The following is a 57,671-nucleotide window of genomic DNA, read 5'->3' as shown; positions in this document are numbered from 1 at the left end:
TTATTACAAAAAATTCGCGAAATGCGATCCACTTGCGTAAGTATTATACGCCTTCCTCATTCAAGAGCGTTTCCAATGTGACTGGTTAAAAATATCATGTCACAGCGTTGATTTTTAGAATCAGATAGTTAGTGTTTATTATTTCCCAAGCTATTCTTCTGTATTTTCCGTAATGCTGGTTCAAACCTTGGATACACTTAATCATCGTTAATTTGCATTTTTGATTAGAAAACCTCTTACCTATTAGGCAACTTTTTGAATTGTTTATTATAGTGAATGATGAGGTTTGCGATTTAATGGTCAGTCAGTTGTCAAAAATTCCATTTATAGGTTTCAGTCGCGAGTCCTACGATCACAATAATAAACCGTGAGGAATAGTTATGAAAAAGTTAACAGCAATGGTATCCGCGTCCATGTTAGTCGCATCAACGGCGACCATGGCAGATCTGTATGTTGGCGCTAAAGTCGGTAAAACCTGGCTTGATGACGCGTGTCATAATACGGAATCCTGTGACTTGGATGGTACGACGGCAGGAGCTTTACTCGGTTATAACCTCACCGATTGGCTGGCACTGGAGGGGGGGTACGACTATTTGGGGAAATTTAATGGCGCGGGTATTTATCGTGACACCGCAGAAGCATTCACCATTGCGCCCAAATTGAGCGTTGGCCTGACAGACGCGCTCGATCTGTACGGTAAAGTTGGTGGTGCACGGGTATTCTACGGGAATTCTTCGGATTACTCATACTTAGGTGCTGCGGGTCTGGAATATGCAGCAACCAGCAATCTTGGTGTTCGTCTTGAGTATCAATACCTGAGTGATATCAATAATGATGTTGTACGTGCTAAAGCGCACACAACCACGCTAGGCCTGGTTTACCGTTTCGGGGGCAGTGCAGAGCCTGCTCCAGTTATGGCACCTGTGAAGCCAGCTCCCGCAGCAAAACCTGCACCTGAGCCACAAATTGTGACCAAAACCTTTGAGTTCCAGCGTCTGGATAGTAAGACTTTCGCTAATGACAGCGCAGAGCTGAGTGCTGACAAAAAAGCGCAACTCAATGATTTGGTCATATTCATGAAAGAGCACCCGCAGGCGAAAGTAGAAGTAACAGGCCATACTGACTCAAGTGGTCCTGAGGCCTATAACCAGAAGCTGTCTGAGAAACGAGCTCAGGCTGTGGCCGCGGTACTGGAAGAAAAAGGCATTGCAGCTTATCGTATCAAAGCGACTGGTCAGGGGGAAAGCAGCCCGGTTGCTTCGAACAAAACGGCAGAAGGTCGTGAGCAAAACCGCCGCGTAGAAATAGTAATTCCGGCATTTAAATACCAAGTGCAACAATAAAAACTTTTAATCAAATAGATATAGATTTGAAATATCAAAAGGATATATTGATTGGCAGTCAATATATCCTTTGCTTTCTGGTCTGATACTTAATTTCATATTTTGTAAAATTAATTGATATAGAAATTGGATGGGTTAGAAATATTAGCGTGATTAAGTATTGGTGTGACATTTCTTTAACCTGGTGATTTTTGTTAACAGCAGGCACTAAAAAGAGCGGATTATAACGCCAAATCTTTGGGAAGAAACCAAGTGCTTATGTCTGGCGCGTTATCTATTTTGCCAGGTAAGTAATAAATACCTATGTGGGAATAAATCCAGCACACTGTCATTCTCACAGGAGGTTAGGATGAATTGTCGTCACCTCGACAGCTTAAAGAAAGTTCGGCGTAGATTTTGGCACACAATATTCGGTGTAAAAGAAAGTTATTTGTGCCAGACGTGTGGCAAAAGAATTATGATGCGTTAATCATACAATTAGCAATATATTGTTATTGGCCCCATGTTACATAGATCTACCTATTTTATCGATAACGTTAACTCCATCGCTTTCAGTAATGCCAGATAAATTTTTTCAGCTTCCTTATGCTTAATCACTGAGCCTTGCAGCGATAACACGACTTCGCCTTGAACTTTAAAGCGATAGAACTGGCCATCATATTCAAATATGGGGATGAGTGTTTCTTGCAAACACTGACTTTCACTTAATCTTTTTACACTATGAATCATATTGTTATCCATTCTACTATCCAACTTGACTTGCTGCTGCGTGGTAGTTTTGAATCATTCAAATGATTGACCGTAATACTAAGGGTGATAGCCGTAGCTCACACTTCACGCATGGCTAAATTCAAAGAATCAAACCATGTGAGGATGCCTGGATGGAATCTACCCATAAGTCTGCGCCTCCGACTTGCACGCCAAGTGTATTTAAGATCGGAATTAAAATGCTAGAAATAATATCGGATAATAATGGATTAAGAACAGCTTCCAATCTGGAGGTAATAGAATTTAAAGTTAACGTATCTACTGTACTGTTACCCAATACAACGCCAACCCCCACATCAATATCAAAATTTTGATTTACAGAAATTTGTTCGGGATAATCACTCGGTGTTGGTATCGGGATCGTGTATGAAGTTAATTCAGGATTGGTGTTGAAGATGTTAACTTCAGCTTGTAATCCTAAGCTTATAGGAAAGCCCAAGAAAGTAAGCCCGGCGGTAATTGCGACAGGCTGAACGGTCACTTCAACTAGCGGGCTTTCAGCTTTCACTTCTCCCAACATTTCTTCTTGTGTTCGAGTCACGCTTGTTAGTGTAGCATTTGCCTTAGCTGCGGAAACATTGAAGACAATGGGGTCGATTTTGAGTGTTAATCCCAGAATAGGATTATCTAAAATATTTAGCAGTGAATCTAAAACGCTATTCTGCCCATCTTGTAACAATGAAACAGTGAGACCTAGTTCAAGCTGAGAGGTTGTTGCGGTTGGTTCGTGGCCTTCAACTACCGGTAGTGTTGCAACCGTGTACTGCGGCGGTTCGATGATCTGGGTTTTCACTGTTACATCGGTAATGCCCGGGACACCAAGAGAAAGAGCGGGAATATTAACAAAATGGTCTTTATTGGCAGCAAATATAGTGGTTTTAATTAAATCCAGTGCACGGAGCGATGTCTCCAGTGCCGCGCCTTGAGTTCCATTTTCACTTAGTGTGAATACATCCCCCAGGACAATGTCAGGAATACTTTCGACCAGAGCAAGTTGGTTGATAATGAGGTTCAGTCCATCCGGAAACTGATCGCCGTTGTCCAGGACATTGAGGTAAGTTTCAAGCACGGACAGAAGAGATATGTTGGTTTCGAGTACTTCCTGCGGTGAGCCTAAACCGAGATCAAGTGCCAGTGCGTCAAGGACACTGCCCAGTTTTAATGAGGTGTTCGCTAAGCCTTCATAACTGGCTACGCCTAAATTGAGGCTGGTGCCTAGCAGTCCGCCCAGCAATCCATTCAAGATCCCTCTGTCTGTTGAGTTGAGGGTTTTACTGCCAATGCCAAAACTGATGATACCTGCTTTCTGGACTGCAGCTTCTGCCATCAGGGTGATTTCATTGTCGTTGAATAACCCGCCGGCAATCATACTTTGGGGAACCGTTTTGGTGACCACAACTTTAGATGCCGGGTAGCCATTAGCGACCGCGGCAGTGCTGGTGTCGATGACCCAGCGATTGTTTTGAATGGTGGCATACCCATTCTGAACGGTCAGGCTGTCCACCTGATCCTTATATTTGTCCGAGAGCATCGTGGTCAGGTTTGAGGCACCTTCAGACTGAATAAAGTAAGGGTTGTTGAGCCCGATTTCCGAGGCGGCAAGATCAGCGATAGACTGCAGTTGCTGACGCTGAAAAGCCAGGCGTGCGGTATCAATAGCGACGGAAGTAAAGATAACCAAACTGAGTAAGGCAGCCGCAAGCCACAAAGTGATGGCGCCTGACTGATCGCGTTTCGCCATGATTATTCTCCGAAATCGTTCTTAATGAATTTTTCCGGAATCGCGTGCGAAAACGATTTTTCAGCACGTTGCTGGGTCGCCTTCGCCGCTTCGGGCGTTAGTGTATCTTTATGGCTGGTTGCGAGCATATTTTGCCGCTGGATTTGCAGCCAGATCCGCGTCTGCTGGCCTGTCACTTCTTCACCTTTCTGTGGTTTGGCCGGTAATGTCTGTGCAACCGTTGCGGATGCGTACGTGATTACGCTAACTAAAAGAAAAAGTGCTTTCATTGTTCCGTCTCCTCGCGACTTAATGGATTAAAACTACGCAGGGCAGTGACTAACTCCCGATTTTCTTTATATCCCCAGCCGTATCGCTTGATGAGGCTTTGCGCGCCTTTACGATCATTGTCGCGTGATAAAGCCAGCCATAAGTTTTTGGCCGAACGGTGATTGTTTGGGTTGAGCTCTAACGCGGTTAAAAACTCTCTTTTTGCCGCGTCTGTGTCGTCATTAAGTAGTAAGAAGAAGCCGTAATCGTTGCGGATCGCCGAGTTATCGGGCTCCACATCGACGGCCAGTCGCAGCCACTTGCCGGCCTGTTGGTAGTTTTGCCGGTATGCGGAAATCAAACCGAGCCCATGTGCTGCCTCACCTTTCAAGCAGGTATCCAACAAGCGATCATATACTTTACTGGCCTCGTCCCATTGGCTCGTTTTCAGCAAAGCTTTGGCCTGCAAAGCGGACTGGCTGACGGATGTCGTCTCCATTTTCTTTAGCATCGCCAAAGTGGAATAGTATTGCTGTTTAGAAAAAGCTTGTTGGGCCATCGACAGCTTCATCCCCTGCGATTGAGATAACTTTTCGTTACACGCACCTGGCGATTGAGTATATTCAACGGGTTGTTGGCTGGATGAGCAGCCTGCCAATATCAAAGGAATCAAAACCAATAAAGACTTCATTTAACCTCCAAAGGCTGCCATCAGCGCCAGGGCTGCCGGACCACCGAGAACAATAAACAGAGCGGGAAACATCAGCGCCATCATGGCAATGGATATTTTTCCGGATAATTTGGTCACTTTTTCCTGCAATTCGACCCGTTTGTGCTGATATATCAACTCCGCCAGGGATTGGAACGATTCCTTTAAACCACCGCCGGTTGCTGCTGCTTGCGATAACATGGTCAGAAAGTCCTGGAATCCACTGGATAAGGTGAGTTGCGCCATATCATTAAACACGATCTCGCGGTTTTGACCTGCGTCGATGCGAGCCACGATAAGCTCTATATCCTTATTGACCTCAGGGGTCAGTTCTTTCGCTTCTTGGAGGTAAGCTTTGAGCAGGCCTTCCAACGAGAGGCCAACCTGCCAGAGAATGGCCATCATATGCACCGTGGTCAGCATTTCTTCATCAATTCGTCGCGCTCGTCTTCGTGCCTGAATTTTGAACCAGTAGAGCGACAGTAACGCGCCTAGCGCCATGAATAAGGCATAAAACAGGAAGGTGCGCTGCATGGTTGAGGAAAAGAGGTACTGTTGGCCGGTAAAAATTAAAAACAGCCCGGACCAGATGATGAACATCTTGAATAGACACAACACTTGCTGCCGCCCACTGATATACCCGGCCTGACGCATGGCAAGCACAATGTCGGACAGAGATTTTTGATGATCTTGTTTGGATTTTCGCCACCATTGCAGCGAATATTGCATCAATGGCTCGCGCACAGATTGTGTCTTTGGTGTCACTGCCATCGATTCGTCAGATTCAAGCAGTAACTTCTCCTGGCGAATGGCGATCAAGTGGCAAATCCCTGCGCAAAGCGTTAACACCACTGACAGTACAAAATAGGTCTGAGTCATGGCTCTGTTCCTTGGCTGTAGACATTTCACATTGGCTATAAACTACGAAACATTCGCCAGATCACGACGATGCCCGATAGCTGCAGGACGATACCAAACAGTAACGCCTGACGACCTGTCTCTGAGTACCACATATTGATCAACAGCTCTGGGTTCTGCGTCAGCATGTAGGCACTGACCAATACTGGCGCGGATCCGATAACCCAGGCTGTTATTCGGGTTTCTCCGGTGATCGATTTAAGCTCACGTCGGCTCAGATCTTGCTGCCTGAGCAATTTAACCAGGCTGTCGAGGGAGTCCGTAATACTGCCGCCGTATCGTGTATTGATGCTGAATATCGAGCCCAATAACCGCAATGCCGGAACGCCGGTAATCTGACTCTCTTTAATAAAAGCATGTTGTAATTCAATGCCTATTGCTCTGCGGTCATTGACGCGTTGCAGTACGTCTTTGAGCGGGCTGGTGGTCACTTTTGCTGACTGGTCTACCGCTTGTGGTACGGTCAATCCGACTTTGATACGGCGATGAACCTGATCGATAAAAGAGGGAAGTTGTTGTGTCAGGCGTAATCTCATTTTGGCTTTACGAAGGCGCGCCAAGAATGTAACGATCAAAAGACAGGTGACGAAACTGATCACAAAAGCCAGGCTACCAAACATTCGTCCCATGATGAAACTGACGCTAATGATGAGTAATAATAACAAGCCATTTTTGAACCATGACTGGCTAAATCCCATCTGCTGGGCTTTCTCTATTACGTACGCTTGCGGGCCTTCGTGACGTACTCTGGTTTCAAGTTCCGTTGTGTGACTTCCTTGCGTGGCCTGTTTCTTCTGGACGTGGGCGGCTAAGGCATAGCAAACACCGGCGACTGCCATGATTCCCAGACTCAGCAGCAGGTAGAGGTTTACCATAGTTGCTCCTCAAGCTTCATTTGCAGCTCATTGGTCGGGATGCCACTTGGCTTAAACGTCCTTTGTGTATATTCGTAAAGCTTATGAGTTTTGATATGTCCATCTTCAACCGCGCCGACTTCCACCACTTCTGAAACAATTCTTTTGCCATTCGGCAGGCGACTTATCTGTATCACCATGTCGACCGCGGATGAAACCACTTTTCGGATGAAGTTTTCACTGGAATTAAAACCGGTCAATGTCACCATCATTTCCAATCGGAGCAGGGCATCTCGTGGTGAGTTGGCATGTAAGGTGCTCATGGAGCCCAGATGTCCTGTGTTCATGGCTTGCAACATGTCCAGCACTTCACCGCCACGACTTTCGCCTAAAATGATACGGTCAGGTCGCATTCGCAGAGCATTTTTTACCAGCTCGCGCGCGGTCACTTCACCGCTGCCTTCCGAGTTTGGTGGTCTGGTTTCAAGACGCACGACATGGGTATTTCGCAACTGCAGTTCGGCTGCATCTTCAATGGTGACAACCCTTTCATGTGGCGAAATATATTGACTGAGAATATTTAACAACGTGGTTTTGCCTGATCCGGTCGCTCCGCTGATTAATATATTCAGGCGTGATGCAACACAGCGTTTCAAAAAAGCCAGCATGTCGGGTGACAGCGTGTCATTATCCAGAAGGTATTGTTCCGTTAAGCTATCCTGCTTGAACTTGCGCACCGAAAGGCAAGGACCATCCAGGGCCAGCGGCGGAATGATGGCGTTAATACGACTGCCGTCAGGAAGACGAGCATCAACCATTGGATTGGACTCATCTATCCGTCTGCCGAGCGGGGAGAGCATTTTTCTAATGACTCTGATAACGTGTTCGTCGTTGAGAAAGTGATGATCCACTTGTTCCAACAGGCCTTCGCGTTCGACGAACACCAGTTTCGGGCCATTGATAAGAATATCGTTGATCGATGGATCTTTGAGTAAGTTCTCGATCGGGCCATAACCTAGCATCTCATCGACTAACTCTGCGGCCAGCGTGTCGAGCGGCGTTGATTGGCTAATATGTTCTTTGATTAAATATCGCTGGATATACGTGATGACCGGCAGCATCAGGTTCTCGCGGCTATCAGAGGCGAGGCCAAACAGGACACCATCATCTTCCATTTGCTCGAGCACGTACTTATGTAAGTCGGCCTTTAATTCCAAATCTAAAGGCTGACAGACAGAATTTTTAAAGGCATTCAACCAGTTGATTGTCGTCATAAACGGCTCCTGAAGCTGCGTTAGCTGATTATTAGAAAGAGAATCAGCACGGGCCAAAGTTATTTAGAAAATCCTATGTCACTGGGAAGATCTTCTGGCTCTGCATGCATGAAGACCATCTTGAAAAAGTCCGGTTGGTAATTGCGGTAAATCTCTCCCGGTAGCGGTGGTAATGTGGTGCCTTTTGCAATCGGGCGTACCAAGTGGGGCGTCACGACCATCATCAGCTCTTTGTCATTTTTTTCCAGGCGACTGGAGCTGAAAAAGGCGCCAAGAATCGGGATGTCACCCAAGCCAGGAAAGCGGTCGGCATTTTTCATCGTAGTACTGCTGATCAATCCACTGATAATAAAGGTCTCTCCGTCACCAAGTTGCACCGTGGTGTCGGTGCGTCGTACGCTAATTCCGGGTACCTGAACACCGCCGGTACTGACGGAATTACTGTAATTGAGTTCACTGACTTCGGGGGCCACTTTCAACATGATGCGGTTGTCCTCCATCACGGTAGGAGACAAGTTCAACCTCACGCCAAATTCTTTGAAGTCGATGGAAATATCCCCATCATTGGAAGACCTCGGATACGGGAATTCACCGCCGGCTAAAAAGGTCGCGGTGTGCCCGGACAGGGTAACGAGGCTCGGTTCAGCCAAGGTGTAGGCGAAACCATTGGCATTCAGTGCGCTGATGGTCCCTAAAATCCCTTTTGATACATCGCCAATGACCACATTAAACGCATCACTCAGAGATAAAAAGTTGCTGCTGGAGGAGAGTTCCCCGCCAAATGAAGCGCCATTTAAAGCAGAGCTGCTGCCAATGCCAAATGTTGTATTGCCAGTTTGCCGGCCAAGGAAAAAACCTGCCTGTTTCAACGCGCTTTTACTGATTTCTACCACTTTAATGTCGGTTTGAACCTGAACATTATTGTAACTAACGGCAGTTGGCTGAACCTTGAGCATGTATTCTAACGGTGTGTCCTGAGTTGTGGTCCAGACGTTCAATGTCGTTGAACCGATCTGTTGACCGGTGAGTAATAGCGTTTTGTCGTTGAGTACAGTGAGTGAGACAATATCCGGTGTGGCGATAGCGGCTCGTTTCAGGTCACCTGTTGGGATGTGAATACTTTGCTGAGCATGCTCTTTAAGAATAATGGTTTCTGCCGCTTGAGAGACAAACGGTAACATGAGCAAAAATAATACAACCAGTCTGTGTAGGCTCATAGACAACATTCCTTATTGTTGAGGTACTTTCACGACAGAGCGCTCATTACCCTGAATGACTTCGACGTATCGGGTGCGCGTAGCGACACGTTGACGAGCGGGGTCGGGCTTAGATGATTTTTTAGTCTCTTTTTTCGGCGGCTCAAACTGTTTCAATTCTGCCACCAGTGTGTTTGTTGTGGTTGCACTGGGCTGGCGTGTTAATGAAACGGTTTGCAACAGTAACGCTGGATCCAAATCCTTGGATGGTTGCTCAAAAGCCAGTTCTTGGCTGCCTACTGCCGCGAGTCTGAGTTCACCGCTGCTATCGGCTAGCAAAATCGTCGGAGCCAGATCTTCCCGCACCGAAAGAACCACAGACTTGGCATGATTCTCGCGGTTATCACTGTCTGTGCCTAATTGAAGATCTCCCACTGCCAGTACTTTGAGACTGGAGGCGATTTTTCTCGATGTTGTACTGGTGCCAGATTCTCGATTTGGTTTGAGCAACAGCATCACATCCACATAATCACCTGGCTGAATGTAGCCTCCGACGGTTAAGACTTCACCCGCTTTGATCGCAATCGCTCTATGATGAGGCGGAAGGTCGTCGATGACTGGCCGGTCAGGGGCAAGCAGATCATCGGTTACGTAGTCGCCAACGTCTACGGATTGATTCAGGCGTCGGCCAACAACAAATTGTTTGTTCTGAATGTAGCGTTGGCTGTGTTGCGGAGTATTAACCTGTCTGAGCATCTCTGACGCGATCATCGTGCCTTGCTCAAGGGGCTGATCAAATACCCAGGCACTATATAAAGGGGCAGGCGATTGCGACGGCTGCGGCTTGGTTTTGGGGGCGGTCAGCAGACCAATAAGCACGACGATCAGCGCGATGGCGAAAAGAACGACAGACGCCAACTTTAGTGCTTTGACTTTGTTGTGGGTTAGATTCATAGCTGGCTCCTAGTTCAACTTAAGCACGGCAGTGCCGACAATCTGGTCGGGAAAAACGGAAGCCTCTCCAGGGAGCAGACCATCAATGATACCGATTGGTAGAAACGGGGTCGTTCGGTAGCCGTCGAGGACAATCGATACCTGACAGCAGACCTCAGAACCACCTGCGGGATCGGTTATGGTTGATACGCGTATCAGTTGCTCTGCCGCCGGCAACGTAATGCCAAACAATGTACCCGGACTATTTCCTTCCCCGTGGGTAAAGCCCTGGATAACCATCACCGCATTGTTTCGTATGGTGGGGGTCACTTGGTTGAGTACTTCATCGCCGGAGCAACTGTGGTAGCTGAAATAGCACTCCTCACTGACGAACGCCATTGACTGGCGAATGCTCTCTTTCGCCGCATGGTCGAATATGCTGGCCGCAAAGAAAATCATGCAATAGTGGATCACGGCAAACAGCAAAACGATAATAACGGGCAGCAGGCAAACCGTCTCAATGGCCACCGAGCCCGTTTGCCTTTTTAATTTTGTTATCGATTGCGACATATCCATTCCTACACACCCGTGACAAAATTGAATCCAATCGCGGTGATTGCGATGGCCGGAACAAAAGGGGCTTCGTTTTTCTTTCCAAAAAAAACGGTAAAATAAATCGTGAATATCGACAAGCAGACCAATAAAAATATTGCCATTACATCTATCGTTAATATAAAGGAAATTCCGAGTAATATTTTTCCGTCCGCGCCACCAAAACCAAACGCAACGTATCCAATAAAAACAATCAGAAACGTAAAAATGACGGAAAGCAGAACTTGGTGATTGAAAGTAAAGTTGCCTATTCCATAAAGAATTAAAGCGGGTGCCAGCATTAAAACCGCAATTAACAGTGCGGGCACCCGCTGGTTTTTTATATCGTAGGCACTAGCAATCAACAAGAGTCCGCAATAAGTCGCGAATAAACTCATTGAATCACCACGTTAGATGTTTATTGAACCGCCCTTAAATTTATGCAGTTGTAGGGAGCGCATTTTTGACGGTTTCTAACACGTCTTCAATGCGCGCTGCGATGTTATCATCACCTGTCGAAAACAGTGCGATCGCAATCGCCGCGATGGTGGCAATAATGGCGTATTCGATACCGGATGCGCCTTTATTGCAGTGTAGGAATGAGATGAGTGAGCACCACGCTTTGGTGGTTAAGTCTTTGAATAGAAACATAGTAACCTTCCTCAAACTGACGCTTAGATGATGAAATTCATCCTCGAGCACTTTTAGTTATTCTCAGAAGTTAAACAGTGTTGCACCGTTGCCTTCAACCTAATCGTAGTCAGGTTATATGAGTGATGATGAATATTTTTTGTGATTCAGATCACGAAACTAATAATGAATTTTGTTGCGTAAAACCTTGGGCATATTGACCATGAACTCACGGTGGTTATTAATTGATTTTAAGCTATTGATGAAAAATAAATTAGCCATATAACCACATTATAATTAATGTTTTAATACTAATTTCTCCATCCTGGTGGTGTTTTTTAATTTCTGGATCTTTGCGAAATCTTTATCATGATTATTATTAGTGTCGTATTTAGGCTGTTTGGATAATAGCTTTATTGTCACGGTGGTACAGATATGATTCTAAATAAAATAAAAGAAGTATTAGCAGCATTTTACAACGTCGACAGTGCTGGAAAACATACGGAGGGGATTTCTGAATTAAACTCTGTCTGGTTCAATGCGAGGTTTTTATATTTCTTTAAATATCATGGATTAGAACAATCTGACGACTCAGAGGAGCACGTATTGTATGAGAAGGATGCTATCAGTCCATACAAATACGTCCTTTTTGTTGTCGATGTTTTAGAGCTTTTTAGTTTACTTAACGCTTCATGGTACCGACTCTCAACAGAGCAAAAACAGCAACTGCATGATATTGAACATGCGTTTCGTGGTTTCTCCTCTGCCAAGGAGTCCAAGTATCTTGAAGCACTGAAAATTATCACGGTTGAAATGATGGTTTTCAGCGAGTTCTCGCACAATCAAAAATGTTCGCCGCTGAAACCTATGGTCGATCAATACCGGCGCATGCTTACCGTGTTTGAACTGATGGGGCGACCGATCCCGCTTAGTTACCCGCAGTTATGTCGATTATTGGCGGTGCTAGAAATTGGACCGGCGGCTAAACAAGGTCATAAGGAACGTATCTGAGTAAAGGAGGATACCATGACTGTTTTAAATAGAAATTCCATTTTTTCACTCCTGTCTTTGTTGGCTATGACGGCTTGCAGCGGCAGTGGATCAGGTTCGATGGCGTCAGGCGGTAGCGGCCAGGAAGTGACGGAAGATGACGTTGCAGTAAGTACGCAGTCGAGGAACATTGTGTCGGAAACGGGAAGCAGCGTGTCACAAAGTGAGTTAAGCACCACATTAGATACGTTAACCACCGGGTCCGGAGAGGTTCTGGTGAATCTCGGCGAGGTCGTCACGGCTCTTGGGGATGGCTTGCCACTCGGGACCACGGCGCTGGAAGTGGATGACGCTTATGTCACTAACACATTGCAAGGCGCAGCTAATGCAACGGAAAAACTGGGTACAACGGTGGTTTCTGCTGGTGATGCGGTCGCGCAACTCGACGCGTTACCTGTATTTGTTCAGCTTAACGAGCGCACTGGGTTATTGACTTATACTGGTATGACGGTCTCCGACTTAGGTGGCACAGTCGAGAATGTCGGGGGATGGCTGCAGTACCAAACCTCAGAGGAGGGCAGTTTGTATGGCCTTTCTGAACATCTTGGCGCGATGACAGCCCCGATTTTAGTTCAGGCAGGAGACATGATTGATCTTAAAGGCAACGCGTTGATCCTTTTTAATGATGTCGGTGACATCAAAACGACCTTGCCTAACTTCGTTTACGTTTCCGCGTCGACACTGACGAAAGGGACCGTTGCATTATTGATGGATACGCGAGGCACGGTTGAAGATGTTGGCCGGTTATTTGTCGGAGAAAATGGCCTGACTGCTCTGCTGACCAGCGAGTTGCAGAGAGATGACACCTTGTTGGCGAGCTTGAAAACAGGGCTTGAAGAGCGGTTGAATGCCAACCCGTTGTCTGACTTAGGTGATAATAATTTGCTTGCAGGAACTGGGTTATTTGCCGATGCAGACGGAAATCTCACACTGGTCTCTCAGCAATTGGGTGACATATTGAATCTGGAAACCGGATTAGTCGGATCTTTGGATTTGAGTTCAACGTTACTGAACTTTAATCAGCTTGATGGCTCATCAACGCCTCTGGCCAGTTTATTAGGCTCAACGGCACAAAGCTTACAGGACGTTATAGGCGGCTTAACGGGCTCTTCACTAAGTTCGCTGTCGTTCACCAATGTGACAGATAACATAACAGGCGACGATCAACAGGCATTGTCCGATGTCAGTGAGAAGAAAGGACTGCTGACCCATATTACAACCAACGTTTTGAAACCTATTTTGGGCCGGTAACCGTTTTTGTTTCGCTATAACAAGAGCCAGCAAATGTTGGCTCTTTATTTGATAAGGAAATCTATGTTGAGCAAAAAAAAGTCCTTTGTTGTTATTGCAGGCTTGTTTGTTAGCTGCCGCTGTTTGGCCGTGGAACCGCCGTTATTAGTCCAACCTGAACCGATGAGCAGAATGCAAGCCGAGTCTTCTCCAAACGTGAACCTGGATGAGATGCAGGGTGACGTGGAGGTACAAAGCTCAGATATTATTCAGTCGATCCATTTTGCAGGTGGTACATCGGTGCAGCTTGAGTTACTGGCGCTGGATGTGCAAGCTTTGCTAAATCAGCCCTACTCGGCAGATTTCGTCGGACGGGCGCTTGAGAAACTCACCGCGCGTTTCCATACTGCCGGCTATCCCTTGGCATTTGCAACCGTTAAACAAGACGGTTTTCGTGATGGTCGTTTAACCATCACTATTGTAGAAGGCTATGTGGTGCGAAGTGAACTAGACATAGCCGATGATGCCGTGAAGCAGGAAGTGCGTGCGATATTGCAACCTGTGATGAATGAGAATCCAGCGACCCAGGCATCATTAGAGCGTGCGATTCTGTTGATTAACAGAATCCCGGGCTACCAATTTGATATCGCACTGCCGAGACCCAAGACTATCTCCGGCGCTACGTCTATCCGTGTTATTGCCCGCGATAATTCCGTATTCGAGCCCTTTGTCGGTTATGCAATGCAGCAGGACTCCGATCGGAACTTTTCTCTAGGAGCGAGGATTAATGTGAATCGGATGTCAATCAATCGTGTGACTTTCATCGGATTAATTCCACGTGATAACAACAGTGATGAACAATATTATTCAGTGCGACTGGAGCACGATATTGGCAATAATGGAATGATCGGGCAACTGAGCGCCAGCTACTATACCGATAGTGAAGAGACGGCGATTGATGTCGAAGACGTAGAAGTAGCGGTTGAAAACAAACTCAAGCGGCGCAGCGTAGATTACTCTGTCTCTTACCCGATAATCTTAAGTCGGGCGACAGACTTGAGCTTGTCGTTGGGGGTGACTTATGAGAGTGAGGAACGCAATTATGATCTCTCCTTCAACGGTATCGCTTTGGGGGAGTTAAACGATAAGCTAGATTATGTCCTGAGCCGACTTTCGATTGATATGATTAAGCGTCTTGATAAGCTTAATTTCTCGCTGGGTTTGGGTATCAATCAAAATATTGGCAGCGCATTTAAGTATCGGAGTGACTTAGAGTCGGAAGACATCTACAACGACGATTTTACTTTTTACGACCTCCAGTTTTCCTCCTCTTATGAATTTATTGAGGATTACGTGTTGTCGCTCAGAGCTAACGGAATGTATGCAGACCAACGCATCGTCCCCTCACAACGTGTGAATTTCGGTGGGCTCAATTATGGTCGAGGTTATCCGGAAAGCACATTAGAGGGCGACAAAGGTTATGGCACAGAAGTGAAGTTGTTGCAACGCAACCAGCATGGTCAGTACTTTTTCAATCCATACATCACCTATGATCACGCGTACGCTGAGCAAGAAAATGCGGCTATGAGGTCAGATCGAATTTCGTCGGCAGCCGTTGGTGTCGAAGTTGGCTACGGAGCGAATTTGTATGTAGCGGTTGATTATGCCAAGCCATTAAAAGAGAGAGAAAACAGTAACGATTACGTTTACAACCTAAGCGTGAGTTGGCGACTCTAGTGGAATATCGCTCCGGTAAGCCAACAGGCTTGATATAGGCGTTGTCTGAATGGTTTTCACTGCTGCTATGCATTAGGCACTGATGCCAAGCTAAAGCATTCATTATCAAAATCATTCCCGGCTTAAGGTTTCTTTTATATGAATCAGCACCGGTTATATTTGTTGCCTATAGTTAGTAAGAGGTTGTACCTGAATGGAATCAGGGCAACGACAAACATCTCTGAACAGATACAGTGCGAATAGGGATCATGCTATGTGGTTAGGTCATAAACGAGCAGAAAAAAATACGACGTCTGATGTTGATACTAAGGCCCACCTTTTTGATGATATGAGTGCTATCAGTCAGCATTTAGCCATTGTTAACTACGATGCAGAGGGAAACATCATCGAGGCAAACCGACGGTTCTTAGATATGGTCGGGTCAGAGCTGTCTGACATCATGGGGAAAAATCAGCGTCAGTTTTGTGATGATTCTCCGCAAGCTTTGTCCGAGAATCAAGAATTGTGGCAACAGCTGGCGAATGGGAAAAGCCACAGCGGCACTTACAAGCGGAAAATTAAGCAAGATGTGGTATACCTCGACTGTACCTATGTTCCCGTTTTAGATGATTCAAAACAATTAGTGAAAGTCATCAACGTCTGCAAGAACATTACCCATGCACAAGAGGAATTTATTCATTTAAACGCCATTCTACAAGCGCTCAATGTGTCGTTGGCCGTGATTGAGTTTTCACCAGACGGAACGGTTCAGCATGCCAATGAAAACTTTTTGCGTGGTATGGGGTATTCATTAAATGAAGTGGTCGGCAAACATCACAAGATGTTTTGTTTTCCTGAGTTTTATCGTGATAACGCGGACTTTTGGCAACGTTTAGAAAGAGGTCAGCCTTTTAGCGGTAAGTTTCAACGTAAGGACAAGCAGGGCAATAGCCTTTGGCTGGAAGCGACCTATAACCCAATTGTAAACGAGAAAGGAAAAGTCTATCGGGTTATAAAATTCGCCTCGAATATTACCGACCGGGTGAATTTAGCCATGCAGGCGGTCGAGATGGCGGCATCAATTTCTGAGCAAACATCTCATATTACAGATTCAGCGGTTCAGGTCCTCAATGGTGCGGTTGAAACGGCTCATAATGTCGCCAATCGAGTTAAGGGTGCGAGTGCGCTGAGTCAGCAATTGCTGGAACAATCCAAAACCATTAACGGAATGGTGAACACGATTAACGGTATTGCCAGTCAAACCAACTTATTGGCATTAAATGCCGCGATAGAAGCTGCCCGCGCGGGTGACACTGGCAGAGGATTTGCGGTTGTGGCGGATGAAGTACGTCAATTAGCTTCCCGCACATCTGCTGCAACCGAGGAAATTACGGATGTGGTCGGTGAGAATGCCCGTCTTATTGCTGAAATGGAACATCACCTGATCTCGGTAAACCAAGTGGCATTAGAGGGGGAAGACAGCATGCACTCCGTATCTCATGGCTTGGAGGATGTCAGAGTCGGGGTCAGTCGCTTTGTTGGCATCGTAGAACAGTTGCGCGCTTAGTCACTCCGTCATAATTTTAGTTGACCACTACAATTTAGTTGACCACTACAAATAGACTAGCCAAACCAAACTCCATACGAGTTATCATCCATCATGTGTTCTAACCAAGAGCTGGCTGATTTGGCTGGCTCTTTTTGTTTGCTAAAACGCGTATCGATTACGTATTCCATCATCACTATCCCTTTTAAACGGCCTTTGATAACAACTGATGAGAGCGGTTGTTTATCTCATTCCTGCGCGTTGCTGTGATCCGGAGTGAATCATTCCATTTAAATCAAAGTATAAATAGGAACTAATCATTTATTTATTATTCACTTAGAGTAACAGTTGTAAACGATTGAAGATTTTCATGTTGTCCTGTGAAAGAAAATCGTTATACCAGCGGTCTGGTTCACAATGCGTGTTTCCATTTTTACAGCAGTGTGCATGACATTCGGAGGAAGATTATGTGGATAAAAAAGAATCATAGCTGGAACTTGCCTGAAAGCGAAGTAACGCCAGAATCGGTGTATAAGGAACGTCGCGATGTATTGAAAAAGCTTGGCATTGCTGTGGCCAGTATGCCTGTCGCAATGAATGCCCAAGCAGGCATTTTTGATCTCTTTTCGGCAACAGAAAAATCAGTGCCTGACCGTCGCATCGCGCTCTCGCCAACCAAACCGCAGCAGTATCAGGCAGATTTGTCGCTCACGCCAGAGAGCAAAGTGTTGTCGTACAATAATTTTTATGAATTTGGTACCAACAAATCCGATCCGGTCAATAACTCATCAGGGTTTGTCACTGACCCATGGACCGTTGAGATCGATGGCTTAGTCAATAACCCGGTAAAACTCGATTACGACGATATCTTGCGTAAATTTACCTTAGAAGAACGCATTTATCGATTACGCTGCGTTGAAGCCTGGTCGATGAACATTCCTTGGATAGGTTTTCCGTTAGCGGACATCATTAAGCTTGCTGACCCCAAAAGCACCGCCAAGTACGTCGCTTTTGAAACCCTCTATGATCCTAAACAATTTCCGGCTCAGAACTCTTTTAGCAGTATCGATTACCCGTATGTTGAGGGGCTCCGTCTCGATGAAGCGATGAATCCGCTCACACTGATTTCGGTTGGCTTATACGGCAAGACACTTGCTCCACAAAATGGCGCGCCACTGCGGCTTGTGGTGCCGTGGAAATACGGTTTCAAAAGCATCAAGTCGATTGTACGCATTCGCCTGACCGAACAAGAGCCGCCCACAACTTGGAATCGCTTAGCACCCGATGAATATGGCTTTTATGCCAATGTGAATCCGCAAGTCGACCACCCGCGCTGGAGCCAGGCAAGCGAGCGCTTTATTGGTGAAGGCAGTGTATTTAACTCCAGGAGACAGCCAACATTAATGTTCAATGGGTATGAAGAACAAGTCGCGTATCTGTACAAAAATATGGATCTGAGGAAATTCTATTGAGCAAGAGAAGACCGACAGCGATCATTGCCCTGAAAACCCTAATTCATATCGTTTCTTTGGGGTTCTTCGCGTTGCTCGTGATCGCTGTGAATAACAATACATTAGGTGGGGACCTTGTACAGAGTGTCATTCACTTCACGGGCATCAGTTCGCTGAATACCTTGCTTGTCACTCTGCTGGTGTCACCGATTGCGCGCTGGACAAAACAGGGCCAGCTGATGCGTGTCCGGCGTCTGTTGGGGCTGTACAGCTTTTTCTGGGCATTGCTCCACCTCATCGCATTCGCGACGCTCGACTTAGGGCTGGATGTGAGTTTACTGGCCTCTGAAATCGTTAAACGTCCTTACTTAACGGTAGGTGCGGCCGTATGGATTATTCTGTTTCTTCTCGCCGTCACTTCAACACATTCGATGCAACGTAAAATGGGCGCAAAATGGCAAAAGCTGCATAATTGGGTCTACCTCGCGACAATACTGGCAGTGGTACATTTTTATTGGTCGGTCAAATCAGAAGTGGCTGAGCCGATTATCTATATTGTCATTGCAAGCGGCATACTGTTAACGCGCTGGAAGGGCGTTAAGAAAAAGGTCCTCAGCTTATACAATAAATCTTTCTGACTATGTATAAAGGTAGAAAATTACCATGTAGATTTTGTGTCTAGATAGGGATTCTGCTTATTATTGGCGAGGAGGTTTATAATTTCCCACATCAGAATAGCAGACATAGCTGAATTGAATGTTGGCTTCTATATTATACTGGTTTACATATGTGAACAAAGGTTCTGTTTCAGATTTATAAAGGTAGTGTTTAGAAATCTGTGTCATTTCAGTATGATATACAAAACAGGAATGACACATGAACAAAGACTTCGATCTAGAACAAGCTATTAAAGCCCTTCAGTCAGGCCAAGACCTGACAGGTAAAGATGGCTTCTTAACTCCGCTCATTAAACAAATCACAGAAGCTGCTTTGAAAGCAGAACTCGAACAGCACCTTGAAGGTGATGAGCAACCTAACCGTAAGAACGGCTCAAGCAAGAAAACGATTAAGTCTTCTGTCGGCACGTTTGAACTGGATACCCCACGCGACCGCTCTGGAACATTTGAACCCCAGTTAGTTAAGAAGAACCAGACTAAATTGACCGATGAGATCGACCGTAAGATCCTATCCATGTTCTCGCTCGGTATGAGCTACCGTGATATCCGTGGTCACGTCGAAGATATGTATGGCATTGAGGTCTCTGAGGCCACCATCACAGGTGTTACCGACCGTTTGATACCTGAACTGAAGGAGTGGCAGCAACGTCCGCTCGATGCGCTCTATCCGTTTGTCTGGCTCGATGCAATCCACTACAAAATTAAAGAAGACGGACGCTATGTCAGTAAAGCGATATACACAATCCTAGGGTTAAACATTGAAGGTAAAAAGGAACTTCTTGGGCTGTACCTATCAGAGTCAGAAGGGGCAAACTATTGGCTATCAGTGCTGACAGATTTGTATAACCGTGGCGTTGAAGATATCTTGATCGCCTGCGTAGATGGGCTAACAGGCTTCCCAGAAGCGATAGCAACCATCTATCCTGATACAGAAGTTCAGCAATGCATCATTCACCAAATCCGTAACTCTATGAAATATGTTGCCTCTAAGCATCAGAAGGCGTTTATGGCCGACTTGAAGCCAGTCTATCGGGCTGTGAGTAAAGAAGCGGCCGAGATGGAGTTGGATCGTTTGGAAGCCAAATGGGGACAGCAATACCCAATAGTGATTCGTTCCTGGCGGAACAAATGGGCAAATTTATCGGTTTACTTCAAATATCCAGAATACGTCCGAAAGGCTATTTACACGACAAATGCTATTGAAGCCGTACATCGCCAATTCCGCAAACTGACCAAAACTAAGGGAGGGTTCCCAAATGAAAATAGCTTGCTCAAGCTACTGTATGCTGGGATATTGAATGCTTCTAACAAATGGACAATGCCAATACAGAATTGGAATATGACATTGTCTCAACTGGCGATTCATTTTGAAGGTCGCTTGGATGACGTCTTAGATATTTAGCCAAAATTAGCTGACACAGAATTCTGAACGCCCTCTTTATAAACCAAGGGGCTGCTATTAAAATATTCAGAAAAATTATTTATTGATTCCTCATTACTATCCCTTTATTTTATCAAAGGAAATATATTTGGATTATTTTACAAATAAATAGCCTGGATATAAGAGTAAACGTACCTTAACCGTAAATGTTTAGGTACGTTTAAATATTTTACTTAGTCAACTTCTTTACGTTACCTTCAATCGCCAGGTCAAATCCTGAAAGAGCACCGTACTTGACCTCTGTTGATGTTAATAAGCGCATTTTATGAATGCCAAGATATTGTAAGATCTGTGAACCGATACCAATCTCGCAACTAGCGTGTCGTTTTGTGCTGTTTGACTCTTCATTCGTTAAATGAGCAATGATTGAATCATTTGATAGTGGTTTACCAATAACAACTAACACACCACCTGTTGGACTTTCTTGTATTTGTTCCATTGCGTCTTGGATATTCCACTTATTAGAATCCACGTTGAAAAGATCAAGTGGATAACTTAGGGCATGCACGCGAACCAATGGAGCGCTCTCTTCATCGCTGACATTTAGTTTTTTTGTTGAGAGCGCGTAGTGTAGTTGACTGTTGATGGTATCCTTAAACGTTGTAAGAGTAAAAGCGCCTTGTCTGGTCATAAGGTCTTGCTCAAGAACGCATTCAATTACACTTTCAGTTTGAAGACGGTATTTAATTAGATCTGCAATAGTGCCAAGTTTAATACTATGTTGTGCCGCAAATTCTTCCAGTTGAGGTCTTCGAGCCATTGTGCCATCAGGATTAAGAATTTCTATTATTGCACATGATGGCTCAAAACCTGCCAGTTTAGCTAAATCGCAGCCTGCTTCGGTATGGCCAGCACGAATTAGCACGCCACCTGGCTTAGCTATGATTGGGAATACATGGCCAGGAGATACTAAGTCTGATGCCTTTGCCTCTGTATTTACAGCCAATTTTATGGTGTGTGCTCTGTCTTGAGCTGAAATACCAGTCGTAATACCAGAAGCGGCTTCGATGGATACTGTAAAGTTGGTGCCGAACTGCTCTGTGTTCTTACGTACCATTACAGGTAAGTTCAATTGTTTAGCGCGTTGCTCTGTAATCGTTAGACATAGGAGCCCTTTCCCTTGAGTAACCATGAAGTTTATGATTTCAGGAGTAATTTTTTCTGCGGCGATTAGGATGTCACCTTCATTCTCTCTGTCTTCGTCATCCATTAGGATAACCATTTTACCTAGCCGGATATCTTCAATGATATCCTCTATTTTACTCAAAGCCATGTACCACTCCTGAATTTTAATTTATTCTCGAATATATATTCACCCCTGAGTATATCACCTCAATAGCTAAATATCATTCCTAATTTTTACATACTCATGCAGTGGGTTTTGTTTATAAAAAAATATTAATATCAATATCTTATGATGATATTAATGTGTGTTAATTCTTGATTAGTTACCGAGTTTAAAGTATGTCTCTTCATGAAAACTCCATGTCGATTATGGTATTCACTGCGTAATTAATATTCTCTGATTGTGATTGTGTTCTGATTTTGTACAACACGATCTAGACAGATTCTAGGTGTGTGATTAAGGTTGTTATGAATAAATAACGTGAAGTGAATATATATTCAGAGGGCGACTATAATGAAAAACAAGATACTGACTATCAGCGCGTTAGCTTTCGCTATGGCCTTTCCCGGCCTTGCTTCGGCTGATAACGGATTAATAGCAATTATCACTCCATCCCATGACAACCCTTTCTTCAAAGCAGAAGCTATGGGGGCGAAAGAGAAAGCCGAAGAGTTAGGTTACACAACTTTAGTGGCATCTCATGATGATGATGCAAACAAGCAAGATCAGCTGATTTCCACTGCGATAGCTCGTAAAGCAAAAGCCATTATTCTTGATAACGCAGGTTCTGATGTGACAATTGGTGCATTAGAGAAGGCGAAGCAAGCTGGTGTTCCGGCTTTCTTAATTGATCGCGAAATAAATAAAACTGGTGTAGCAGTTTCTCAGATTGTTTCTAATAACTATCAAGGCGCTCAGCTAGGCGCTGAAAAATTTGTTGAACTGATGGGGGGAGAAGGTAAGTATGTTGAACTGCTGGGCCGTGAGTCTGACACCAACGCTCACGTTCGTTCTCAAGGTTATCATGATGTTCTTGATGACTATACAGATTTGAAAATGGTTGCAAAACAAACCGCAAACTGGAGTCAGACAGAAGCTTTTACTCGTATGGAATCTATTCTTCAGGCTAACCCAGACATTAAAGGTGTTATTTCGGGTAATGACACTATGGCTTTGGGGGCTGAAGCCGCTCTAAAAGCTGCAGGTCGTAACGATGTGATTGTAGTTGGTTTCGATGGCAGTGATTATGTTCGTGACTCAATTATCGCCGGCGCGAATATTAAAGCCACAGTTTTGCAGCCAGCATGGGATCAAGCACAAATGGCAATGGTCCAAGCGGATAAATATATTAGAACAGGTTCTACCGGCTTGGATGAAAAACAATTGATGGATTGTATTTTGATTGATTATTCTAACGCTAAGACACTTGATACTTTTGCATTGAAATAAGTCTGTAAGGTGAGCGAAATTTTTCTTTGGCTCACCTGTTTTGACTATATCAATATGTTTAAAGGATAGAGAAACATGAGTGTAATGAATTTTACGAAATGGTCGTTGATTTCGGTTATTTGCTTTTCCCTTATTGGATGTGACGTGGTGAAGTTAGATAAAAATGGTAATCCAATTATCCCAATGACAGCAGAAGAGGCCACATCGATTAAGAATCTGACACCGGAGGTTCTTGCAGACAAATTCTGGAGTGACATTCTTCAGGAAGCTAACACGGTTTCCAGGTCAATTGATAAAAAATCTACTGACGGCAGGAATAGCGCTTTTGTCAGAATTAGCGGTTTGGTTAGGGCTGTTGATGATAATAATAAAGTAGGAACTATGGCGCTAGAAACCCAAGATCAAAAGCTTGTACTTCAGATTGGGCCCATAGTTCGTGGTAATTCGATTCGTGATGCTGCGAGTTTTATTAATTTCGATGATTTCAAGAATCAGGTTCAGTTTGCTCGCTTATCTAAAGAACTTAACAAAAAAGCTATCCAAAACTTTACTAGACCAAATAGTTCATGGATGGGTCGTAAACTAGATGTATTGGCAGCAGTAACTTTTAAAGATAACGATGTTACTGAAGTCATTCCTCTTGAAATTATTGAGAGGTAAAAGCTATGAGAACTGATAATAAAGACATTGTTATGAGAGCGGAGAACATTTCAATGGTTTTTCCTGGAACTAAGGCACTAGATAATGTCTCCTACAACGTTTATCGCGGTGCTGTTAATGTAATAATCGGTGAAAATGGTGCTGGAAAATCCACATTGATGAAGATACTTGCTGGTGTTCAGCAGCAAACAGAAGGGCAAATATATATCGCAGGTAAACCTGTCTCGTTTGATAGCACTCGCAGCGCGGCTGAACATGGTATTGGTATGGTCCATCAGGAGTTAAATCTTTCTGATAACTTGACGGTTGCCGAAAATATATTTTTAGGGAGAGAGAAGCAGAAAGGTTTTTCCCCTATCGATAATGCAACACAATGTCAGATTGCGAATGAATTAATGAAGAGGCTCAAACAGGATATCGATCCAAATGAATTTGTTTCTAATTTGAAAGTTGGTCAAAAACAGCTTGTAGAGATAGCAAAAGCGCTATCAGGAAAAGTCGATGTTCTAATTCTAGATGAACCCACTTCGGCATTGAGTAAGAAAGAAGTTGAGATTTTATTTGATGTTATTCGAGACCTTACGGCTCAAGGAGTATCCATCATTTATATCTCTCATCGTCTAGAAGAACTAATGGAAATTGGTACTTATATTACGATTTTGAGAGACGGAAAATTCCAATCCGAAGCGGCGGTTCAAGAGATCAGCGTGCCCTGGATCGTTCGTCAGATGCTTGGTAGCGATCCAGTTGCGGATTTCTTGCCTGAGAATCGTGAATACGGTGTGAAGGTATTGGAAGCTGAAAGTATTACTTGTGTTAATGAGTCTGAGTCGAGTGTGGTTAACGATGTGTCGTTTTATGTTCGTGAAGGTGAGATTGTTGGAATCTACGGTTTGATGGGAGCAGGACGTACGGAACTATTTGAATGTTTGGTTGGTAAAACAAAATATTCAGGTCGTTTTTCTCTGAATGGGAAAATTATTGGTTCTAAAACAACGACGCCGGACCGCGTAAAAATGGGTATTGGTCTAGTACCTGAAGACCGTAAACAGTCGGGTATTTTTCCAGTTAGTTCTGTTGCCAGCAATTTGACGATTTCGAGCCTTTGGAAACGATTAAAAGGCATGGCAATTTCGGAGCAAGAGGAAGGGAAAGCCGTAGAAGAAACGATTGGTAACTTATCGATAAAAGTCTCTTCTCCAAAAGTTGAAATTCAGGCGTTGAGTGGCGGAAACCAACAAAAAGTGGTTATTGGCCGTTCGTTGTTGAACGAGCCCAAAGTTTTGTTGCTGGATGAACCAACTCGGGGTATCGATGTGGGCGCTAAAGCTGATGTTTTTGAAATGATGGTAAAGCTCTCACAACAAGGTATTGGGGTTCTGTTCTCAACTTCTGACCTGAAAGAAATAATGGCGATATCAGACAGAATACTGGTGATGTCGAATGGCAAACTTACCGCAAATGTGCTTCGAAAAGAAACTACCGAAGAAGACTTAGTACTAGCTAGTGCGCAAGGATTTTAATTATGAAAGCCAAAGCAATTGACGGCATGACAGTGCCACAAAATCAATTTAACTCCGCGAACATTGGTTTGATCTTGTTGAAATTGAGAACTTTTATAGCGTTATTTATTATATTGGGCTTCTTCTCATTCACCGTGGATGGGTTTTTAGCGCCAAGTAGTTTAATCATCATGGTTAAGCATATATCTATCAACGCCTTTCTTGCGCTAGGTATTACGTTTGTCATCATTACCGCAGGAATCGACTTGTCAATTGGTGCCACTTTGGGCTTTTGCGGTATGGTTGCTGGTTACTTGATATCAAAAGGTATTGTGTTACCGATGTTTGGGATTGCGATATTCCTAAGTGTATGGGTGATTGTACCTATGGTGCTGGTTATTGGTGGAGCCATAGGGGCGCTCAATGGACTACTCATAACACGTTATAACGTAGCTCCTTTCATTTGCACCTTAGGTACCATGTATGTGATTCGAGGTGCAGCGATGTTGCTATCTGGTGGCGAAACCTTCCCAGGATTACAGGGTAACCCCCAACTTGGCAATACGGGGTTTGATCTCATTGGTTCTGGCTATCTATTCGGAATTCCATATGCAATTTGGTTGATGTTTTTGGTGGCGGGTATTATTGCTTATGTGGCGAAGAAGTTGCCTTTTGGCCGTCACGTTTACGCGATTGGTGACAACGAACGTGCAGCAGAACTTTCGGGTGTTAAAGTTAATAACGTCAAAGTTTGGGTATATACAATTTCGGGTTTGTGTGCGGCATTAGCAGGTATCGTTGTTACCTCTCAGTTAGTTGCTAGCCACCCAGCTACAGGTACAGCATTTGAAATGAATGCCATTGCAGCTGTTGTGCTAGGTGGTACATCTCTAGCAGGCGGTCGTGGTACGGTAGTTGGAACCATTATTGGTGCTTTCGTTATCGGTATTTTGGCTGATGGGTTAGTTATGATGGGAGTAAGTGAGTTTTGGCAAATGGTGATTAAAGGTATCGTCATCATTATCGCTGTTATTATCGATCAGATGCAAAGCAAGATGCAGTACAAAGCAGCAATTACGTCTCAAAAAGCTGTGGATTAAGTTTAATCTAGCAGGACTGAAATATCAGTTAATGTCACATTCTGATGTACTGATGCTATTTTTTTTCTCTTAATGAATATATATTCAATGGTGAATATATTGGAGGTTACTATGAACCCTTATCGTTTATCGATTGATGAACTCGTTAAAAAAGCCACCGATATTCGCAAGCGAATTGTGGTATTGAACTCGGAAAGTCCAGCTGGTGGTCACACTGGGGCTGACCTTTCTCAAGTTGAAATTGTCACATCGTTATATTTTAGAATTCTTAATTGTGCTCCAGACCGTTTAGAGGATCCTGAACGTGATGTGTACATTCAATCCAAAGGGCACGCAGCTGGCGGTTATTATTGTTGTTTAGCAGAAGCAGGATATTTTCCTACCGATTGGTTAGCTACTTACCAGCATGCTGATTCCAAACTTCCGGGTCACCCAGTTAAGCATAAAACTCCTGGTGTCGAGTTGAATACGGGGGCTTTAGGCCATGGACTTCCTGTCGCGGTTGGTTTAGCTCTTGCTGCCAAAAGATCAGGTAGTAAACGCAAAATTTATGTTCTCACTGGTGATGGTGAGTTGGCTGAGGGCAGCAACTGGGAAGCTGCATTAGTTGCCGCGCATTATGATCTGGATAACTTGATTATCATCAACGACAAAAACAAATTGCAATTGGCTGGTTTCACTGAAGACATAATGAAAACCGATCCTTTGGATGAAAAATGGAAAGCCTTTGGTATGCAAGTGACTGAGTGTGAGGGTAATAACATAGAATCTGTCGTTACAACACTCGAAAGCTTAAAACCAGAAGGTAAACCACATGTGGTTATTGCGAATACCATTAAAGGCGCAGGGATTTCCTTTATTCAAGGGCGTCCAGAGTGGCACCACAGAGTGCCTAAAGATGAGGAAGTTACGTTGGCGTTGGAGGAATTGAATCATGGCTAGTGCAGAACATTTTGCAAATATTATGGTTGAGCGTTTTATCTCAGCCATAGAACGAGGAGTAGATCTTGTACCTGTAGTGGCAGATTCCACTTCCACCGCGAAAATTGCACCTTTCATTAAGGCGTTTCCTGATCGTTTAGTGAATGTGGGTATCGCAGAGCAAGTTTTAGTTGGTACTGCTGCTGGATTAGCTCTGGGCGGCAAAGTAGCGGTTACGTGTAACGCAGCGCCATTTTTAGTTTCTAGAGCAAATGAGCAGGTCAAAGTAGATATATGCTACAACAACACAAATGTGAAGTTGTTTGGTTTAAATTCTGGTGCTAGTTATGGCCCGTTAGCGAGCACTCACCATAGTATTGATGATATATCGGTTATGCGTGGTTTCGGTAACATTGAAATTTACGCTCCTGCGTCACCGATGCAGTGTCGTCAGATTATCGACTACGCGATCGATAAACAGGGTCCCGTCTATATTCGTATGGATGGTAAGGAGTTGCCTGAATTATTTGGTGAAGGCTACAAATTTGAGCCTGGGAAAGTGGATGTCCTGTCCGAGGGAGAAGATATATTACTTGTTGGTATGGGCTCAGCAATGCACGAAGTTGTCGATGCTGCGGCTGTACTTCGTGATCAGGGAATCTCTTCGCAAGTTCTGTGTCTTTCATCAATTCGACCATGTGATACCCATCAATTAGCTGAGCATCTATCTAAAGTTCAATCCGTTATTACAGTTGAGGAACACAACGTAAATGGCGGTGTCGGTGCGCTGATATGTGAAGTGGTAGCGGAGTTTGGCACTGGGAATCGAGTTAAACGGCTTGGTATTTCTGATGGTGGCTATGCAATGGCTGGTGATCGTAAATCTCTACGCGCTTATCACGGTTTTGACGTAAATGGCATAGTGAAAGCTGCGCTAGAGATGTTAGAGGAGAAGTAACATGTCTCAGCCGTTTATCCTAGCAATTGATGAAGGAACGACGAACGCTAAAGCGATCTCAGTCAGCCAAACTGGAGATGTGTTGAGCAAAGGTAGTGTACCAGTGCAACTAGTATTTCCTCATCCTGGTTGGGCAGAGCAGGATCCTGAAAAAATTTGGGTTGCTACTGAAGAGGCAATTGCAGCCTGTCTTATGGATCTTGACAAGAGCTTTCTAGCGGGTGTTGCAATCAGCAATCAACGTGAATCTGTATTGATTTGGGAAAGAAGTAGCGGCGAGGCATTAACCCCGTTGGTGAGTTGGCAGTGTCGTCGCTCTGAAGATATTTGTGCAGAAATCGCAAAAAAACCGGAAGCGGATCTAGTTAAATCTTTAACGGGATCTGTTATTGACCCCTTGTTTCCTGCATCAAAAATCCGTTGGTTGCTTGATAGTATCGAAAACGGTACGCAAAGAGCTTTACGTGGTGAACTGTGTGCTGGGACCGTAGATAGCTGGTTGGTGTGGAAACTTACTGGCGGTGAGCAATTTGTTACGGATGTTTCTAATGCTTCACGATATCAGTTGTTTAATATAAACACTTTTAGTTGGGATCCGTTGTTACTTGATTTATACCAAATACCAGAACAATGTTTACCTGAAGTTCGTCCGTCTGCTGGTGAACGTGGTGTGACATCTGGTGTTTCTTGCATAATTGATGGAGTGCCGATTTTAGCGCAAGCAGGAGATTCTCATGCGGCCCTGTATGGACAGGGAGGGTATAACCATGGCGTTGTAAAAGCCACTTATGGTACTGGTAGCTCTCTCATGGTTTGTGTCGAAGATGCACCAAAACATGATTTAGGTGTTTCAACTACCGTTGCTTGGGACGATGGGAAGCCTATGATTGCTATGGAAGGTAACATTACCCATACCGGATCCGGGGTTAAGTTCATCTCTCGACTTTTGGGTATAGAGGATATTAATAAGCTTAGCGATTTGGCTTGGTCAGTAGAAGATAACGGGGGCGTTTTTTTTGTCCCAGCTCTGGCCGGGCTTGGAGCTCCTTATTGGGACGCTAAATCTCGTGGCCTGATAACCGGATTAACTGATGCCGCGAGCCAGGCACATATTGCGCGTGCTGCCTTCGAGTCTGTAGCCTACCAAGTGGCAGATCTTTTCTTTGCTATGCAGCTATCTGGTGGTATGAAATTTAGTGCTTTATCAGTTGATGGTGGCCCTTCGAGAAATATTGAACTGATGCAGTTTCAGGCTGATTTATTACAAATTCCAATCATAAGAAGTGAAATTTCAGAGATATCTGCACTGGGGAGCGCATTTATGGCTGGCCGAGCTTTGAATTGGTGGCCTGAATATCGTGATCTAAATGCAATCCCAAGGAAAGTCAAAATTATTAAACCCAATTCGGAAAATGTAAAAGTTAAAGAAAAATATAAGCAATGGAAAATGGCGATAGAGAGAACTCGCTATAGTCCTAATAGCTAAAGAATAAAATATTTCAAAATTAAATCCATATTTCATGAAATAAACCTGGAGAACAAAAATGAAGTTAATTAAAGACAAGCAAATTTTAGTTGCAGCGGATTGGGCTGGTTTTCCGCTAAAAGAAGTCGTTGTTAAGTATTTGCAAAGTAAAGGCTGGGAAGTGACCGATATCGGCGTTAAAGATCCGGATGACCCTGATGTAGAAATGTTTCACCGTATTGGATTACGCGCTGGTTCAATGATAACCGAGAAAGAGTTTGAGCGTGCTATTATTTTTTGTGGTACTGGGATGGGGGTCCACTTAGCTGCTGCCAAGTGTCCAGGTGTCCGTTGTGGGGTTGTTGAAAGCGTACCAGCAGCACGTCGTTGTGTTATTGGTAATGACGTAAACGTTCTATCACTTGGGGCATGGTATGTGGCGCCAGAAATGGGTAAAGCTGCAGTTGATGCATTTTTGAATACACAGTTTGGTGATGATCATGACTGGTGGCCTGGCTTTTATGAGTATCATAAGATCGCAGTAGATGAGATGGATGCGTTTGACTATGAAGAGTACAAAGCAAACGGCTTCCAGGTAACCAAACTGGGTGATATGACCCTGAGTTTAGTTGATAAGCCAGAAGATCAGTAGGATTGATTACTATAATCATTCTTGATCAAGAGAGTTTTAAATGACTAAAGCCACTGTTGAAAAAGTCGGCGACCAATTAATTAGGTTTTACTTAAGTAGTCATGATCCGGACTGCAGCTACTTTTACAATGACAGAGAAGTAGGCTGACGGTTTCTCGTTTCGGTTTCTTCAACAGAGTAAAGACCAACGCTAGTGTGCGTTGGTCTTTTTTCTTCTGGGAAGTCGAGGTATTATGAATTTTTATTCCAGCTTGAATAATGTCTTGGCACTAATGTGGTGCCTATTTTATGACTGAGGTTTCGATATGTTAAAGAGAGATGAACAGCGTTTGTTAGTAAAAATCGCGACACTTTACTACGACGAAGGTAAAAAGCAGTCCGATATTGCTAAACAGCTAGATCTTTCACAGTCATTTGTTTCCCGAGCTCTTTCCCGCTGCACTAAGGAAGGCATTGTTAAAATTACCGTGGTTCAACCATCTAATGTCTATCTAAACGTCGAAGCAGAACTTCAAAACAGATATGGCTTAGCTCAGGCTATAATTGTAGATGTGCCAGAAAAAGCGAGCGAAGATGCGATTAAGAGAGCTATCGGCTCTGCTGCTGCTCACTACATGCAAACCTCATTACCTGCAAATTCGCTAGTTGGCGTATCTGCTTGGAGCGGAACGATTCGGGAGATGGTTGAACAATTGCATCCTCTGAGCATAAAAGCAAAAGGCGTGGTTCAACTGCTAGGTGGAGTGGGTGTCAATGGCAATGCACAAGCTTCAATGCTAACGCATTCTTTAGCCGAAATGCTTAATTGTGAAGCCTTTCTTTTACCTTCCCAAAGTATAGAAAGAACAGTTGATTATAAGCAGATGTTGTTAAAAACAGGTGAAGTAAGCTCTGTGGTTAATATGTTTGGTGAAGTAGATTTTGCGTTGGTTGGTATTGGAATGTTGGAGCCTTCCCATTTGCTGAAATCTTCAGGCAACTACTATAAAGATGATATGGTGGAAGATCTTGCTTCACGTGGTGCAGTTGGAGACATTTGTCTGCACTACTTTGACGAGAATGGGCAGCCAGTGTTGGGGCCTGATGAAGATCCTGTCATTGGCATGGATCTTCAGGTGGTAAAAAGTTGTCCGAGAGTCGTAGCTCTGGCGGGTGGTATGGATAAGCTAGCTGCAATTAAAGGCGCTCTAACAGGTGGGTATGTCGATATCCTTATTATTGATGTCCATACTGCTAAAAGACTGTTGTAGATTTCATCCGCATAGTGCCAATACGAAGGCAGCTGCTACTAATAGGTGACATCAACGTGTTGGATAATTTCCCAGCAGTTGTTTTTAAGTGTATACGTGAGCGACCTCATTCTGTATAGCCAGCAAAACAGCGTTTCTGATATTTCAATAATCTTGATTTAATCGCTGTACATAACGGCGCTATATCTGTCGCCGACCTTTAGTTTTCTCGCTGCGCGTAGTGTAACGGTAAGGGGGCAGATTCGACGACTTTACGCATAATAAATGACGAGTTGACGCCGGAGACGCCCTGAATACGGGTGATTTTGCCGAGCAGAATATCGTGGTAGCTGTCCATGTCTGACACGGCAACTTTGAGCTGATAATCGGCATCGTGACCGGTGATCAGATAGCATTCGATCACTTCAGGGATCTCTGCAATCGCTTGTTCAAACGCGGCGAAACGCTCCGGAATGTGCTTATCCATGCTGATATAGAGCAGCGCCACCAAATTCAATCCGACCTGTCTTTCATTAACACGCGCGACGTAGCGCTCAATCACTCCGTTATCCTGCAACTGGTGTACCCGACGCGAGCAGGGGGCGGGCGTCAGCCCGATGCGGTCGGCCAGCTCCTGGTTCGACAGAGAACCGTCCTTTTGTAACTCGGTCAAAATCTTGATGTCGTAGCGGTCAAGCTTCATTACATTTCTCGTATTCGATGTTGAAAGCAATAAAAATAAAGTTGTATGTATTTTTGCTTTGTGAATATTGCTCATTATTTTGGTTTATCGCTAATTACGCAACCTTATTGTGCTCTGTCTTGAGTAAACTATGCCCTATAACAACACAACATCTCTCCACGCTGTCGTGAGGCGGTCCGTTCACCGCCCGGCAGCAACCCAACTCAAATTAGGATTATGGCTATGTTTAACCATCGCAAGTACAGCCCTTTTACACCGGTTCGTTTAACAGACCGCACCTGGCCTGATCAGGTGATTACTCAGGCGCCGAACTGGTGCAGTGTGGATCTGCGCGACGGTAACCAGGCACTGATCAATCCAATGGGAGTGGAGAAAAAAACACGTTTATTTAAGCTGCTGGTTAAGCTGGGCTTTAAAGAGATCGAAGTGGGCTTTCCATCGGCGTCGCAGCCGGATTTCGACTTTGTCCGTTCATTGATCGAAGAGGATTTGATTCCGGATGACGTGACGATTCAGGTGCTGACCCAGGCGCGTGAAGAGCTGATTGCCCGCACGTATCAAGCACTTGCTGGCGCGAAAAAGGCGATTGTGCATGTTTACAATTCAACCTCGACTGTGCAGCGTGAGCAGGTATTTGGCAAAGATAAAGACGGCATTAAACAGATTGCGATGCAAGGCGCACGTTGGGTGCGTGACTACGCTGAGCAGTATCCGCAGACCGACTGGGCGTTCCAGTACTCCCCGGAAAGCTTTACCGGCACGGAGCTGGATTACGCGCTGGACGTCTGCAATGCGGTGATTGAGGAATGGCAGCCGCAAACCGGACGCCGGGTGATCATTAATTTGCCGGCGACCGTCGAGATGTCGACCCCGAATATTTTTGCCGACCAGATTGAGTACTTTTGTCGCAACGTTCACCAGCGTGACCAGATTGAGATCAGCCTGCATACCCATAATGACCGAGGTTGTGGCGTTGCGGCCGCTGAACTGGGTGTAATGGCGGGTGCCGATCGCATCGAAGGCACCTTGCTGGGTAACGGAGAGCGCACCGGCAATATGGATCTGGTGACGATGGGCATGAATCTGTACTCGCAGGGTGTTGATCCGCAGCTCGATTTCTCAAATGTACAAGAGATTATTGAAACCGTTGAATACTGCACTGAACTACCGGTCTCACCACGTCACCCTTGGGTTGGTGAACTGGTTTACACAGCCTTTTCCGGCAGTCACCAGGACGCGATTCGTAAGTCGATGCAATATCATGACCAGCATCAGTTGCCGCACTGGCAGGTCGCTTATCTGCCAATAGACCCATGTGATATCGGCAGAGATTATGAGGCGGTGGTGCGCATCAACAGCCAAAGCGGCAAGGGCGGTATTGCCCTGATCCTGGAGCGGGATTTCAACATCAGTTTACCGAAATGGATGCACGCAGAAGTCAGCAAACTGGTACAAAAAGAGTCCGAAACCAGCGGGGCGGAAATGACCTCATTAGCGATTAAGTCTATCTTTGATCACTATTTCTCTAATCAGGATCCGCAATGGCTGATTGAAGGCTACGATGTGCATACGCAAAACGGCAAGGTGTCCGGCGAGTTTCGTATTCCGGCCATTCATACCACACTGTTCGGCGAAGGTAACGGTATTGTTGAAGCCTTGGTTAATGGTTTAGAAAAACGCTTTGGTATCCGGATTGAGGTCACCCATCTGGATGAGAGTGCGCTATCAGAAGGCACTAATGCCCAAGCGCAGGCGTGTATCGCCTTGGTTATCGATGGCCAGAAATATTGCAGCGTGACCACAGGTGAGGATACCTCTTCCGCGGTTCTGCAGGGTGTCCTGAATGCATTTTCTCGCAGCGATTTGCCTCAGGCCCTGGTTGCCTGAGCCAATGGTTGCCTGAGCCAATGGTAACATCAGTGAGTGCAGGCTGGTGTCGCTCAGTGCAAGCAGGTTAACGCGTTGCTCAGTTTTTCAATGTACGATTGGTATTCAGACATATCATCTAGCGCAAAGCTGTCTTTGGTGACGGGGTAATGGTCCGGGTAATATTCTGAGAGCAAGGTATTGACGATAGAGGTAGTGGTGATGTCCGGATGACGTATCGGACATCACACGCTCATCACTGCGCGCACAGCTGAGTTGCATCGAGGTGAAATTCACAACTGTTGCGCTGTGGCTGATGCCAGTAGACTTTATCGAACGAGGCGTTACAGCCGGCGTCTTCCATCAGGGCGATATCGGCATCACACACCAGAACCACCGCATGGTTTTGCTGGAAATCATATAAAATACGGTAATCTTCCACCTTGGCTTTACCAGCCAGCTGTTGTAGCTGGCTAAATTTGCCGCCGTTATCTGTCATGGCATTCTGCACGATCTGCGCTTGTGATAAACCTTTTGTATCACCGAACTTGAGTTCGCCGTCTACTGACTGGGCGATATCTTTGACGACGGAGGCCATGTCATACATCGCCTCGCCCTGATACTGAGGCGAAGAAGCACAGGCCGTCAGGGCCACGCAAGAGATGAGTAACATGAGTCGTATCATTGTTGCTCTAAGTTCTTTTCGGATCATAGCTCCTCCCAGGCGGTCAGGCGATTGTTCTCGCACAAGCCGGTATCAAGATTCCAGTTTTTAAAGAAGTCAGTTGGTTGATTATCAAACACGGCCAGGCACAACTGTTGCCAAAAGCAGTGAATCGTGTGAATTGCCTTATCAAAGATTGCGTCGTAATGCATCTCACCATCTGGTGTAGCGAGGTTTTCGATAAATTCACTACCGACTTCCTGTTGTAACGGATAGGTGATGCCATGTTTGGCGGCCACGTGCCGGGCCCAGGCAAACAGGTGATGGCCTTCTTCAACGTTATCGACCACGGTCTGAAAACCGTGGTGCCAGGCATTAATATCCGGTTGGCACTGCTGGGCATAGTCGGGATAGGCGTTAATCAGAGCTGTGCGCCACAGGGTAAGAATCGTCAGGTCGAGAGACTGTGGATTTTCGCTGTCGACACAACTGCCGAGGCTATCGCGTACGCGATCAGCATAGCCGACTTCACCTAAACCCATGCGTTTTGGCCAGATGTAAGCATCCTGGTTCATCTCGCAGATTCGGTGCTGCTTGGCATTTTCAGCGTAGGGCCCGACTTTGAGCTCAACCACAGGGTGAATCGTGATATCGGCTGCGACGTGTGCGACAAAGCCACATAGCCAGGCAAAGGCTTTGTCCTGCTCGCGCCCTTCCATGACTTTAATCAGCGCAATCAATTCGGTAATGAGCCCGCCGATGTTGGTGTAGTGCATCTCGTCGGCCCATTTATTCTGCTCAGAATCAAGGATGGCCAGATACGGGTAATCCGGACTGACACAGCCCAGTTCGATAAAGCTTTTATTTTGTGATAATACCTTTTTAGCCCGCTTGGGAATGTTCAGTTTCATCAGACTGTTGTTCGCCGCTGCGACATGTATGCTGGTTATGTGGGCAAAGGCGCCGGGCATACTCACCTCCATTGATAAAATGTATGCAAGCCTACCATTAAACAGCAATGAGAAATGTGATGGGAAACTTTAAAGCCGCGCCATCTGCTTGGCAATCTGCATGATAAGACAAAGCCAGTACGTACAAGGAAAGTGGCAAGGCCTTGAACCGCAGAGGAAATTCATCAGGCGAAGAGGGTGCATCAGGTGAAAAGGATGCATCAGGTGAAAAGGATGCATCAGGTGCCAGATTTCGGCGCTGAGAAGAACGGGAAGCCGTGTGGCTTCCCGTGCAGTCAGGTTCGGTTTGACAACTTATACCCCGATTTCACCGCCATCTTCACGACGGATCACCACCGTTGCCGCCCGTGGTCGTACGGTCACGCCGTCTGGTGTCGCTTCAGCCGCATCCTCGCTGTAAGGCCAGTTGCCCGGATGCTGGATGTTAACAAACACCGACTTGTAATCCGGACTGATGGCAAAGCCGGTGACTTCACAGCCATTTGGCCCGACGAAGAAGCGTCGCAGATCTGCCTGGTTATCGGCGCTGATCGCGACCTGATCACCGTTTTCGTCAGTCAGTTTGGATGGGACTACACACAGCATCTGGTCATTGGTGTAAGATGTAACTTCGCTGGCGCCATTATCGGTCTGAATCCACAAAATGCCGCGTCCGTCGAAGGATAAACCATCCGGGCTGGCGAACTGGTTGAGTTCAGTCAGGCTTGAACGGTTGGTGTCGGCATCTTCTCCGGCGGCTGAACCAAAGACGAAAATATCCCAACTGAACTCGGTAGAGCTGTCGCCTTCATCCCAGCGGATGACGTGACCGAACTTATTGTTAAGACGCGGGTTTGCCGGGTTAGTTTCGCTGGTACGCGACGTGTTGTTGGTCAGGGTCAGGTAGACCGAACCAGTGTAAGGGTCAACCGTACACCACTCAGGACGGTCCATTGGCGTTGCGCCGACTAAATCCGCGGCACCGGCTGTATTGATAATGATGTCTGCCAGTGTGTCGAAGTGATCCGCCAGAGTTCCGCTGTCTGTGGTGACGCTGTCCAGCGTTAATGGCAGCCAGGTACCCGTGCTGTCTTCATTGAAGCGCGCGACATACAGTGTGCCTTCATCCATGTATTTGTCACCGGTCACCAGGCGGTTGGCCGGATTGGCATCCGCCGGATCCCAGTTGGCTGTTGACTCAAACTTGTACAGATATTCAAAGCGCGAATCGTGGCCTGAATAGAACACCACAGGTTTACCTGCTTCAAGTTTGGCGAAAGTACAGCCCTCATGGCGGAAACGGCCCAGTGCAGTCCGTTTTTTCGCGCGAGAATTTGCGGTGTAAGGATCGATTTCAACGATGTAACCGTGGCCGTTCGCTTCGTTACGGTAGTCATCGCTCGAGCTCGCCCCGGTTGGTGCCAGATTAAAACGGCTGAACTCGTCGAGACGTTCTTCCGCATTACCCGCAAGTGATTCCCACAGATAGCGAGTGCTGCCGTTCTCGATGCCGATACGATCCTGTTCTTCAGTACGTGTCCCCGCGTTTACAAAGTAGCCAGGCCAGTTTTCTTCACAGGTTAGGTAAGTGCCCCAAGGTGTGTAGCCGTTGCCGCAGTTATTTAGTGTGCCGCGTGCCTGACTGCCGTCCGGCGAGAAACGCGTCACCACGCTCTCGGTATAAGCAACCGGACCAGACAGATCCATCACAGTTGCGCCGGTGTAACGGCGGTTGAGCGGATCGTCATCAACCAGTTGCCAGGTATTGTTTTGCAACTGGATACGAACCACAGACACGCCGTGCGCGTAGATCTCTTTACGCACTTCATCGACTACGGTACGTACGCCGCCTGAGACAGTCGGACCGCTTGGGTGCAGCGCCGCCTGATCGATGTATTCGTGGTTGATACACAGCAGGCCGTCGGTCGCACTGTCATTGATCGGAAAGAAATGCATGCCATCGTGATGCATGCCTAAGGCATTAAGCTGATCGGTACTGGTATTGCTGCCGTCACTCAACCAGGCACTGCCTTGTGCGTTAAGTGGTGTGCCCCAAGGTACCAGTACCTGAGCCACATAACCTGGTGGTACAGCAACCGCGTCGATTCGTGATCCGGCGATGGATTGGAAATTGAGTGTCGCCGAAGAGACGCGCGCACTGCTTGCGGCTGAGTCACTGCTGGATGAGTTACAACCCGTCAGACCAAAAGCGCCAAATGCGGTCATCGCACTGATGCCGAGGCCACCTTTGAGAATACTGCGGCGCGACAGGTTCGCTTCCAGTACTTCTTCAAAGGGTTTGTTGTCACTGTGGTTATAACGTGTTGGATTGAAGGTTTCCTTACTCATGGTGTGCTTTCCCGATAATTAATATTAACTTGATATTTATAAGTAATTGAGCGGGATGAAGTTTAGAGAGCCAACGTGACGGAATGAATAAAAATAGATGAAGGTTATGTTGCTTGGCATCAGATTGCCCCACAACGGTAACCTTGCGGGGGGCAGATCAGAAGGCGCGCCTAGTCATGTGGTTGAGTGCTGACTGCCTGATCACAACCAGAGGACGGTATTATAAGGAGACACTACCGAGATTTCGCATTTGTCGCAGCACCCAGTTCACACGTTGCTGAACGTAACGGGTCATCGGCTGCGGGCGAATACGGTACGGATTGGGTAGAACCACTGCCAGTTGAGCGGCCTGGTAACGATTAATCTGGCTGGCAGAGACTCCGAAATAGTGCTGGCTGGCCGCCTGGACGCCATAAATACCGGGGCCAAATTCCACCACATTTAAGTACATTTCCATGATGCGTTCTTTACCCCAGATGAGTTCCAGCAAAACGGCTATGTAGAGTTCATACGCCTTACGCAGATAAGTGTGGCTCGGAAACAGAAACACATTTTTAGCGGTTTGCTGGGTAATGGTACTGGCGCCACGATCCGGGCCGTTGCTGCCGCTATTTTCCAGAACTGACAGTAAGGCGTGCATATCGACGCCCCAGTGTTCGGGGAAACGCTGATCTTCGGACGCAATCACAGCCGCAGGCATGGCGGGTGAGATTGAGGTTAACGCTACCCACTGATGCTGAGTTTGGGCAGGGTAGTTCTGCGGTGGAAACAGGGTGCGTGCGATTTCCCAGCCCCAGAAAGGCGGGTTGACAAACTTAAGCAGCAGGACAAGCAGTAGCGGCAAGCCGAGCGCCAGACCAATTAAGGTCAGCAGCACTCGTTTAATCTTGCGTTTGATTGTCCGGATATAAGTTTTCACACCTGCATCTCTGTGTCATGGTCAGATAAACTGTGAAGTTAACCCCATTTTCGCCATGGGGTTGTCCGCGAAGTGTCAGATTGTTGCCGGAGTTTTGTACAAATCTTAACTGACCTCATTTTAATTTATTGAGTTTGTTCACTCAGGCTAATTGACGCAGTGCGCCCGGCAATCAGATCGAAATCGGCCGGTGTCTGGTCAATGGCGATTCTGACCGGGATACGTTGCGCCAGACGAATCCAACTGAAAGTCGGGTTAACGTTAGCAAGCAGGGTACCGGATACCGTAGTTCGTTCACTGTCGTTAATGCCGGCGGATAAACCTTCCACATGGCCGTACAGTGGCTGGTCTTCACCCATGACAAAAATGGTCGCTTTGGCGCCATTATGAATGCGGCTGAGTTTGGTTTCTTCAAAATAGCCCGCGACATAAAAGCTGTTGGTATCGACCAGCGCCATGATTGCTACGCCGGCGCTGGCGTATGCCCCCGGGCGCAGTGAGAAGTTGGTAATGATGCCATCCACTGGCGCGTAGATATCGGCGCGATCCAGGTTGATTTTGCTCAGTTCAAAATCGGCCTGCGCTTTGTCCAGACTGGCCTTAGCCAGGGTCTGCGCATCCAGTTTGTCGTCTTTTTCCTGCACGGAAACGGCCTTGTTGAGCCGCAGATAACGGCGGTAGTCACGCTGGGCCGCATTCAGTGTTGCTTTTGCCTCTTCCACTGTCGCTTTGGCCTGCATCATGTCGCGGGTTAAGCGTTCTTTATCAAGGCTGAACAGCAGGGTGCCTTGCGTGACGCGCTGATTATCGCGCACGTAGACCGATTTAACCGTGCCGGAAATGTCGGTGGCCAGAGGGACAATATCGGCCCGAATCTTACCGTCACGAGTTTGCGGTGCATAATGATAATAACTGTATAAATGCCAGACCACGAAGCCAGCGACAACAATCGCACCAGTCGTCAGCAGGACCCGAAATGCAGATGCCAGTTTATTTTTGCTCATAATAGAATGTTCCCTGCGGGAGTAGTGATTAAGTTAAACAGATAAAACATCAGCCCGGTCAGTGAAATGAACAGGGCAATATCAAATATCGGCCGTCTGGCGACCCAAGAGTACAGACCGGCCTTGGCCATCAGGCTGGAGATCATCAGGCGCGTAAAAAACGCAATCAGCATGCACAGCAGTAACGGAGAGATAAAAATCCCCAGGATATCGATTTCATTCAGCATGTTGAGCGCTCCATTTTGGGGCCTGTGGAAGTAAATTGTGGGGCCTGCGGGAATAAAGCGATTCTCAGCCCGGTCAGCAAATATTGCAATTCAGCCTGAGCTTGTTCGCACGCGTGACGCAGGCAGTCGTCTATCTGCTCAAGCAGACCGGATGATTGAGCGCTGAGTTTGGATGATTCATTGTATTGATAGTCGCTGCGTGCCAGAGTCTGTAACAGGCTATTGAGCGACGATGTCTGGATGCCGCTACCAGAATAGAACCACTGGCGCAACCGTGCCGCAAAGACAGCGCCATTCATGTGGGCGATCATCACCAGGCTGTGCTGTTCCAGACGGCTGCCAAGGCGGGTAGCCTGCAGTGCGATGCGGTCCAGTGAGCGCACGACATACCGGTCAATGGCTGCATCGTTAAATTGGGTCTGTAACTTAGCTTGATCGCGCAGTTCACGTCCAGCCAGCTGTGTGAGTGCGTTTTGCGCGCCCCAGCTGCGGCACATGGCGACAGCCAGAAAGGCGACGTAGACACCGAGCATAGTGGCTACCGACGCTTCCAGGAAATAGCCCATATTAAAGGGTGTGTAGTGATTCTGAAAATTGACGTTACTCAGGCTCAGCACCAGTACCAGCAGAGCGAGAGGATTGCTTGCTGCCCAGATCCCCATCGGCAGCATGAATCCGGCCATCACCAGTAAAAAGCTGTCGTAGCTGTTGGCTAGTGGCAGCAGGCCATAAGCCAGAACAAAGGCGGTCAGGGTTGAGATGAACGCAAAGCGGCTGAAGTGGGTGATCGCCAGCCCGGGTTCATCGGCGCCGCCAAAGAAACTGATTGCTACCACGCCCAGTAACACCATGTTAGGGCCCTGGCTCCAGCCCGTCATGTACCAGATCCCGCTGAGAACAAAATAGGCCAGTATAATGCCGACAAACATACGCAATGCGAGCCCGGTATCCGGCGGCAATGGAAAGGCTTTGGCTTTACTGATGGCATAACGAGTGGTGATGGTGGTTGAGCCTCCGTGTATCGCAGCCCGGTAGTCCATCAGCAGTGCCCAGTCTTCAATATATTTGTTAAGTAGTGTGGTTAGCTGGTTAAGTACTAGAATTTCCCACTCGGAAGCCTGGGCACGTAGCGCTTCCGGTATCACTACTGGTTGCGGCACAGTGCCCGGTTCATTCCGGGTGGCCTGCTCTGCAGTAGCTATAAATTGTTCCCGAATAAGTGGTGAGAGACTATGCAGCGCATGACCGATAGCGGCAATACGCGGAATAATACGCATCGCTTTGTGTTGCAGGGCGATGATGGCTTGATAACTGGCACGATCCAGCTCGTGATCGTATTTTAATAGCGCTATCAACTGCGAAAGTGAGGCGACATCGTTGAGGATTTTGATTCTGTCGACGTCAGTATTGTGATTGGCCTGGCCGATGAAACAGTCATCGCGCCAGTTTTCCAGATCATGAATCCAGCCGTCGATACGTGCGGTTAAGTTCGGTTTGATGCTGGCCGGTTTGATTAACGCATCGATCATGCTGACCGCAAGAATGCCGATGCCGATTTCGGTGAGACGGGTCACGACCAGATTGAACATGTTTTCCGGTTGCCCGATATAAGCGACCAGCACCAACATCAGAGTGATACCGACCAATTGCAGGCTGTAAGCGCGCGGTGTACGGTCGGTAAAGGCCAGTGCCATTACCACCGATGAGATCAGACCGGTCACTAAAACCAGAATCAAGGGTTCGCTGGATAGCCAGGCAGAAAGACCTAAGGCAAGCAAGCCCGCTAACAGAGTGCCGATGAAGCGGTACACTGAGCGGGCACGCATTGCAGCGGATAACGGGTTGTTGAGTACACAACAGGTGGCCATGGCCCAGTAAGGGTTGGTTAGCCCCATGCTGACAGCAACGAAATAAGCCAGCATCGAAGATACGTAGACTTTGCTGGCAAATAACCACTGGTTACGGCTGATTTTCATTTGCTGAGTCTGGCTTGTTGGGCATATTCGATAGCGCGGCTTTCAAACAGACGCAGCAGACGGGTCGCTTGTTCTATCTCTTCGGTGCTCACATCGGCCATCAGTTCGATACGTAACGCATCCACTCTTTGTTCTACTTTGGCCGCCAGTTCTGTACCTTTTGGCAGAATGTGCAATGTTTTTGCCCGGCGATCACGGCTCCCTTCTCTGCGTTCCAGCCAGCCTTCGTTGGTAGCTTGATCGAGTAGTCTCACCAGGGTTCCCGGGTTAATTCCCAGCTCTTCGGCCAATTGTTTTTGCAGTAATCCAGAGTGATGACGATGAACAAGAACGATCACAGAGGCCAGTGACATAGAAATATCGCAATCGACGATGGCTTCTGAAACCGCGTGTTTCCAGGCCATTCTGACCGGCTGCAGACAGTTGGTCAGGTCATACAGATGTCTGACTTTTTCGTTCATGATTGTGCTCTTGCTGGTGTAGTAAATGTTTCAGAATGTTACATCTAAAAAGTTGCCAAGGCAACAATGTGTAAGGCAATAATTAAAAATACAACAATATATAGGAGGCTGTTATGGTTGGTATTAATATTATCAAGAGAGGGAATAGCATAACCTTGGGGGCATTCATTGAGGGCCTTACAACGAGAAATACTGCGACATTAAGCCAATACCGGGAAAGTCCGCTCATTGTTTTAACGTCTACAGTGGCTAAGTTATCCGGAAGCTTTTATTCACAATGTCCCTAACCGTGTCAGAGTGAAAATAGGTTGATTTCGCTCAATGTATGACATATATGTTACACTACGAATAGTAATCGGTTACATATCAAGTAAAGCCGTGGTGTTGGTATAGGTTAATAAGCCTTTGGCATAGGTTGTAAAGTTGTGATGAAACGTTTTCAGTTGGGCCGGGCCACCATCCTCGATGGTGAGGCGCCGGAGTATATGTGGCTTAAAAAGATGCTTACCGATCGAGTGCCCAGAACGGACATTCTCCGTTCAGTCATGCGCTGTTTAGGTGGGAATGAACTGCTGGCCGATGCCATGGTGAAAGTGGCGGAAGGCGGCATGAGCCGCGGAGAATTTGCGGCTCTGGTGGAGCAGTATCAGGCGGGTATCACCGCTCAGCCTCAGGTATTTTCCAAACGTGGCGCAGAGTTGTCTTATTTCTGAGAGGCTCTGTGATTACAGCCCAGAGCCCGGCATTGTCTTTGGTCAGCAGTAATACCAACGCCGTTTGGGTGACCCTCCTGAATCCCTTTCAGCCCCTGAACGGCCTGGCGATATGACTCTTTTGGGCTACGGGCATTTTAGTAGCGCTTCTCTACGGTCTTTGATGCCAGCGTTCACCATAAGCACTGCGGTAGTCCGGCGTTTCTATTGTCTCCCCCTCCAGTTCTTTTACTGGCACCAATGGTCCGACTTGGGTACGGTAAGGCAGATATCCGGCCCAAACTGGTAAGTCGAGATCGGCTTTATCATCATTCACTTCTCCCGCGCTGATTTTGACTGACGCTTCATCTAACCCGATTTTCAGCAGCTTCGTTGCGGCTAATTCCTGTTTGCTGCTTAAGCGGATATGTTGTGTGCGTCCCGGTGCGATTTGTTCGACAAAGTGATTCAATAAGCGGTCTTTTTCCTGCGCGTCCTCCACGCTGACAAACTGACCAAACACCACGGCCGAACGATAATGGGCACTGTGGTGAAAGGCGGAACGGGCCAGTACCCAGCCATCAAACAGGGTAAACGTCAGGCAGGTTGCGCCGCCTTGTTGCAGCGTTTTGAGCAAACGGCTGTTGTTAGCGCCATGAATATAGACCGCATCATCGACTCGCCACGCCAGCATCGGGATCACCACCGGGCCGGACTCTTCAGCAATCGCGATATGGGCGATCAGACTTTCATCAATGATTTGATACAGTTTATCTACATCGAAAACGGCTTTATGGGCGCCTTTTTTGATTTGCGTTCTTGAACTTTGCGACAGCATAACGATCCCTGTAATTGAATGTGTTTGAGTGCGCGGCAATGCGTTGTAATGACGCGATAGCGCGCTTTGATTGCAATATAATGGCTAGCTGGTATGTTTTTTAGAGGCAGTTTTTGAAAAAGGATGGATCCGGTTTGGCCCTGATAGATAGTGGTGATTTGGCATTCGATACCCGGCATGGCTCAATGCAAGCGCAGTTGTTTCATGCCATTCGTGACAAAGTGGTGCACAATTTGTGGCCAACAGGCGGTAAATTGCCATCAACCCGCCAGTTGGCGCAGGAACTGAGAGTAAGTCGAAACACTGTCATTGCCGCGTATGAACAGTTGGTGGCGGAAGGGTATATTGAAAGCCGGCCCGGCGCCGGATTTTACGTCGCGGTCGAACTGCCGGAATTCTTCCTGCCAGCTCAAAGGGCACCTGAGTCGGTTACTCCAATTGATCCGGCGTTGGGAGTGAATCGTCCGTTTGCACCTGGTGTGCCGGATCTGGCACAGTTTCCGCTCGCCAAATGGCAACGCTTGCTGCAGCGCCATGCTTCCCGCACGACGATATTGGGTAACCATATAATTCAGGGCCGGCTGGAGTTACGCACTGCTTTGGCTGATTATCTTGCCTCCAGCCGCTCGGTACATTGTGATGCCGGCCGAATCATTATTACTTCCGGTGCGCAGCAAGCGTTATCGATTGCCATTATGGCGACGCTCAGCGCAGCGGATACCTTGCTGATGGAGCAACCTGGTTATAGCCAGATGCGTAAAATCAATACGTTGCTGGGTATTCAACAGCAGCCCGTCGCTGTGGTCGAGAAAACCGGGCTGGACGTGTCTGCCGTACTGAAAAGTGACGCGCGGGCACTGTACATCACGCCCAGTAATCAATATCCGATGGGTACAACACTCAATACCGCGCAGCGCCTCAGCCTGATTGAATGGGCAGCAAGCCGGCAAAGCTGGATCATTGAAGATGATTATGACAGTGAATTTCAGTTTGCCCACCGGCCATTTACCAGTTTACAAGGTCTGGCCGGACAGATGGGGATGGATGAGCGGGTGTTGTATGTCGGCTCGTTCAGTAAGGTGATGTTTAACGGGCTGCGGCTGGGCTACCTCGTGGTGCCGGACTGCCTGGTTGAGCGATGTTTGATGATTAAAGATGCGTTGAGCGGCGATTCGCCGGCCCACACTCAGGCAGCACTGGCAGACTTCATTGTCGAGGGCGACCTGCTGCGCCATATTCGCAAAATGCGCCGCCTGTATAAGAGTAAACATGCGGCGATGTGTGAGGCGATTGCGTGTTACTTCGCCGATAAGGTGGAGATCATCAGTCAAGCGGCTGGGCTGCATATTACAATTAAATGGCAGCAGGGGATTGATGAAGTGAGCTGGGCACAGCGTGCTGAACAGAAGGGGATTATTGTTCGTCCGCTAGCTTTTTATGAGCCGGCTACGGCACCATTTCGAGGATGGCATGGCGTTGTACTTGGTTTTGGCAATGTCGCGCTGGAAGATATCGCCCCTAAAATCCGGATATTGGCCGAACTGTTTCACGATTAACCGATCAATCACAGCATGTCAGAACAGGTAACGAAACCGGGTGTCCTGACATGCTGCCGAGCGCTTTAACTGGTGACGGGTTCGGCTTGTCCGGCCTTGTCCATTAAGCCCGATACCAGGGCCAGGATTAATGCTCCAAAGGATAGCAGTCCACCGGCCCAGTTAGGCGATTGCAAACCATAACCGGCGGCAATGACTACACCACCTAACCAGGCACCTAATGCGTTGCCGAGGTTAAACATACCAATATTGACCGTTGCGGCGAGAGTTGGCGCGCCAGCCGCTTTGGCTTTATCCATCACCAGTTTCTGGATCGGAGATACGGTGGCAAAGCCAAACGCCGCCATCAGAAAAATACACAGCGCGGTCATGAACTGGCTGTGAATGGTGAAGTTGAACACCAGCAGCACAGCGCCCTGGGCGAACAAGGTGGTATACAGCATCGGCATCAGTGCTTTGTCAGCATACTTGCCACCGAGCTGATTACCGACAAACAGGCCAAAGCCGAACAGCAGCATTAACCAGGTAATATGGGCGGGGCTGTAACCGGCGAGTTCAATCGCCATCGGCGCCATGTAGGTGATGGAGGTAAAGAAAGCGCCCGGACCCAGGACGGTGATCCCCATCGCGACCAGCACATTACGGCTGCGAAACGCATTGAACTCCTTAGAAAATTTATGCTCTTTGTCTTTTGGCTGATGAGGGATCAGACGCCAGATACCCAGAACGCCCACGACACCAATCAGCGAGATAACGGCAAAAGTAGCACGCCAGGAGACATGCTGGCCAAGCCAGGTCCCGGCCGGAACGCCCACCAGGTTGGCGACCGTCAAACCCATGAACATGAACGCGATGGCACGCACCCGTTTAGAGGGTTCAACCATCTCAGCCGCAATGATGGATCCGATACCGAAAAAGGCGCCGTGGGTCAGCGAGGTGACGATCCGGCCCAGAATCGCGATGCTCATATCCGGTGCCATCGCGGTAATCAGATTACCGGCAATAAACAGCAGCATCAGCACAACCAGCATGGCTTTTTTGGCAATTCTGGCCCCAAAGATAACCAGTGCCGGTGCGCCGACAAACACGCCCAGAGCATAAGCGGTGGCGAGGTATCCGGCGACCGGAACAGACACATCAAAGTCTGCAGCAATAACCGGCAGCAGGCCGGCGATGATAAATTCAGTCGTGCCGATCCCAAAGGCTCCGATTGCAAGAGCCCATAGTGCAATTGGCATAGTGTTGTCCTCAAAAATGGTTTGGTCTTTAAAGCTTGCCTTTAATGGCGGCGGTGAGCGCTTCGAAAGATGGTGCAACAGGCTGAGCTGTTGGTGGTTTATCTACTGACCACTATTGTATGGACTCGCAGCACAGACTTAAAGCTTAACTATGCACTAAATTTGATACCCTGGCGCGATTTGCGCCAATGATGAGCGCGATTTGGGTTTAAACCGGCATAGGCAATGAATTACACTGGGAGCAGATGAACCTTAAACCAACACAGACCAAAGGTGGAACTATGCAGCGTAAATTACTGGCACTGGATCTCGACGGAACCGTATTAACGTCAGACCACACCGTCAGCCCTGCTCTGATTGAAGCGGTAAAATCCATTGCCGAAGTTGCGCATGTGATGATTGTGACCGGACGTCATCACGTAGCTGCGGAACCGTTTTACCGCCAGCTTGGGCTGAACACGCCGATCATCTGTTGCAACGGTACCTACCTGTATGATTTCGGCCAGCAGAAGGTACTGAGCGAGAACTCTATCGCGAAAGATACTGCCGCACAGTTTATTGATTTGTCAGAGCAGCATGATTTGAAAATGGTGATGTATGTCAAAGACGCCATGCTGTATTCCAACCAGCGCCCGATTAACTACATGGAAGACATGCTGACCTGGTCACAGACGTTTCCTGCGCACCAGCGTCCGAATATTCGCCGGGTGGAAGACTTCCGCCAGGAGCTGGCCGCAACCGACTATGTGTGGAAATTTGTGGTAGAAGGCGGTGACGTCGAAACGTTTGCCAACATCGATTTTGTCAGCCAGCACTTTATCGGCGAGCAGTCCTGGGTTGACCGGGTCGATTTTTCTGCCATTGGTAACAGTAAAGGCAATAGGCTGACACGTTACGTTGAACAGCTCGGTATCCCACTTGAAGCCTGTGTTGCTGTGGGTGATAACCACAATGACATCTCGATGCTGTCGAAAGTCGGCCTGGGGATAGCGATGCAAAATGCAGACGACAAAGTCAAACAGCATGCTGACCGGGTAACTGAGCACAATAATAATCACGTGACCGGACTGGCGGATGAGTTAAAAGCGCTGTTTCTGTAAAATCACCACGGGTTCGGAGTCTGGCAACTTATTGTCAGCGGACAAAGAGAAGTTCAGTGAATAAAAACATCTCCAGTGCCTAAAACAAAGGGATGCCTGGTGGCATCCCTTATCGTTGCTAGCGTGTGTCTAGCCGGTGATCATCTCAATAAACTCAAACTGACCATCATGGTATTGGTATTTTAAAATGGCGCAGTTGGGAATCGTCATCGCTGGATCGGCATCCTGATTCCAGTGCAGATGGAACTGCTTACACGCACCGTAATGAGAAACGGCCAGTACGCAGTGGTGATCCTCGTTTTGCATTATCGCGCGGCAGGTATCGACCATACGCTCTCTGACTGCCGTTTTGGACTCGCCGCCAAACTGGACGTAGTGGTGCTCCCGCGTTTCCAGATCCGGGTGCAGATCTTCACTCTCGCCTTCGTAGAGGCCGAAACTGATCTCTTTTAAGCCTTTCAGGCGCTGATACGGCAGGCGATTGCGAGTGGCCAGCTCAGCGGTATCGCAGGCACGTTCTGAGGAGGAGCTATACAGGTGGGTCAGTTCAACCTCATCAAAATAGGCGGCGGCTTGCGATGCCTGCTCAATGCCCAGTTCGGTTAACGGTGAGTCACACCAGCCCTGCATTTTTCTTCTGACATTAAACAGTGTCTGCCCGTGTCTCATCAGGTACAGCACTTTTTTCACAGCGAATCCTTAGCTATTCAGCCGATTTTAATCGTGCGCTCTGTTATATCACAGCTGCGAGGTTGGCTGAAGTGAATGACGGTTATCGAGGCCGCTGTTGTTGGCGCTGAGTGCATCGCCACATGACCATCGTGCCGGGGCGATGGTCGAGCGAACACCTTCGAACAACAGGCTGCGAAGGCGTTGCATCTTCGGGTTAGGTTGTACAGTCAGGCTGCAACTGGCGGGCGCGGTCATACACGCGTTGGGCCGGCAGGCCTTTTTGTTGCAGGCCATCCAGGTACTGTTGTGTAACCTGCTGCAAAACCGGCTGCCAGGCGGATTTAGATTGTGGATCCATTTCTTGTAGGTGATCGTTGCGTTGGCGAACCTCATTGATGGCTTGCTGATCCAGCTGGTCAAAGATTTTGGCCATATGCTGTGACCATTGATGTCCGGAGTGGCGGTCAATCACTTGCTGTAAATCCTCTGGCAGCTGTTGATACACCCGTTTGTTCATGGTTACCACAAAGCTCAGGCGGTACAGGTTTAACTCGGTATGGTAGGGGGCAATCTCGTTGAGGCGGAAGATTTTTGCGCCATCCCAGGAAATCGCAACGCCCTCTAACACGCCTTTTTCCAGGGCTTCGTAGGTTTCGGGAGCTGGCAGCCCTGTCGGCTGCGCTCCGATACTGTCAAGCAGTTGGCCTACGACGATACTGGGGCGCCGTATCCGCTGCCCCGCCAAATCCTGCGGTAGGACAACAGGCTTATCTTTCATATGAATATGGCCGGGGCCATTGGTATAAACATACAGCGCATGGGTATCGCTATACTCGTTGTTGATTAACCCTTCATCGTACAGGGTCTGGATGATGCAGGAGCCACCTGCTGCGTTATCAACCAGGCCCGGCAGTTCAACAATTTGGGTTAAAGGAAAGCGATTGGCATTGTAGCTCTGGACGGTAGCGGCAATATCAGCAATGTTATGGACTACGGACTGATAGGCACTTGCCGCTTTCGACAGGGTTTGCGCCGGATAAATATCGATTGTAATGCGCTGCCCGGAGTCTTGCTCGACCGCTTTTGCCCAGTCGGCTAATCCCTGGTGGACGGCGGATGTGGATGGCCAAGGGTGGGACATGCGTAAATTATAGTCGGCCGCCGCGGTTTTGGCGGACAGCAAGCTGGCCGAGAGCAGGGTTCCGCCGGCCAGCAGGTAAGAGATCATCTGTTTACTCTTCATAAGGTGCTTCCTGGTTATCGGTATGGGGTTACAGCTCTATGGTCAGAGAGGCCGATTTAGCGCGTGAGCAACAAGGCAGAAACTCCTGATTGCTGGCTTGCTCCTGCGGAGTGAGGTAATGATCACGATGATCCGGCTCGCCTGCCAGCACCCGGGTTATACAAGTGCCGCATACGCCCTCTTCGCACGAGAACGGAACATCCACACCGGCATCGAGCAGTACTTCAAGTACCGTGGAGTGTGCGGGGACGGTGAACGTCTGCCCCGTGTTGGCCAGGTGAAGTTCGAAGGGCTGGTTGTCACTTGAGTTTGCGCACGGGTCAGCGTGAAATAACTCACGGTGCAATCGGGATTCTTCCCATCCCTGTGTTCGTGCACACTCGAATACATAGTCGATGTAGCCCTGTGGGCCACAGACATACAGATCACTGGCTTGAGACTGCTGAGCCAGCACGGCGTGGGCATCCAGACATTGCCCCTCTCTATTGAAATAAAACTGAGTGTGGTGCTGGAGTCCCGAGCTGGTCATCTCCTGATAGAAAGCGGCTTCATCCGGCGATTGTGCTGAATAATGCAGCTCGAAGCTGGCGTCGGTTTCGAGCAGAGCCTGAGCCATACTGAGCAGCGGCGTAATACCAATACCGCCCGCGAACAGCACATGATGTTTGGCCTCATCAGCCAGGTGAAAGACATTTTTGGGGTCACTGATGGTCAGAACGTCTCCCACCTTCAACTGGTCGTGGATCCAGGCTGAGCCGCCACGTGAAGGCTGTTCTAGTTTGACAGCAATCTGGTAGTCATGGTGGGAACTCGGAGAGTGGCATAGTGAGTACTGGCGTATCAGCCCATTGCCGAGATGAAGATCAATGTGCGCACCCGCCTGAAAATTGGGTAAGGCGGGCTGGTCGATGGGGCTTAACGTCAGGCTGATGACATTATGCGCCTGAGGTTGTCTGGCGGTCACTTTTACTTGTTGCATGATAAGTCCTCTGTCTGCGGGGTGTCGCTTAACTGGCTTGTGCTTCACACGTGGAGAGAGCGCTCGCAGCCTGGCTGCGTTCTTGTTGCAGCATTTTGTCAATCATGCGTCGTGCCTGAACGCCACCGGCATCAATATCAAGCTTGAGTAACTCACGCTGTGGGTTATCGGACAGGTTGCGTTGCTGACGTTCCAGCATTTCCAAATCTTCACTGAAAATGGTGTGCTGGCCGGCACGGATTTGCTCAGTTAACTGCACATCATCGGTTTTGAAGTTGCGCGCCATGCCCCAGAAATACCACATACTGGTTTCGCTCTCTGGAGTAATAAAGTCGACGACAATACTACCGGCTCTCACATCCTGCGCAGAGTCAAACCCGCCGCACCCGGCCAGCGCCACGCCGACATCAATTAACACGTGGCTTGGCGGAGTAAAACGGCAGATTTGCCAGCGATCTACATCGGCGTTTGGATCCAATCCATTGGCTTCCATGCCCAGTTGCCAGAACGGCGGGGCTTTAACCGACTCCATCATACGTGATGTGGTGACCTGATCTCCTTCTAGACGGGTACGGACCGGAGCTTCGTCGATCTCCTTTTGGCCAATACTCGACGCATGGACGTAAGTTTCGTGAGTAAGATCCATCAGGTTATCAATCATCAGCTGATAATTGCAGTTGATATGGAACAGGCCGCCGCCATAGGCCCAGTCAGGGCTTTCAGCCCACTCCAGATAAGGAATGTCTGCCGGATCGGCAAGCGCGTTCTCGCCCGGCCAGATCCAGATGAATCCGTGGCGCTCTTCAACCGGGTAAGAACGTACGCACGGAAAGCGAGCTACACGTTGTTTGGGCATTGAGGCGGTTTGGCCGTCCCGGCCCATTCTCAGGCCATGGTAGCCACAGACCAGAAGGCCGTCTTCGACATAGCCCAGCGATAGCGGTGCACCACGATGCGGGCAGAAATCCTGCACCGCAGCGACTCTTCCCTCGTTGTCGCGGTAAAAAGCGATCGCTTCACCGCATATTGTTCTAGCCAGAGGTTGTTGTTCAAGTTCATCAGGAGTACAGGCAACGTACCAGCAGTTTTTAGGATACATAGATGGGTTCCTCATGTTATTTTTATGTTTGTTTTTTGTTTTTCAATTGCTTTATTGGATCCAAAATAGCATTAATATGAGGGTAATCTAGCCAGTTTTGTTAATTTTGGGATCCAATAGGCAGGTTGCGTCGAATGGACGAAAAACGGGTGAAGTGTTTGTTTGGGTAATCATTTAACTTTCAATTAGTTAAATTTTATGGTGTTGTAAATATTCGCAAAGCAGCGATTCGGCTACGACTAAAGTATGAGTGAAATCAGGAACAACCAATGGCAAATGCAGGGATAGAGGTCATTTCAACTCTCAGACAAATGATTGTCTCTGGGGAGATGGCTCCAGGTGAACGTTTGGCGGAAATCCCCACCGCTGAGCGGCTTGGTGTGTCACGCACTCCAATCCGAATTGCCTTTCGTGCTCTTGAGCAGGAAGGGCTAATCAGTAAGTTGCCCGGCAGAGGCTATCGGGTGCGGCAGATTACCGCAGAATCGGTGGCCGGGGCGATCGCAGTACGCGGTGTGCTGGAGGGATTGGCGGCACGTCAGGCGGCAGAAAAGGGATTGTCAGAAACGCAATTGGCCGGGCTGCAACAATGTCTGAGTATCGGCGATGCAATTTTTTCGAAAGGCTATGTGACTCGCGACGATTTGAACTTATATCACGAGATCAATCAGCAGTTTCATGAGTTGATTCTTGAGGCCAGTGACAACCCGGCTATTGCTTCTTCGCTGCAGCGCAATGAGCATCTGCCGTTTGCTTCGGTCAGTTCATTGACCTTCAATTTTGAGCAAATGGAACAGGAGTTTCGGCGATTTAACTTTGCTAATATGCAACATCATACTGTTGTTGATGCAATCGTTCGCCGGCAAGGCGCGCGAGCAGAAGCGATAATGCGTGAGCATGCCAACGTGACATTAAATTATGCGGAGGTTTTTGCTGAGGATTCACGGCTCAGGAAGTAAAGCGCAGAGCACTCGATAGTGGTGTATAACGCGAGTGCTCTGTTGGATGGTCGTTATTGGTTAGGCAATCTTGTCGGTAGCAAAGCTGTGGGTTGGATTGACGATCTCATCCTGGCCCAGCACGGTCATCAGTTCCCACTCGCCATGCGCCTTGGTCACTTCCATTACGCCGTAAACGGCATTGTTGGTATGCGCGAAGGCTTCAAGTGGAGAGCGGCCTTTGACCAGACACGCGGTAAAGATGCCGCTGATCAAATCGCCCACGCCGACCGGAGCTTTGTCAAACGGCAGTTCCGGGCGCTGAATCAGATAACAGCCTTCTTCTGTTGCCAGGATTGAACTGAACATCTCATCTGAAATTGAGTGCAAATGTTTGACCAGCACAATTTTAGGGCCGAGCTCAAGCGCCTTATTACAGGCGGCGATCGCATCGTTCAGTGAGTGAATGTCCATACCGGTAAAGGCGGTCAGTTCAAACTGATTTGGCACAATCACATCAGCGATAGGCATCAGGTTCTGAATTAACTGTTCGGCCACACCGTCTGACACAATACAGCCTTTTTTTGGATCGCCCATGACCGGGTCACACACATACAGCGCGGACTCATTTTGCTGCCTAATTTGTTTGACTGCGTCTGCAACGGCCAGGCATTGCTCGGCGCTGCCCTGGTAGCCGGAAATAACCGCCTGACACTCAGCAAGCTGGCCGATGTTGTTCAGACCTTGGATCAGAGTGGTAATATCATTGGAATCAAAACTCTTCCCGGTAAAGCCTTGCGGGTACTGGGTGTGGTTGGAAAACTGAACCGTGTGAATCGGCCACACTTCTAATCCCATACGTTGAATCGGGAAGACGGCAGAACTGTTGCCGGCATGACCAAATACCACATGACTCTGGATGGATAAGATTCCTTTCATGACTCTCTCTGTTAAATAACGCTATTGACGCAACCTGAAGCGGGTGCAGTGATTTATGGCACCTAAACATACCCTCAAACGCAGTAGTGTCAAACGCTATCTGCATGCGCACGCTATATTGTCTGGTGAACGCCGGCTTTCTCGCTCCGATTGAGCTAAATTGTGTGTAAGGAGTGAGCAAGGTCGGGGAAAATACGTGGAACGACCCAAAGCAACCGTTTGCGCTAAGTTTAGTGCTACGATTGAGGCTAAATGAATATATTTGGCTGGTTCTATTAGTGACTTGAAATAAATTCATAATCATGTTTGTGATTGACCGCAATATCATTTATCGAAAAATCAACTACATTGATGATTCTAATCGCCGTACTTATTTAGGATTTCAGTGAACAAATTCGCATTTAAAGGACTGTTGTTTTCGTTGTTCATGGTCGCGATACTGTCTGTGGTGACTTTTATGGCGTATCAGGTTCAGCAGGAAAAGCAGCAAGAATTTGCGGAGGACATGCTGGAAAACTCGGAGCTGGTGACCTCGCAGGTGATTGCGGTGCTGGCAGAGGCCGATGCACTGGGCGGACGGGGTTGCGAAGAAGAGAATCTTAATGCGCTCAGAAAGTTGGTACACAAAAACTCAGAAATCTATGACATGGGTTATATCAATGGTATTCAGGTTTCCTGCACGGCGAACTGGGGGACTTTTACACCCATAGAGATAGAGGCCAAAGAGGTATCCGCTTTTAAGGGTTATCGTTTCTATTCTGATGCGTCCAATCTGTTTGAGCTGGATGATAAATACAATATCACGATACTGAACAACGTTTTTACCGTCAGTCTGGCGACGCCTTATACACGTAAAGTGCGTCAGATGCCGGATTTTGAGTTTGATGTTACCTCACCCAGAAATAATCACGTTTTCATTGCTTATTCTCCTCCTAATCTTGATGGTGAACAGTTCGGAATCGACTTAGATACCAACATCTGCAGCCAGAAATACAGTTACTGCGTGAATACCCATAATCCTAACGCAGGGCTGTTTTTCTACTCCGGCAAAGTGATTTTGGGCGTTACCGTGATTTGTGGGCTGTTTTGCTGGTTACTGACTTATTCATTCTGCGCGTTTTTGCAGAGGCGCAATGCGATGGAAGTGCGCTTTCGTCAGGCGCTCAGGCAGCAGACACTTTATATGGAGTATCAGCCGATAGTTTCCGTTGCCGACAACCAAATCATCGCGGTGGAAAGTTTGGTGCGCTGGGAAGACAAGGTGTTCGGTAAAGTGTCTCCCGAGCTGTTTATCGGTATTGCGGAAAAGCTCGCCTTGTATCCGCGGCTGGCTTACTTCACCGCCCAGAGAGCCATTATTGAAATGACGCCCGTATTAAAACAGCTGCCGTACTTTTCTGTTAGCATCAATATTGGCACATTTGAAATTCAGGATACGAGATTTTTGCCATTTCTTAAACACTTGGTCGATGAACAAGGCATCTTGCCCGAACAGCTTAAAATTGAAATTACCGAACGTATTGCTGTGCCACTTAAAGAACTGGCTGATTTTTCCGAACAGGCCCGGGCAATGGGTTTTATGGTTGTACTGGATGATTTTGGCACCGGCGTATCGAATCTGGTGTGGCTGACCGAAATCGACTTTGATTACATTAAAGTTGACCGGGTATTTGTTAATGCACTGAACTACGATCTGAAAAAGGACATGGTGTCACCGGTTATGGAATTGGTGACCAGTCTGCAAAAAGAAGTGGTGTTTGAAGGCGTTGAAACTGAACGTGAATACCAGATGATACAAAAGCATTGCCCGACCGCATTTATCCAGGGTTGGTATTTTTATAAATCGATGCCTTTTTATGAACTGAATAAGTTGCTCAATCGTTATGGATAACGCAGGAAGAATCATATTTGTCTTCCTGCGTTGCCTTAATCGTATTGCTACTGTTAGAACCGTTGAGGGCGTTCAGAATTCTGTGTCGCTTTAATTAACTCTGATACGGCGCGTTTTGCCCCGACCAATTCAACCCGTTGATAGGCTTGCGTCACAGCATCAACAAACTGGTATTCAGCTGGCAGCTCACTACCAAAGATTGCAGGTATGTCTAACAGAGTTCTTACTCTCGCGACCTCGTTGTTACAGCTGTGGAAACGGTTATAAAGTTCTTCAGCTTTAGGATCTCGCACATCAATTCGTTGCCCTTTTTCATCCACTCCGCCGACATATTTGATCCAGGCAGCGATAGCGAGTGCAAGATACGGATATTCAGATTGGTGTGTAATATGCCAGGATACAGATTCTAGCATTCGCTGTGGTAGCTTTTGGCTGCCATCCATCGCAATTTGCCAGGTACGATGTTTGATGTTTGGATTGCTGTAACGTTCAATCAGGGATTGCGCGTAGGCTTGCAGATCAACATGTTGACCTATAGACAGTGTTGGTGCTTGTTCTGCCATCATCAGATTGTAGGCTGCCTGTTTAAATTCACTATCTTGCATACAGTCTGAGATATGCTCATAGCCTGCCAGATATCCCAGGTAAGCAAGAAATGAATGCGAGCCGTTGAGCATGCGCAGTTTCATCTCTTCGTAGGGAAGGACATCATTAACCAGTTCAACCCCGACTTTTTCCCACTCCGGGCGGCCAGCTGCAAAGTTGTCTTCTATTACCCATTGTCTGAAGGGTTCACAAATAATACCGCATGGTTCATGTTCTCCCACCAGGCTATCGATTTCCGCTTGTGCTTCTTCACTAAGCGCAGGAACGATTCGGTCCACCATGGTCGACGGGAAGGTAATGTGGTCTTGGATCCAGAGTGCGAGTTGAGGATCAACGATTTGGGCAAAGTCGACTATCGCATTTTGAGTTTTACGGCCGTTCTCCGGCATGTTATCGCACGACATCACACTAATCGGAGTCAGGTTACGCTCCATACGTCGTTTTAAACCCTGAACGATGCAACCAATAGCGGACTTTGGCTTATTAAAATTGTCCAGGTCAATTTTAATAAATGGATTGTTTGTATCGAGACGTTCACTATGCAGATCAATGCCATAGCCTTTTTCGGTGATAGTGATTGAGACTATGCATGTCTCTGGCGCAGCAATCTTTTCGATGATTTTCTCGTGGCCATCGAGTTTCAGATGTAAAGACTCACATACTGAACCGACAGTCTTGATGCTAGGACCGTTGACCCCCTTCTCAACTACAGTAAATAGATGATTTTGTTGCCTTAAATTCTCTATTAGTTTGTCTCCACCCAATAAACTGATTTCACAGTACCCCCAGTCGGATTGACTGATTTGTGCCAGCTCATCTGCAAAGAGAGCCTGGTGCGCACGGTGGAAAGCGCCAAATCCAATGTGGACGATTTTGGGCTTTAACTGACTTCTTGAATATAGGTTATGGAATACAGGCATAACGGTTCTCTGATACGTTGTTGGGAAAGTCACTCTATTTTGACCTGAGAACCTTAAAAAAGTGTGATCCAATTTATAAAAATTGTACAGGCCAATTTTGTTAAATTGGAATTACAGCTTGGATCACAAAATAAACCAAGATTTATCGCTTTAATAACATCTGTTGATAGAAACTCATGTTGATGGCCAGGAGAATGAAATGAAAATTACCAATGCCAAGGTGATTGTCTGTAGCCCAGGAAGAAACTTTGTCACGTTGAAGATTGAAACGGACGAGGGCATCTATGGATTGGGAGATGCAACGGTAAACGGCAGAGAGTTGGTGGTAGCGAAGTATCTCGAAGAGTATGTCATTCCTTCTTTGATTGGTCGCGACGCCGGGCGCATTGAAGATATCTGGCAATTTTTCTACCGCGGTTATTACTGGAAGAAAGGTGTGATCGACATGTCAGCGCTAGCCGC

54 protein-coding genes (1 of these 54 cut by a window edge) are annotated in these 57,671 nt (G+C 47.2%); 24 read left to right on the top strand and 30 right to left on the bottom strand.

The window, feature by feature from the left end:
- Nucleotides 1–380 precede the first annotated feature (380 nt).
- A complete protein-coding gene (locus J0X00_RS06850; protein WP_282477775.1) occupies nt 381–1,343 on the top strand; it encodes an OmpA family protein in 963 nt (320 codons plus the stop codon).
- Nucleotides 1,344–1,862: 519 nt separating this feature from the next.
- Here the strand turns inward: J0X00_RS06850 and J0X00_RS06845 are convergent.
- From J0X00_RS06845 to J0X00_RS06790, 12 genes are all read right to left on the bottom strand, one after another.
- Nucleotides 1,863–2,084, bottom strand: coding sequence for a hypothetical protein (locus J0X00_RS06845; RefSeq protein WP_136482951.1), 222 nt, complete (start codon nt 2,082–2,084; stop codon nt 1,863–1,865).
- Between the two features lie 109 nt (nt 2,085–2,193).
- Nucleotides 2,194–3,852 carry a pilus assembly protein TadG-related protein gene (locus tag J0X00_RS06840; RefSeq protein WP_282477774.1) on the bottom strand — a complete coding sequence of 553 codons (1,659 nt, stop codon included), beginning with the start codon at nt 3,850–3,852 and terminating at the stop codon, nt 2,194–2,196.
- Nucleotides 3,853–3,854: 2 nt separating this feature from the next.
- Nucleotides 3,855–4,121 carry a DUF3613 domain-containing protein gene (locus J0X00_RS06835; protein WP_136482955.1) on the bottom strand — a complete coding sequence of 89 codons (267 nt, stop codon included), beginning with the start codon at nt 4,119–4,121 and terminating at the stop codon, nt 3,855–3,857.
- A complete protein-coding gene (locus J0X00_RS06830; RefSeq protein WP_136482957.1) occupies nt 4,118–4,792 on the bottom strand; it encodes a tetratricopeptide repeat protein in 675 nt (224 codons plus the stop codon). Before J0X00_RS06830 ends, J0X00_RS06835 begins: the two co-directional genes overlap by 4 nt.
- Entirely contained in the window at nt 4,793–5,689 is an 897-nt protein-coding gene (locus J0X00_RS06825) for a type II secretion system F family protein (RefSeq protein ID WP_136482959.1), read from the bottom strand. It lies immediately after the preceding gene.
- Between the two features lie 35 nt (nt 5,690–5,724).
- Complete coding sequence (locus tag J0X00_RS06820; RefSeq protein ID WP_282477773.1) at nt 5,725–6,603, bottom strand: type II secretion system F family protein; 879 nt, start codon at nt 6,601–6,603, stop codon at nt 5,725–5,727.
- Nucleotides 6,597–7,856 carry a CpaF family protein gene (locus J0X00_RS06815; protein ID WP_136482963.1) on the bottom strand — a complete coding sequence of 420 codons (1,260 nt, stop codon included), beginning with the start codon at nt 7,854–7,856 and terminating at the stop codon, nt 6,597–6,599. Before J0X00_RS06815 ends, J0X00_RS06820 begins: the two co-directional genes overlap by 7 nt.
- 59 nt (nt 7,857–7,915) lie before the next feature.
- Nucleotides 7,916–9,073: a pilus assembly protein N-terminal domain-containing protein gene (locus J0X00_RS06810; protein ID WP_136483190.1), complete on the bottom strand. Its 1,158-nt coding sequence runs from the start codon at nt 9,071–9,073 to the stop codon at nt 7,916–7,918.
- A 12-nt stretch (nt 9,074–9,085) separates the two neighbouring features.
- Entirely contained in the window at nt 9,086–10,006 is a 921-nt protein-coding gene (gene cpaB / locus J0X00_RS06805) for a Flp pilus assembly protein CpaB (protein WP_282477772.1), read from the bottom strand.
- A gap of 9 nt (nt 10,007–10,015) precedes the next feature.
- Nucleotides 10,016–10,561, bottom strand: a complete 546-nt coding sequence (locus J0X00_RS06800; RefSeq protein ID WP_282477771.1) for a TadE family protein — start codon at nt 10,559–10,561, stop codon at nt 10,016–10,018.
- A 2-nt stretch (nt 10,562–10,563) separates the two neighbouring features.
- Complete coding sequence (locus J0X00_RS06795) at nt 10,564–10,974, bottom strand: prepilin peptidase (RefSeq protein WP_282477770.1); 411 nt, start codon at nt 10,972–10,974, stop codon at nt 10,564–10,566.
- 40 nt (nt 10,975–11,014) lie between these two features.
- Nucleotides 11,015–11,227 (bottom strand): Flp family type IVb pilin, encoded by a 213-nt coding sequence (locus J0X00_RS06790; RefSeq protein WP_282477769.1) that lies wholly within the window; start codon nt 11,225–11,227, stop codon nt 11,015–11,017.
- Between the two features lie 414 nt (nt 11,228–11,641).
- Between J0X00_RS06790 and J0X00_RS06785 the strand changes: the two genes are divergently transcribed.
- The 7 genes from J0X00_RS06785 to J0X00_RS06755 all read left to right on the top strand — a co-directional run bounded on the left by J0X00_RS06785 (nt 11,642) and on the right by J0X00_RS06755 (nt 20,278).
- Entirely contained in the window at nt 11,642–12,217 is a 576-nt protein-coding gene (locus J0X00_RS06785; protein WP_282477768.1) for a YfbU family protein, read from the top strand.
- Nucleotides 12,218–12,232: 15 nt separating this feature from the next.
- Complete coding sequence (locus J0X00_RS06780) at nt 12,233–13,507, top strand: collagen-like triple helix repeat-containing protein (RefSeq protein WP_282477767.1); 1,275 nt, start codon at nt 12,233–12,235, stop codon at nt 13,505–13,507.
- A gap of 63 nt (nt 13,508–13,570) precedes the next feature.
- Entirely contained in the window at nt 13,571–15,223 is a 1,653-nt protein-coding gene (locus J0X00_RS06775; RefSeq protein ID WP_282477766.1) for a POTRA domain-containing protein, read from the top strand.
- 253 nt (nt 15,224–15,476) lie between these two features.
- Complete coding sequence (locus J0X00_RS06770; protein WP_282477765.1) at nt 15,477–16,769, top strand: PAS domain-containing methyl-accepting chemotaxis protein; 1,293 nt, start codon at nt 15,477–15,479, stop codon at nt 16,767–16,769.
- Nucleotides 16,770–17,215: 446 nt separating this feature from the next.
- Nucleotides 17,216–18,220: a protein-methionine-sulfoxide reductase catalytic subunit MsrP gene (msrP, locus tag J0X00_RS06765; RefSeq protein ID WP_282477764.1), complete on the top strand. Its 1,005-nt coding sequence runs from the start codon at nt 17,216–17,218 to the stop codon at nt 18,218–18,220.
- Nucleotides 18,211–18,837: a protein-methionine-sulfoxide reductase heme-binding subunit MsrQ gene (msrQ, locus tag J0X00_RS06760; RefSeq protein ID WP_282478273.1), complete on the top strand. Its 627-nt coding sequence runs from the start codon at nt 18,211–18,213 to the stop codon at nt 18,835–18,837. The genes msrP and msrQ overlap by 10 nt, the downstream gene beginning before the upstream one ends.
- Before the next feature lie 238 nt (nt 18,838–19,075).
- Nucleotides 19,076–20,278: an IS256 family transposase gene (locus J0X00_RS06755; RefSeq protein WP_282476358.1), complete on the top strand. Its 1,203-nt coding sequence runs from the start codon at nt 19,076–19,078 to the stop codon at nt 20,276–20,278.
- A 208-nt stretch (nt 20,279–20,486) separates the two neighbouring features.
- Here the strand turns inward: J0X00_RS06755 and ribB are convergent, their stop codons facing one another.
- On the bottom strand, nt 20,487–21,590 hold the full coding sequence (ribB, locus tag J0X00_RS06750) for a 3,4-dihydroxy-2-butanone-4-phosphate synthase (RefSeq protein WP_282477763.1): 1,104 nt from the start codon (nt 21,588–21,590) through the stop codon (nt 20,487–20,489).
- A gap of 366 nt (nt 21,591–21,956) precedes the next feature.
- Here ribB and J0X00_RS06745 point away from each other — a divergent pair, with 366 nt between their 5' ends.
- The 9 genes from J0X00_RS06745 to J0X00_RS06705 all read left to right on the top strand — a co-directional run bounded on the left by J0X00_RS06745 (nt 21,957) and on the right by J0X00_RS06705 (nt 31,400).
- Complete coding sequence (locus J0X00_RS06745; protein WP_282477762.1) at nt 21,957–22,892, top strand: D-ribose ABC transporter substrate-binding protein; 936 nt, start codon at nt 21,957–21,959, stop codon at nt 22,890–22,892.
- A 75-nt stretch (nt 22,893–22,967) separates the two neighbouring features.
- A complete protein-coding gene (locus J0X00_RS06740) occupies nt 22,968–23,552 on the top strand; it encodes a DUF2291 family protein (RefSeq protein ID WP_282477761.1) in 585 nt (194 codons plus the stop codon).
- A gap of 5 nt (nt 23,553–23,557) precedes the next feature.
- Nucleotides 23,558–25,075: a sugar ABC transporter ATP-binding protein gene (locus tag J0X00_RS06735; RefSeq protein WP_282477760.1), complete on the top strand. Its 1,518-nt coding sequence runs from the start codon at nt 23,558–23,560 to the stop codon at nt 25,073–25,075.
- A 2-nt stretch (nt 25,076–25,077) separates the two neighbouring features.
- Nucleotides 25,078–26,154, top strand: a complete 1,077-nt coding sequence (locus J0X00_RS06730) for an ABC transporter permease (RefSeq protein ID WP_282477759.1) — start codon at nt 25,078–25,080, stop codon at nt 26,152–26,154.
- A 111-nt stretch (nt 26,155–26,265) separates the two neighbouring features.
- Nucleotides 26,266–27,096 carry a transketolase gene (locus J0X00_RS06725; protein WP_282477758.1) on the top strand — a complete coding sequence of 277 codons (831 nt, stop codon included), beginning with the start codon at nt 26,266–26,268 and terminating at the stop codon, nt 27,094–27,096.
- Complete coding sequence (locus tag J0X00_RS06720) at nt 27,089–28,033, top strand: transketolase C-terminal domain-containing protein (RefSeq protein ID WP_282477757.1); 945 nt, start codon at nt 27,089–27,091, stop codon at nt 28,031–28,033. Before J0X00_RS06725 ends, J0X00_RS06720 begins: the two co-directional genes overlap by 8 nt.
- Before the next feature lies 1 nt (nt 28,034).
- Entirely contained in the window at nt 28,035–29,519 is a 1,485-nt protein-coding gene (locus J0X00_RS06715; protein ID WP_282477756.1) for an FGGY-family carbohydrate kinase, read from the top strand.
- Nucleotides 29,520–29,577: 58 nt separating this feature from the next.
- On the top strand, nt 29,578–30,150 hold the full coding sequence (locus tag J0X00_RS06710; protein ID WP_282477755.1) for an RpiB/LacA/LacB family sugar-phosphate isomerase: 573 nt from the start codon (nt 29,578–29,580) through the stop codon (nt 30,148–30,150).
- 305 nt (nt 30,151–30,455) lie between these two features.
- Complete coding sequence (locus J0X00_RS06705) at nt 30,456–31,400, top strand: sugar-binding transcriptional regulator (RefSeq protein ID WP_282477754.1); 945 nt, start codon at nt 30,456–30,458, stop codon at nt 31,398–31,400.
- A gap of 199 nt (nt 31,401–31,599) precedes the next feature.
- Here J0X00_RS06705 and J0X00_RS06700 read toward each other — a convergent pair whose 3' ends face one another.
- The gene (locus tag J0X00_RS06700; protein WP_282477753.1) at nt 31,600–32,082 is read right to left on the bottom strand and encodes an Lrp/AsnC family transcriptional regulator; all 483 of its coding nucleotides are present in this window, start codon (nt 32,080–32,082) and stop codon (nt 31,600–31,602) included.
- Between the two features lie 222 nt (nt 32,083–32,304).
- Between J0X00_RS06700 and leuA the strand changes: the two genes are divergently transcribed.
- Complete coding sequence (gene leuA, locus J0X00_RS06695; protein ID WP_282477752.1) at nt 32,305–33,969, top strand: 2-isopropylmalate synthase; 1,665 nt, start codon at nt 32,305–32,307, stop codon at nt 33,967–33,969.
- Nucleotides 33,970–34,204: 235 nt separating this feature from the next.
- Here the strand turns inward: leuA and J0X00_RS06690 are convergent, their stop codons facing one another.
- The 8 genes from J0X00_RS06690 to J0X00_RS06655 all read right to left on the bottom strand — a co-directional run bounded on the left by J0X00_RS06690 (nt 34,205) and on the right by J0X00_RS06655 (nt 42,498).
- A complete protein-coding gene (locus tag J0X00_RS06690) occupies nt 34,205–34,621 on the bottom strand; it encodes a hypothetical protein (RefSeq protein ID WP_282477751.1) in 417 nt (138 codons plus the stop codon).
- Nucleotides 34,622–34,656: 35 nt separating this feature from the next.
- Entirely contained in the window at nt 34,657–35,583 is a 927-nt protein-coding gene (locus J0X00_RS06685; protein WP_136482989.1) for a zinc dependent phospholipase C family protein, read from the bottom strand.
- A 294-nt stretch (nt 35,584–35,877) separates the two neighbouring features.
- The gene (locus J0X00_RS06680) at nt 35,878–37,911 is read right to left on the bottom strand and encodes a PhoX family phosphatase (protein ID WP_282477750.1); all 2,034 of its coding nucleotides are present in this window, start codon (nt 37,909–37,911) and stop codon (nt 35,878–35,880) included.
- A gap of 220 nt (nt 37,912–38,131) precedes the next feature.
- Nucleotides 38,132–38,809, bottom strand: coding sequence for a monofunctional biosynthetic peptidoglycan transglycosylase (gene mtgA / locus J0X00_RS06675; RefSeq protein WP_206208370.1), 678 nt, complete (start codon nt 38,807–38,809; stop codon nt 38,132–38,134).
- Between the two features lie 146 nt (nt 38,810–38,955).
- Nucleotides 38,956–39,834, bottom strand: coding sequence for an HlyD family secretion protein (locus J0X00_RS06670; protein WP_282477749.1), 879 nt, complete (start codon nt 39,832–39,834; stop codon nt 38,956–38,958).
- Nucleotides 39,831–40,061, bottom strand: a complete 231-nt coding sequence (locus J0X00_RS06665; RefSeq protein WP_282477748.1) for a DUF1656 domain-containing protein — start codon at nt 40,059–40,061, stop codon at nt 39,831–39,833. The genes J0X00_RS06670 and J0X00_RS06665 overlap by 4 nt, the downstream gene beginning before the upstream one ends.
- The gene (locus J0X00_RS06660) at nt 40,055–42,037 is read right to left on the bottom strand and encodes an FUSC family protein (RefSeq protein ID WP_282477747.1); all 1,983 of its coding nucleotides are present in this window, start codon (nt 42,035–42,037) and stop codon (nt 40,055–40,057) included. The genes J0X00_RS06665 and J0X00_RS06660 overlap by 7 nt, the downstream gene beginning before the upstream one ends.
- Nucleotides 42,034–42,498, bottom strand: a complete 465-nt coding sequence (locus tag J0X00_RS06655) for a MarR family transcriptional regulator (RefSeq protein ID WP_282477746.1) — start codon at nt 42,496–42,498, stop codon at nt 42,034–42,036. The genes J0X00_RS06660 and J0X00_RS06655 overlap by 4 nt, the downstream gene beginning before the upstream one ends.
- A 425-nt stretch (nt 42,499–42,923) precedes the next feature.
- On the opposite strand from J0X00_RS06655, the gene J0X00_RS06650 reads away from it, so the two are divergent.
- Entirely contained in the window at nt 42,924–43,211 is a 288-nt protein-coding gene (locus J0X00_RS06650) for a hypothetical protein (protein ID WP_282477745.1), read from the top strand.
- A gap of 151 nt (nt 43,212–43,362) precedes the next feature.
- On the opposite strand, the gene J0X00_RS06645 is transcribed toward J0X00_RS06650, so the two are convergent.
- Nucleotides 43,363–44,028: a pyridoxamine 5'-phosphate oxidase family protein gene (locus tag J0X00_RS06645; protein ID WP_282477744.1), complete on the bottom strand. Its 666-nt coding sequence runs from the start codon at nt 44,026–44,028 to the stop codon at nt 43,363–43,365.
- 134 nt (nt 44,029–44,162) lie between these two features.
- Here J0X00_RS06645 and J0X00_RS06640 point away from each other — a divergent pair, with 134 nt between their 5' ends.
- Nucleotides 44,163–45,584: a PLP-dependent aminotransferase family protein gene (locus J0X00_RS06640; RefSeq protein WP_282477743.1), complete on the top strand. Its 1,422-nt coding sequence runs from the start codon at nt 44,163–44,165 to the stop codon at nt 45,582–45,584.
- Between the two features lie 65 nt (nt 45,585–45,649).
- Here J0X00_RS06640 and J0X00_RS06635 read toward each other — a convergent pair whose 3' ends face one another.
- Nucleotides 45,650–46,822, bottom strand: coding sequence for an MFS transporter (locus tag J0X00_RS06635; protein WP_218562903.1), 1,173 nt, complete (start codon nt 46,820–46,822; stop codon nt 45,650–45,652).
- A gap of 281 nt (nt 46,823–47,103) precedes the next feature.
- Between J0X00_RS06635 and J0X00_RS06630 the strand changes: the two genes are divergently transcribed.
- On the top strand, nt 47,104–47,922 hold the full coding sequence (locus tag J0X00_RS06630; protein WP_282477742.1) for a pyridoxal phosphatase: 819 nt from the start codon (nt 47,104–47,106) through the stop codon (nt 47,920–47,922).
- Between the two features lie 129 nt (nt 47,923–48,051).
- On the opposite strand, the gene J0X00_RS06625 is transcribed toward J0X00_RS06630, so the two are convergent.
- From J0X00_RS06625 to J0X00_RS06610, 4 genes are all read right to left on the bottom strand, one after another.
- The gene (locus J0X00_RS06625) at nt 48,052–48,612 is read right to left on the bottom strand and encodes a histidine phosphatase family protein (RefSeq protein ID WP_282477741.1); all 561 of its coding nucleotides are present in this window, start codon (nt 48,610–48,612) and stop codon (nt 48,052–48,054) included.
- A gap of 196 nt (nt 48,613–48,808) precedes the next feature.
- Entirely contained in the window at nt 48,809–49,837 is a 1,029-nt protein-coding gene (locus J0X00_RS06620; protein WP_282477740.1) for a TRAP transporter substrate-binding protein, read from the bottom strand.
- Nucleotides 49,838–49,865: 28 nt separating this feature from the next.
- Nucleotides 49,866–50,816, bottom strand: a complete 951-nt coding sequence (locus J0X00_RS06615; protein WP_282477739.1) for a PDR/VanB family oxidoreductase — start codon at nt 50,814–50,816, stop codon at nt 49,866–49,868.
- 28 nt (nt 50,817–50,844) lie between these two features.
- Complete coding sequence (locus J0X00_RS06610) at nt 50,845–51,915, bottom strand: aromatic ring-hydroxylating dioxygenase subunit alpha (protein WP_282477738.1); 1,071 nt, start codon at nt 51,913–51,915, stop codon at nt 50,845–50,847.
- Between the two features lie 269 nt (nt 51,916–52,184).
- Between J0X00_RS06610 and J0X00_RS06605 the strand changes: the two genes are divergently transcribed.
- Nucleotides 52,185–52,874: a GntR family transcriptional regulator gene (locus J0X00_RS06605; RefSeq protein ID WP_136483007.1), complete on the top strand. Its 690-nt coding sequence runs from the start codon at nt 52,185–52,187 to the stop codon at nt 52,872–52,874.
- A gap of 60 nt (nt 52,875–52,934) precedes the next feature.
- Here J0X00_RS06605 and pdxY read toward each other — a convergent pair whose 3' ends face one another.
- A complete protein-coding gene (gene pdxY, locus J0X00_RS06600; RefSeq protein ID WP_136483009.1) occupies nt 52,935–53,792 on the bottom strand; it encodes a pyridoxal kinase PdxY in 858 nt (285 codons plus the stop codon).
- A gap of 385 nt (nt 53,793–54,177) precedes the next feature.
- On the opposite strand from pdxY, the gene J0X00_RS06595 reads away from it, so the two are divergent.
- Nucleotides 54,178–55,683, top strand: a complete 1,506-nt coding sequence (locus tag J0X00_RS06595; RefSeq protein ID WP_282477737.1) for an EAL domain-containing protein — start codon at nt 54,178–54,180, stop codon at nt 55,681–55,683.
- A gap of 53 nt (nt 55,684–55,736) precedes the next feature.
- Here the strand turns inward: J0X00_RS06595 and J0X00_RS06590 are convergent, their stop codons facing one another.
- Complete coding sequence (locus J0X00_RS06590) at nt 55,737–57,209, bottom strand: fructuronate reductase (protein WP_282477736.1); 1,473 nt, start codon at nt 57,207–57,209, stop codon at nt 55,737–55,739.
- 199 nt (nt 57,210–57,408) lie between these two features.
- Between J0X00_RS06590 and manD the strand changes: the two genes are divergently transcribed.
- Nucleotides 57,409–57,671: the beginning of a D-mannonate dehydratase ManD gene (gene manD / locus J0X00_RS06585; protein ID WP_282477735.1), read on the top strand. Its footprint extends 946 nt past the window's final position; 263 of the gene's 1,209 nt are visible here — the first part of the coding sequence; its start codon is at nt 57,409–57,411; its stop codon lies off the right edge, out of view.

Source organism: Vibrio sp. ABG19 (genome assembly GCF_029962385.1).
Classification (GTDB): domain Bacteria; phylum Pseudomonadota; class Gammaproteobacteria; order Enterobacterales; family Vibrionaceae; genus Vibrio; species Vibrio ostreae.
The sequence above is the reverse complement of the archived record's forward strand: the minus strand, read 5'-3'. Positions and strand labels throughout refer to the sequence as shown.

Bases quoted from the DNA above. Each gene is read 5' to 3' on its own strand.
- J0X00_RS06850 (WP_282477775.1), top strand. From the start codon at position 381: ATGAAAAAGTTAACAGCAATGGTATCCGCGTCCATGTTAGTCGCATCA.
- J0X00_RS06845 (WP_136482951.1), bottom strand. From the start codon at position 2,084: ATGGATAACAATATGATTCATAGTGTAAAAAGATTAAGTGAAAGTCAG.
- J0X00_RS06840 (WP_282477774.1), bottom strand. From the start codon at position 3,852: ATGGCGAAACGCGATCAGTCAGGCGCCATCACTTTGTGGCTTGCGGCT.
- J0X00_RS06835 (WP_136482955.1), bottom strand. From the start codon at position 4,121: ATGAAAGCACTTTTTCTTTTAGTTAGCGTAATCACGTACGCATCCGCA.
- J0X00_RS06830 (WP_136482957.1), bottom strand. From the start codon at position 4,792: ATGAAGTCTTTATTGGTTTTGATTCCTTTGATATTGGCAGGCTGCTCA.
- J0X00_RS06825 (WP_136482959.1), bottom strand. From the start codon at position 5,689: ATGACTCAGACCTATTTTGTACTGTCAGTGGTGTTAACGCTTTGCGCA.
- J0X00_RS06820 (WP_282477773.1), bottom strand. From the start codon at position 6,603: ATGGTAAACCTCTACCTGCTGCTGAGTCTGGGAATCATGGCAGTCGCC.
- J0X00_RS06815 (WP_136482963.1), bottom strand. From the start codon at position 7,856: ATGACGACAATCAACTGGTTGAATGCCTTTAAAAATTCTGTCTGTCAG.
- J0X00_RS06810 (WP_136483190.1), bottom strand. From the start codon at position 9,073: ATGAGCCTACACAGACTGGTTGTATTATTTTTGCTCATGTTACCGTTT.
- cpaB (WP_282477772.1), bottom strand. From the start codon at position 10,006: ATGAATCTAACCCACAACAAAGTCAAAGCACTAAAGTTGGCGTCTGTC.
- J0X00_RS06800 (WP_282477771.1), bottom strand. From the start codon at position 10,561: ATGGATATGTCGCAATCGATAACAAAATTAAAAAGGCAAACGGGCTCG.
- J0X00_RS06795 (WP_282477770.1), bottom strand. From the start codon at position 10,974: ATGAGTTTATTCGCGACTTATTGCGGACTCTTGTTGATTGCTAGTGCC.
- J0X00_RS06790 (WP_282477769.1), bottom strand. From the start codon at position 11,227: ATGTTTCTATTCAAAGACTTAACCACCAAAGCGTGGTGCTCACTCATC.
- J0X00_RS06785 (WP_282477768.1), top strand. From the start codon at position 11,642: ATGATTCTAAATAAAATAAAAGAAGTATTAGCAGCATTTTACAACGTC.
- J0X00_RS06780 (WP_282477767.1), top strand. From the start codon at position 12,233: ATGACTGTTTTAAATAGAAATTCCATTTTTTCACTCCTGTCTTTGTTG.
- J0X00_RS06775 (WP_282477766.1), top strand. From the start codon at position 13,571: ATGTTGAGCAAAAAAAAGTCCTTTGTTGTTATTGCAGGCTTGTTTGTT.
- J0X00_RS06770 (WP_282477765.1), top strand. From the start codon at position 15,477: ATGTGGTTAGGTCATAAACGAGCAGAAAAAAATACGACGTCTGATGTT.
- msrP (WP_282477764.1), top strand. From the start codon at position 17,216: ATGTGGATAAAAAAGAATCATAGCTGGAACTTGCCTGAAAGCGAAGTA.
- J0X00_RS06755 (WP_282476358.1), top strand. From the start codon at position 19,076: ATGAACAAAGACTTCGATCTAGAACAAGCTATTAAAGCCCTTCAGTCA.
- ribB (WP_282477763.1), bottom strand. From the start codon at position 21,590: ATGGCTTTGAGTAAAATAGAGGATATCATTGAAGATATCCGGCTAGGT.
- J0X00_RS06745 (WP_282477762.1), top strand. From the start codon at position 21,957: ATGAAAAACAAGATACTGACTATCAGCGCGTTAGCTTTCGCTATGGCC.
- J0X00_RS06740 (WP_282477761.1), top strand. From the start codon at position 22,968: ATGAGTGTAATGAATTTTACGAAATGGTCGTTGATTTCGGTTATTTGC.
- J0X00_RS06735 (WP_282477760.1), top strand. From the start codon at position 23,558: ATGAGAACTGATAATAAAGACATTGTTATGAGAGCGGAGAACATTTCA.
- J0X00_RS06730 (WP_282477759.1), top strand. From the start codon at position 25,078: ATGAAAGCCAAAGCAATTGACGGCATGACAGTGCCACAAAATCAATTT.
- J0X00_RS06725 (WP_282477758.1), top strand. From the start codon at position 26,266: ATGAACCCTTATCGTTTATCGATTGATGAACTCGTTAAAAAAGCCACC.
- J0X00_RS06720 (WP_282477757.1), top strand. From the start codon at position 27,089: ATGGCTAGTGCAGAACATTTTGCAAATATTATGGTTGAGCGTTTTATC.
- J0X00_RS06715 (WP_282477756.1), top strand. From the start codon at position 28,035: ATGTCTCAGCCGTTTATCCTAGCAATTGATGAAGGAACGACGAACGCT.
- J0X00_RS06710 (WP_282477755.1), top strand. From the start codon at position 29,578: ATGAAGTTAATTAAAGACAAGCAAATTTTAGTTGCAGCGGATTGGGCT.
- J0X00_RS06705 (WP_282477754.1), top strand. From the start codon at position 30,456: ATGTTAAAGAGAGATGAACAGCGTTTGTTAGTAAAAATCGCGACACTT.
- J0X00_RS06700 (WP_282477753.1), bottom strand. From the start codon at position 32,082: ATGAAGCTTGACCGCTACGACATCAAGATTTTGACCGAGTTACAAAAG.
- leuA (WP_282477752.1), top strand. From the start codon at position 32,305: ATGTTTAACCATCGCAAGTACAGCCCTTTTACACCGGTTCGTTTAACA.
- J0X00_RS06690 (WP_282477751.1), bottom strand. From the start codon at position 34,621: ATGTTACTCATCTCTTGCGTGGCCCTGACGGCCTGTGCTTCTTCGCCT.
- J0X00_RS06685 (WP_136482989.1), bottom strand. From the start codon at position 35,583: ATGCCCGGCGCCTTTGCCCACATAACCAGCATACATGTCGCAGCGGCG.
- J0X00_RS06680 (WP_282477750.1), bottom strand. From the start codon at position 37,911: ATGAGTAAGGAAACCTTCAATCCAACACGTTATAACCACAGTGACAAC.
- J0X00_RS06670 (WP_282477749.1), bottom strand. From the start codon at position 39,834: ATGAGCAAAAATAAACTGGCATCTGCATTTCGGGTCCTGCTGACGACT.
- J0X00_RS06665 (WP_282477748.1), bottom strand. From the start codon at position 40,061: ATGCTGAATGAAATCGATATCCTGGGGATTTTTATCTCTCCGTTACTG.
- J0X00_RS06660 (WP_282477747.1), bottom strand. From the start codon at position 42,037: ATGAAAATCAGCCGTAACCAGTGGTTATTTGCCAGCAAAGTCTACGTA.
- J0X00_RS06655 (WP_282477746.1), bottom strand. From the start codon at position 42,498: ATGAACGAAAAAGTCAGACATCTGTATGACCTGACCAACTGTCTGCAG.
- J0X00_RS06645 (WP_282477744.1), bottom strand. From the start codon at position 44,028: ATGCTGTCGCAAAGTTCAAGAACGCAAATCAAAAAAGGCGCCCATAAA.
- J0X00_RS06635 (WP_218562903.1), bottom strand. From the start codon at position 46,822: ATGCCAATTGCACTATGGGCTCTTGCAATCGGAGCCTTTGGGATCGGC.
- J0X00_RS06630 (WP_282477742.1), top strand. From the start codon at position 47,104: ATGCAGCGTAAATTACTGGCACTGGATCTCGACGGAACCGTATTAACG.
- J0X00_RS06620 (WP_282477740.1), bottom strand. From the start codon at position 49,837: ATGAAGAGTAAACAGATGATCTCTTACCTGCTGGCCGGCGGAACCCTG.
- J0X00_RS06615 (WP_282477739.1), bottom strand. From the start codon at position 50,816: ATGCAACAAGTAAAAGTGACCGCCAGACAACCTCAGGCGCATAATGTC.
- J0X00_RS06610 (WP_282477738.1), bottom strand. From the start codon at position 51,915: ATGTATCCTAAAAACTGCTGGTACGTTGCCTGTACTCCTGATGAACTT.
- J0X00_RS06605 (WP_136483007.1), top strand. From the start codon at position 52,185: ATGGCAAATGCAGGGATAGAGGTCATTTCAACTCTCAGACAAATGATT.
- pdxY (WP_136483009.1), bottom strand. From the start codon at position 53,792: ATGAAAGGAATCTTATCCATCCAGAGTCATGTGGTATTTGGTCATGCC.
- J0X00_RS06590 (WP_282477736.1), bottom strand. From the start codon at position 57,209: ATGCCTGTATTCCATAACCTATATTCAAGAAGTCAGTTAAAGCCCAAA.